Annotated in this window: 57 protein-coding genes, 4 tRNA genes and 2 rRNA genes; 56 read left to right on the forward strand and 7 right to left on the reverse strand. The window is 62.2% G+C overall.

The window, feature by feature from the left end:
- The 48 genes from C1H69_RS13185 to rplQ form a co-directional block, all read left to right on the forward strand.
- Positions 1-2,373 (forward strand): 23S ribosomal RNA (locus C1H69_RS13185); the annotation flags it as partial.
- Between the two features lie 99 nt (positions 2,374-2,472).
- Positions 2,473-2,588, forward strand: a 5S ribosomal RNA gene (gene rrf / locus C1H69_RS13190).
- Positions 2,589-2,802: 214 nt separating this feature from the next.
- On the forward strand, positions 2,803-3,786 hold the full coding sequence (locus tag C1H69_RS13195; RefSeq protein ID WP_102653871.1) for a biotin--[acetyl-CoA-carboxylase] ligase: 984 nt from the start codon (positions 2,803-2,805) through the stop codon (positions 3,784-3,786).
- Positions 3,783-4,622 (forward strand): type III pantothenate kinase, encoded by an 840-nt coding sequence (locus tag C1H69_RS13200; protein ID WP_102653872.1) that lies wholly within the window; start codon positions 3,783-3,785, stop codon positions 4,620-4,622. Before C1H69_RS13195 ends, C1H69_RS13200 begins: the two co-directional genes overlap by 4 nt.
- A 118-nt stretch (positions 4,623-4,740) precedes the next feature.
- Positions 4,741-4,824, forward strand: a tRNA-Tyr gene (locus tag C1H69_RS13205).
- Positions 4,825-4,873: 49 nt separating this feature from the next.
- Positions 4,874-4,947: transfer RNA gene (locus C1H69_RS13210), tRNA-Gly, on the forward strand.
- Positions 4,948-5,012: 65 nt separating this feature from the next.
- Positions 5,013-5,087: transfer RNA gene (locus tag C1H69_RS13215), tRNA-Thr, on the forward strand.
- Positions 5,088-5,235: 148 nt separating this feature from the next.
- Positions 5,236-5,311, forward strand: a tRNA-Trp gene (locus C1H69_RS13220).
- Positions 5,312-5,382: 71 nt separating this feature from the next.
- Complete coding sequence (gene secE / locus C1H69_RS13225; protein ID WP_102653873.1) at positions 5,383-5,751, forward strand: preprotein translocase subunit SecE; 369 nt, start codon at positions 5,383-5,385, stop codon at positions 5,749-5,751.
- An 8-nt stretch (positions 5,752-5,759) separates the two neighbouring features.
- The gene (nusG, locus tag C1H69_RS13230) at positions 5,760-6,293 is read left to right on the forward strand and encodes a transcription termination/antitermination protein NusG (RefSeq protein ID WP_102653874.1); all 534 of its coding nucleotides are present in this window, start codon (positions 5,760-5,762) and stop codon (positions 6,291-6,293) included.
- Positions 6,294-6,457: 164 nt separating this feature from the next.
- Entirely contained in the window at positions 6,458-6,889 is a 432-nt protein-coding gene (gene rplK, locus C1H69_RS13235) for a 50S ribosomal protein L11 (RefSeq protein ID WP_016419070.1), read from the forward strand.
- Between the two features lie 2 nt (positions 6,890-6,891).
- Complete coding sequence (rplA, locus tag C1H69_RS13240; protein WP_102653875.1) at positions 6,892-7,584, forward strand: 50S ribosomal protein L1; 693 nt, start codon at positions 6,892-6,894, stop codon at positions 7,582-7,584.
- Positions 7,585-7,881: 297 nt separating this feature from the next.
- Positions 7,882-8,385, forward strand: a complete 504-nt coding sequence (rplJ, locus tag C1H69_RS13245; protein ID WP_102654133.1) for a 50S ribosomal protein L10 — start codon at positions 7,882-7,884, stop codon at positions 8,383-8,385.
- Between the two features lie 89 nt (positions 8,386-8,474).
- The gene (gene rplL, locus C1H69_RS13250; RefSeq protein ID WP_102653876.1) at positions 8,475-8,846 is read left to right on the forward strand and encodes a 50S ribosomal protein L7/L12; all 372 of its coding nucleotides are present in this window, start codon (positions 8,475-8,477) and stop codon (positions 8,844-8,846) included.
- Positions 8,847-9,079: 233 nt separating this feature from the next.
- Positions 9,080-13,159 (forward strand): DNA-directed RNA polymerase subunit beta, encoded by a 4,080-nt coding sequence (gene rpoB / locus C1H69_RS13255; RefSeq protein WP_102653877.1) that lies wholly within the window; start codon positions 9,080-9,082, stop codon positions 13,157-13,159.
- 11 nt (positions 13,160-13,170) lie between these two features.
- The gene (gene rpoC, locus C1H69_RS13260; RefSeq protein ID WP_102653878.1) at positions 13,171-17,391 is read left to right on the forward strand and encodes a DNA-directed RNA polymerase subunit beta'; all 4,221 of its coding nucleotides are present in this window, start codon (positions 13,171-13,173) and stop codon (positions 17,389-17,391) included.
- A 144-nt stretch (positions 17,392-17,535) separates the two neighbouring features.
- Positions 17,536-17,910, forward strand: coding sequence for a 30S ribosomal protein S12 (gene rpsL / locus C1H69_RS13265; protein ID WP_010626462.1), 375 nt, complete (start codon positions 17,536-17,538; stop codon positions 17,908-17,910).
- Between the two features lie 118 nt (positions 17,911-18,028).
- Complete coding sequence (rpsG, locus tag C1H69_RS13270) at positions 18,029-18,499, forward strand: 30S ribosomal protein S7 (RefSeq protein WP_102653879.1); 471 nt, start codon at positions 18,029-18,031, stop codon at positions 18,497-18,499.
- 42 nt (positions 18,500-18,541) lie between these two features.
- Complete coding sequence (gene fusA, locus C1H69_RS13275) at positions 18,542-20,662, forward strand: elongation factor G (RefSeq protein ID WP_102653880.1); 2,121 nt, start codon at positions 18,542-18,544, stop codon at positions 20,660-20,662.
- Between the two features lie 32 nt (positions 20,663-20,694).
- The gene (gene tuf, locus C1H69_RS13280) at positions 20,695-21,888 is read left to right on the forward strand and encodes an elongation factor Tu (protein WP_102653881.1); all 1,194 of its coding nucleotides are present in this window, start codon (positions 20,695-20,697) and stop codon (positions 21,886-21,888) included.
- A 162-nt stretch (positions 21,889-22,050) separates the two neighbouring features.
- Positions 22,051-22,362, forward strand: a complete 312-nt coding sequence (gene rpsJ / locus C1H69_RS13285; protein ID WP_016419080.1) for a 30S ribosomal protein S10 — start codon at positions 22,051-22,053, stop codon at positions 22,360-22,362.
- A 151-nt stretch (positions 22,363-22,513) separates the two neighbouring features.
- Entirely contained in the window at positions 22,514-23,152 is a 639-nt protein-coding gene (gene rplC, locus C1H69_RS13290; RefSeq protein WP_102653882.1) for a 50S ribosomal protein L3, read from the forward strand.
- A gap of 14 nt (positions 23,153-23,166) precedes the next feature.
- Positions 23,167-23,772, forward strand: a complete 606-nt coding sequence (gene rplD, locus C1H69_RS13295) for a 50S ribosomal protein L4 (RefSeq protein WP_102653883.1) — start codon at positions 23,167-23,169, stop codon at positions 23,770-23,772.
- Positions 23,769-24,065 (forward strand): 50S ribosomal protein L23, encoded by a 297-nt coding sequence (gene rplW, locus C1H69_RS13300; protein WP_102653884.1) that lies wholly within the window; start codon positions 23,769-23,771, stop codon positions 24,063-24,065. Before rplD ends, rplW begins: the two co-directional genes overlap by 4 nt.
- Before the next feature lie 17 nt (positions 24,066-24,082).
- On the forward strand, positions 24,083-24,910 hold the full coding sequence (gene rplB, locus C1H69_RS13305; protein WP_102653885.1) for a 50S ribosomal protein L2: 828 nt from the start codon (positions 24,083-24,085) through the stop codon (positions 24,908-24,910).
- A 22-nt stretch (positions 24,911-24,932) separates the two neighbouring features.
- Entirely contained in the window at positions 24,933-25,208 is a 276-nt protein-coding gene (gene rpsS / locus C1H69_RS13310; RefSeq protein ID WP_008959165.1) for a 30S ribosomal protein S19, read from the forward strand.
- Positions 25,209-25,226: 18 nt separating this feature from the next.
- The gene (rplV, locus tag C1H69_RS13315; protein ID WP_010626471.1) at positions 25,227-25,559 is read left to right on the forward strand and encodes a 50S ribosomal protein L22; all 333 of its coding nucleotides are present in this window, start codon (positions 25,227-25,229) and stop codon (positions 25,557-25,559) included.
- Positions 25,560-25,570: 11 nt separating this feature from the next.
- On the forward strand, positions 25,571-26,269 hold the full coding sequence (gene rpsC, locus C1H69_RS13320) for a 30S ribosomal protein S3 (protein WP_102653886.1): 699 nt from the start codon (positions 25,571-25,573) through the stop codon (positions 26,267-26,269).
- A 15-nt stretch (positions 26,270-26,284) separates the two neighbouring features.
- Complete coding sequence (gene rplP / locus C1H69_RS13325) at positions 26,285-26,698, forward strand: 50S ribosomal protein L16 (protein ID WP_102653887.1); 414 nt, start codon at positions 26,285-26,287, stop codon at positions 26,696-26,698.
- Positions 26,698-26,889, forward strand: coding sequence for a 50S ribosomal protein L29 (gene rpmC / locus C1H69_RS13330; protein WP_102653888.1), 192 nt, complete (start codon positions 26,698-26,700; stop codon positions 26,887-26,889). The genes rplP and rpmC overlap by 1 nt, the downstream gene beginning before the upstream one ends.
- A gap of 1 nt (position 26,890) precedes the next feature.
- Entirely contained in the window at positions 26,891-27,151 is a 261-nt protein-coding gene (gene rpsQ, locus C1H69_RS13335) for a 30S ribosomal protein S17 (protein ID WP_102653889.1), read from the forward strand.
- 39 nt (positions 27,152-27,190) lie between these two features.
- Complete coding sequence (rplN, locus tag C1H69_RS13340) at positions 27,191-27,562, forward strand: 50S ribosomal protein L14 (RefSeq protein WP_008959163.1); 372 nt, start codon at positions 27,191-27,193, stop codon at positions 27,560-27,562.
- 14 nt (positions 27,563-27,576) lie between these two features.
- Positions 27,577-27,891: a 50S ribosomal protein L24 gene (rplX, locus tag C1H69_RS13345; RefSeq protein ID WP_102653890.1), complete on the forward strand. Its 315-nt coding sequence runs from the start codon at positions 27,577-27,579 to the stop codon at positions 27,889-27,891.
- Positions 27,892-27,909: 18 nt separating this feature from the next.
- Positions 27,910-28,449: a 50S ribosomal protein L5 gene (gene rplE, locus C1H69_RS13350; RefSeq protein ID WP_066443653.1), complete on the forward strand. Its 540-nt coding sequence runs from the start codon at positions 27,910-27,912 to the stop codon at positions 28,447-28,449.
- Between the two features lie 10 nt (positions 28,450-28,459).
- The gene (gene rpsN / locus C1H69_RS13355) at positions 28,460-28,765 is read left to right on the forward strand and encodes a 30S ribosomal protein S14 (protein ID WP_102653891.1); all 306 of its coding nucleotides are present in this window, start codon (positions 28,460-28,462) and stop codon (positions 28,763-28,765) included.
- Positions 28,766-28,799: 34 nt separating this feature from the next.
- Positions 28,800-29,192 (forward strand): 30S ribosomal protein S8, encoded by a 393-nt coding sequence (gene rpsH / locus C1H69_RS13360; RefSeq protein ID WP_102653892.1) that lies wholly within the window; start codon positions 28,800-28,802, stop codon positions 29,190-29,192.
- Between the two features lie 9 nt (positions 29,193-29,201).
- The gene (gene rplF, locus C1H69_RS13365) at positions 29,202-29,732 is read left to right on the forward strand and encodes a 50S ribosomal protein L6 (RefSeq protein WP_102653893.1); all 531 of its coding nucleotides are present in this window, start codon (positions 29,202-29,204) and stop codon (positions 29,730-29,732) included.
- Between the two features lie 9 nt (positions 29,733-29,741).
- On the forward strand, positions 29,742-30,092 hold the full coding sequence (rplR, locus tag C1H69_RS13370; RefSeq protein WP_102653894.1) for a 50S ribosomal protein L18: 351 nt from the start codon (positions 29,742-29,744) through the stop codon (positions 30,090-30,092).
- Positions 30,093-30,103: 11 nt separating this feature from the next.
- Positions 30,104-30,604 carry a 30S ribosomal protein S5 gene (gene rpsE / locus C1H69_RS13375; RefSeq protein WP_066443679.1) on the forward strand — a complete coding sequence of 167 codons (501 nt, stop codon included), beginning with the start codon at positions 30,104-30,106 and terminating at the stop codon, positions 30,602-30,604.
- Positions 30,605-30,609: 5 nt separating this feature from the next.
- Positions 30,610-30,792, forward strand: coding sequence for a 50S ribosomal protein L30 (rpmD, locus tag C1H69_RS13380; protein WP_066452141.1), 183 nt, complete (start codon positions 30,610-30,612; stop codon positions 30,790-30,792).
- Positions 30,793-30,795: 3 nt separating this feature from the next.
- Positions 30,796-31,230 carry a 50S ribosomal protein L15 gene (rplO, locus tag C1H69_RS13385; protein WP_102653895.1) on the forward strand — a complete coding sequence of 145 codons (435 nt, stop codon included), beginning with the start codon at positions 30,796-30,798 and terminating at the stop codon, positions 31,228-31,230.
- Positions 31,231-32,562: a preprotein translocase subunit SecY gene (secY, locus tag C1H69_RS13390; RefSeq protein WP_102653896.1), complete on the forward strand. Its 1,332-nt coding sequence runs from the start codon at positions 31,231-31,233 to the stop codon at positions 32,560-32,562.
- Positions 32,563-32,615: 53 nt separating this feature from the next.
- Positions 32,616-32,729 (forward strand): 50S ribosomal protein L36, encoded by a 114-nt coding sequence (rpmJ, locus tag C1H69_RS13395; RefSeq protein WP_008959154.1) that lies wholly within the window; start codon positions 32,616-32,618, stop codon positions 32,727-32,729.
- Between the two features lie 121 nt (positions 32,730-32,850).
- Positions 32,851-33,207 carry a 30S ribosomal protein S13 gene (rpsM, locus tag C1H69_RS13400; protein WP_102653897.1) on the forward strand — a complete coding sequence of 119 codons (357 nt, stop codon included), beginning with the start codon at positions 32,851-32,853 and terminating at the stop codon, positions 33,205-33,207.
- A gap of 39 nt (positions 33,208-33,246) precedes the next feature.
- Positions 33,247-33,633 (forward strand): 30S ribosomal protein S11, encoded by a 387-nt coding sequence (gene rpsK / locus C1H69_RS13405; protein WP_043518279.1) that lies wholly within the window; start codon positions 33,247-33,249, stop codon positions 33,631-33,633.
- Positions 33,634-33,645: 12 nt separating this feature from the next.
- On the forward strand, positions 33,646-34,266 hold the full coding sequence (rpsD, locus tag C1H69_RS13410) for a 30S ribosomal protein S4 (protein WP_102653898.1): 621 nt from the start codon (positions 33,646-33,648) through the stop codon (positions 34,264-34,266).
- Positions 34,267-34,351: 85 nt separating this feature from the next.
- A complete protein-coding gene (locus C1H69_RS13415; RefSeq protein WP_102653899.1) occupies positions 34,352-35,350 on the forward strand; it encodes a DNA-directed RNA polymerase subunit alpha in 999 nt (332 codons plus the stop codon).
- A gap of 39 nt (positions 35,351-35,389) precedes the next feature.
- Positions 35,390-35,785, forward strand: a complete 396-nt coding sequence (gene rplQ / locus C1H69_RS13420; protein ID WP_102653900.1) for a 50S ribosomal protein L17 — start codon at positions 35,390-35,392, stop codon at positions 35,783-35,785.
- A 181-nt stretch (positions 35,786-35,966) separates the two neighbouring features.
- On the opposite strand, the gene uvrA is transcribed toward rplQ, so the two are convergent.
- On the reverse strand, positions 35,967-38,828 hold the full coding sequence (gene uvrA, locus C1H69_RS13425) for an excinuclease ABC subunit UvrA (protein ID WP_102653901.1): 2,862 nt from the start codon (positions 38,826-38,828) through the stop codon (positions 35,967-35,969).
- A gap of 163 nt (positions 38,829-38,991) precedes the next feature.
- Here uvrA and C1H69_RS13430 point away from each other — a divergent pair, with 163 nt between their 5' ends.
- From C1H69_RS13430 to C1H69_RS13445, 4 genes are all read left to right on the forward strand, one after another.
- Positions 38,992-40,383 (forward strand): MFS transporter, encoded by a 1,392-nt coding sequence (locus C1H69_RS13430; protein WP_102653902.1) that lies wholly within the window; start codon positions 38,992-38,994, stop codon positions 40,381-40,383.
- 77 nt (positions 40,384-40,460) lie between these two features.
- Positions 40,461-41,063, forward strand: coding sequence for a single-stranded DNA-binding protein (ssb, locus tag C1H69_RS13435; protein WP_102653903.1), 603 nt, complete (start codon positions 40,461-40,463; stop codon positions 41,061-41,063).
- A 62-nt stretch (positions 41,064-41,125) separates the two neighbouring features.
- The gene (locus C1H69_RS13440) at positions 41,126-42,010 is read left to right on the forward strand and encodes a sugar nucleotide-binding protein (protein ID WP_102653904.1); all 885 of its coding nucleotides are present in this window, start codon (positions 41,126-41,128) and stop codon (positions 42,008-42,010) included.
- Positions 42,007-42,774, forward strand: coding sequence for a lysophospholipid acyltransferase family protein (locus C1H69_RS13445; RefSeq protein WP_102653905.1), 768 nt, complete (start codon positions 42,007-42,009; stop codon positions 42,772-42,774). The genes C1H69_RS13440 and C1H69_RS13445 overlap by 4 nt, the downstream gene beginning before the upstream one ends.
- A gap of 87 nt (positions 42,775-42,861) precedes the next feature.
- Here C1H69_RS13445 and fabB read toward each other — a convergent pair whose 3' ends face one another.
- Both fabB and fabA read right to left on the reverse strand, forming a co-directional pair.
- Positions 42,862-44,079, reverse strand: a complete 1,218-nt coding sequence (gene fabB, locus C1H69_RS13450; protein WP_102653906.1) for a beta-ketoacyl-ACP synthase I — start codon at positions 44,077-44,079, stop codon at positions 42,862-42,864.
- A 13-nt stretch (positions 44,080-44,092) separates the two neighbouring features.
- Positions 44,093-44,608: a 3-hydroxyacyl-[acyl-carrier-protein] dehydratase FabA gene (gene fabA, locus C1H69_RS13455; protein WP_102653907.1), complete on the reverse strand. Its 516-nt coding sequence runs from the start codon at positions 44,606-44,608 to the stop codon at positions 44,093-44,095.
- 248 nt (positions 44,609-44,856) lie between these two features.
- Between fabA and C1H69_RS13460 the strand changes: the two genes are divergently transcribed.
- Complete coding sequence (locus C1H69_RS13460) at positions 44,857-46,719, forward strand: putative bifunctional diguanylate cyclase/phosphodiesterase (RefSeq protein ID WP_102653908.1); 1,863 nt, start codon at positions 44,857-44,859, stop codon at positions 46,717-46,719.
- Here C1H69_RS13460 and C1H69_RS13465 read toward each other — a convergent pair.
- On the reverse strand, positions 46,712-47,620 hold the full coding sequence (locus tag C1H69_RS13465; protein ID WP_102653909.1) for a MerR family transcriptional regulator: 909 nt from the start codon (positions 47,618-47,620) through the stop codon (positions 46,712-46,714). The genes C1H69_RS13460 and C1H69_RS13465 overlap by 8 nt on opposite strands.
- Before the next feature lie 121 nt (positions 47,621-47,741).
- Positions 47,742-48,128 carry a sirohydrochlorin chelatase gene (locus tag C1H69_RS13470; protein WP_102653910.1) on the reverse strand — a complete coding sequence of 129 codons (387 nt, stop codon included), beginning with the start codon at positions 48,126-48,128 and terminating at the stop codon, positions 47,742-47,744.
- 184 nt (positions 48,129-48,312) lie between these two features.
- Here C1H69_RS13470 and C1H69_RS13475 point away from each other — a divergent pair, with 184 nt between their 5' ends.
- Positions 48,313-49,224, forward strand: a complete 912-nt coding sequence (locus C1H69_RS13475) for a TIGR01777 family oxidoreductase (protein WP_102653911.1) — start codon at positions 48,313-48,315, stop codon at positions 49,222-49,224.
- Positions 49,225-49,391: 167 nt separating this feature from the next.
- Here the strand turns inward: C1H69_RS13475 and rapA are convergent, their stop codons facing one another.
- Positions 49,392-52,349, reverse strand: a complete 2,958-nt coding sequence (gene rapA / locus C1H69_RS13480) for an RNA polymerase-associated protein RapA (protein WP_102653912.1) — start codon at positions 52,347-52,349, stop codon at positions 49,392-49,394.
- A gap of 149 nt (positions 52,350-52,498) precedes the next feature.
- Positions 52,499-53,299, reverse strand: coding sequence for a TlpA family protein disulfide reductase (locus C1H69_RS13485; protein WP_102653913.1), 801 nt, complete (start codon positions 53,297-53,299; stop codon positions 52,499-52,501).
- 126 nt (positions 53,300-53,425) lie between these two features.
- Between C1H69_RS13485 and C1H69_RS13490 the strand changes: the two genes are divergently transcribed.
- On the forward strand, positions 53,426-53,665 hold the full coding sequence (locus C1H69_RS13490; protein WP_102653914.1) for a hypothetical protein: 240 nt from the start codon (positions 53,426-53,428) through the stop codon (positions 53,663-53,665).
- Between the two features lie 19 nt (positions 53,666-53,684).
- Positions 53,685-55,232 (forward strand): phospholipase D family protein, encoded by a 1,548-nt coding sequence (locus C1H69_RS13495; protein WP_240609938.1) that lies wholly within the window; start codon positions 53,685-53,687, stop codon positions 55,230-55,232.
- Positions 55,233-55,272: the final 40 nt, after the last annotated feature.

Raw genomic sequence — 55,272 nt, forward strand, 5'->3', positions numbered from 1 at the left:
GGTGACCGCGTACCTTTTGTATAATGGGTCAGCGACTTATTTTCAGTGGCGAGCTTAACCGATTAGGGGAGGCGTAGCGAAAGCGAGTCTTAACTGGGCGACCAGTCGCTGGGAATAGACCCGAAACCGGGCGATCTATCCATGAGCAGGTTGAAGGTTGAGTAACATCAACTGGAGGACCGAACCAGGATCTGTTGAAAAAGATTTGGATGACTTGTGGATCGGAGTGAAAGGCTAATCAAGCCCGGAGATAGCTGGTTCTCCTCGAAAGCTATTTAGGTAGCGCCTCACGTATCACCGCCGGGGGTAGAGCACTGTTTCGGCTAGGGGGTCATCCCGACTTACCAACCCGAGGCAAACTCCGAATACCGGTGAGTGCCAGCGTGGGAGACACACGGCGGGTGCTAACGTCCGTCGTGAAAAGGGAAACAACCCAGACCGTCAGCTAAGGTCCCGAAATCCTGGTTAAGTGGGAAACGAGGTGGGAAGGCTCAGACAGCTAGGAGGTTGGCTTAGAAGCAGCCATCCTTTAAAGAAAGCGTAATAGCTCACTAGTCGAGTCGGCCTGCGCGGAAGATGTAACGGGGCTAAACCAGGTACCGAAGCTACGGGTGAGCGTGCGTCCTTGGATGCAGGCTCACGGTAGAGGAGCGTCGTGTAAGCCGATGAAGGTGGATTGAGAAGTCTGCTGGAGGTATCACGAGTGCGAATGCTGACATGAGTAACGACAAGGGGAGTGAAAAACTCCCCCGCCGGAAGACCAAGGGTTTCTGTTCGACGCTAATCGGAGCAGAGTGAGTCGGCCCCTAAGGCGAGGCCGAAAGGCGTAGTCGATGGGAAACGGGTCAATATTCCCGTACCTCACTGTATTGCGATGGGGGGACGAAGAAGGCTAGGTGAGCCAGGCGTTGGTAGTCCTGGTGAAAGTCGGTAGGCCAGTGGTTCAGGTAAATCCGGACCGCTCTCTTCATGGAGACAGCCGAGAGACGAGACGAACACCCCACGGGGTGGAAGTCATCGATGCCACGCTTCCAGGAAAAGCCTCTAAGCTTCAGATACAGTGGGACCGTACCCCAAACCGACACAGGTGGTCAGGTAGAGAATACCAAGGCGCTTGAGAGAACTCGGGTGAAGGAACTAGGCAAAATGGTGCCGTAACTTCGGGAGAAGGCACGCCGCGTTAGTGTGAAGGCCCTCGCGGCCGGAGCACGAGGCGGTCGAAGATACCAGGTGGCTGCAACTGTTTATTAAAAACACAGCACTCTGCAAACGCGCAAGCGGACGTATAGGGTGTGACGCCTGCCCGGTGCCGGAAGGTTAATTGATGGTGTTAGCCCTCGGGCGACGCTCCTGATCGAAGCCCCGGTAAACGGCGGCCGTAACTATAACGGTCCTAAGGTAGCGAAATTCCTTGTCGGGTAAGTTCCGACCTGCACGAATGGCGTAATGATGGCCACGCTGTCTCCACCCGAGACTCAGTGAAATTGAAATCGCAGTGAAGATGCTGTGTACCCGCGGCTAGACGGAAAGACCCCGTGAACCTTTACTATAGCTTCACACTGGACGCTGATGTTGCCTGTGTAGGATAGCTGGGAGGCTAGGAACCCCGGACGCCAGTTCGGGGGGAGCCGACCTTGAAATACCAGCCTGGCATCATTGGCGTTCTAACTCAGGTCCGTTATCCGGATCGAGGACAGTGTGTGGTGGGTAGTTTGACTGGGGCGGTCTCCTCCTAAAGAGTAACGGAGGAGCACGAAGGTACCCTCAGCACGGTCGGAAATCGTGCAGTGAGTGCAAGAGCATAAGGGTGCTTGACTGCGAGACAGACACGTCGAGCAGGTACGAAAGTAGGTTCTAGTGATCCGGTGGTTCTGTATGGAAGGGCCATCGCTCAACGGATAAAAGGTACTCCGGGGATAACAGGCTGATACCGCCCAAGAGTTCACATCGACGGCGGTGTTTGGCACCTCGATGTCGGCTCATCACATCCTGGGGCTGAAGTCGGTCCCAAGGGTATGGCTGTTCGCCATTTAAAGTGGTACGCGAGCTGGGTTTAGAACGTCGTGAGACAGTTCGGTCCCTATCTGCCGTGGGCGTTGGACGTTTGAGAAGAGCTGCTCCTAGTACGAGAGGACCGGAGTGGACGCACCTCTGGTGTTCCGGTTGTCACGCCAGTGGCACTGCCGGGTAGCTATGTGCGGACAGGATAACCGCTGAAAGCATCTAAGCGGGAAGCCCCCTTCAAGATGAGACGTCCCCGAGGCCTCGAGCCTCCTGAAGGGCCCAGCGAGACCAGCTGGTTGATAGGCCGGGTGTGGAAGCGCTGCAAGGCGTTGAGCTAACCGGTACTAATGGCCCGTGAGGCTTGACCATATAACCCCAAGGGGTCTGCGCATTACGCGCGCAATTGCGGATACGCCGTCGACGATTCGACGCGAGACGATCACGCCAGCATGATTCCCGCCAGTTTTGCCTGACGACCTTAGCGAGTGGGAACCACCTGACCCCATGCCGAACTCAGCAGTGAAACCGCTCAGCGCCGATGGTAGTGTGGGGTCTCCCCATGCGAGAGTAGGTCATCGTCAGGCACTTATTCAGAAACCCAGCTTCGACAGAGGCTGGGTTTCGTCGTTTGGGGGCCTCCCATGGAGAGTAGCGGAGCGCCGCCCGAGTCATCGTCAGGCACTTATTCAGACACCCCAGCTTCCAACGAAGCTGGGGTTTTTCTTTTTCTATCAGTACATTTCCGGGCCTGCTGCAGTTCCGCTAGAATGAGCCTTTTCCCGCTTGGGGCAATAGGGCATGACCATCGGTGATTTGATCCGCCTGTTGAGCGATGGAGAGTTCCATTCCGGAGAGCAACTGGGTGAGCGGCTGGGCGTGTCGCGTACAGCGGTATGGAAGCAGTTGAAGAAACTCGAGGCGCTGGACATCCCCCTGGAGGCGGTAAAGGGGCAGGGGTATCGGCTGTCGACTCCGCTGGAACTTCTGGATGGCGGTGTCATCGTGGCCGAGCTTGCCCGAGGCGGAAGGCAGCATCTAACCCGCCTATTCATCGAGGAGACGCTGCCATCCAGTAACCAGTTCATTCGCCAGCGCTTCGAGCAGGGGGCGGGCCATGGCGAGGTCTGCCTGGTCGAGCAACAGAGCGAAGGCAGGGGGCGACGAGGCAGGAGCTGGACGACTCCCTGGGGGCACGCCCTGATGCTGTCGATCGGGTGGCGCTTCGAGTCGGGAGTGATCGCGCTGGAAGGGCTCAGTCTTGCTGTGGGTGTCGTATTGGCTCGTGTGCTGGAGCGCCATGGGGTCGCACCGAAGCTCAAGTGGCCCAATGATGTGCTTCTGGAGAGCACCGAAGGCAGGCTGGGCAAGCTTGCCGGCATACTGGTCGAAATCAGTGGTGACGCTGCCGGCCCCTGTGAGGTCGTGATTGGAATGGGCATCAATGTCAGCTTGCCGACGGCCTTTCGTGACAAGATCGAGCAGCCGGTGACGGCGGTTCACGATCAGGCGCCGGGCCTGTCGCGCAATCACCTGGCCGCTGAACTTCTGGAGGAGCTGTTGCCTCTGTTGGCGACGTACGAAACCCATGGCTTTGCTGCCTGGCAGGACGAATGGAACGCCCGTCATGCCTTTTCCGGATGTGATGTCGACATTCATCGGGGCGATCAGAGTTACATGGCGGTGGCCGAATCCGTCGATGAGTCAGGTAATCTGTGGATACGTCGTGAAGGTGGACGTGAAAGGCTGGCGGGGGGAGAAATCAGCGTGCGTGCTCATTCATGATCCTGGACCTGGATATTGGCAATACGCTATCCAAATGGCGTCTGAAGGATACTGACAGTAGCGAGATCCGCTCGCGCGGTGCTGTCTGGACTCGCGAGGAGTGGAAGCCGGGCTCCGATATTCCCGATCTGGATGTGGTTGAGGCGGTCAGAATCTCCAGTGTGGCCAGGGCCGCGGTACTGGAACAGACCGTATCGCTGCTGCAGCATCGTGTGCAGAGCGTGCATGTGGCGCATTCCACGGCAGAAGCGCTAGGGGTGGTCAACGGGTATCAGGAACCGCATAGGCTGGGTGTGGACCGCTGGATGGGCGTGCTGGCCGGCTACCAGCTGGCAGGGGGCTGTTGCGCAGTCGATTGCGGAAGCGCCATAACGGTTGATTTTGTTCTGCCGGGTGGGCGGCACCTGGGGGGCTACATTGTCCCTGGGCTGCGGTTGATGAAAGAGAGCCTGAAGCTGGGGACCCGGAATGTGGCCATCGATCCCGACAGCGAGGCTGAGGAACTGCTGCTGCCAGGCACGCGGACGGTCGAGGCGGTGAACCATGGTATCTACATGGCGGCAGTGAGCGCCATCAACCGTATCTATGCGGAGGTATGCGACCGCGAGGGCGTGGCACTGCCAATGCTGTTGACCGGTGGCGATGCCCGAGTGGTGGCACGAGGGGTGCAATCACCCCACGCGGTCTGGCCCGATATGGTATATGGCGGCCTGGAGGCCTGCTTTCCGCTGACGGCTGCGGAGCGAGCGGGCCGCATGTCCGGCGCCCCGCGCGTGCCGCCTCCGGCCGGGCTGGAAAAAATCCGGGCTGGCCTTGCATTCTCCATGTTGCTTTGACACAATGCAGCGCGTTCCGAGGCGGAGGGTTCGCTTGAGTCGAGCTCTTGCCCAAGCAAGTTGCTGATAAACAAGCACTTGACAAGGGTCTCGGAGGCGGTAGAATTAGCCGCCAGCTGGAGGGGTTCCCGAGTGGCCAAAGGGAGCAGACTGTAAATCTGCCGCGAAAGCTTCGAAGGTTCGAATCCTTCCCCCTCCACCAAGTATTCTGCTGTGATCGGCTTTGGCGATTCGGCAGCCAGAGTGGGTGAGCGGGCATAGTTCAATGGTAGAACCTCAGCCTTCCAAGCTGATGATGCGGGTTCGATCCCCGCTGCCCGCTCCAGTATGGCAGGCGCTGACGATGGAGATCGGCGCCGTGGCATGAAAGAGATTGTGCCAGAGGGTTTTGCTCATGTAGCTCAGGGGTAGAGCACACCCTTGGTAAGGGTGAGGTCGACGGTTCAAATCCGTCCATGAGCTCCAAACTGCGGAAAGGCGGGCCAAGGCCCGCCTTTCTCATTTCTTCATGACGCCGAGGTGTCGGGAAGGGGTTGCCAGGAAGCGATACCTTCGCTATCATGGCGCCCGCTGTTGTGCATGCTGCCTGCAAAGGGTGGTGCATACCAGATACAGGCCAGTAGCTCAATTGGCAGAGCAGCGGTCTCCAAAACCGCAGGTTGGGGGTTCGATTCCCTCCTGGCCTGCCAACCTCCCCCAGGTTGGCAACCATCTACCGGATTGTTGATTCGATTGCCGCACCCTGAGGAGTCTCGTTTTCATGAAACATAACGCCGAGGTGCAGGAGTCGCGCCACGACGGGCTCAAATGGGCGGTTGTCGTCACTTTGCTGGGTCTGGCGGTGGTGGGTAACACCTACTTTGCCGACCAGGCAATTCTCTACCGCGTGCTGGGTGTCGTTGTCCTGTGTGTGGGGGCGGCGCTGGTTGCGCTGACTACCACCAGGGGTCGCGAGCTGGCCGAGCTAGCCAAGAGCGCCAAGAAAGAGATCCAGCGCGTGGTTTGGCCGACCCGTCCCGAAACCGTGCAGACCACGGCCATTGTGCTTGTCGCCGTGCTGGTGGTCGGGCTGATGCTGTGGCTGATCGACACCCTTCTCAGCTGGGCGATGTCCGGCGTCATCGGTTAGGAGTTTTCATGTCCAAGCGTTGGTACGTCGTTCACGCCTACTCGGGCTTCGAGAAGCATGTCATGCGCTCCCTGGTCGAGCGCGTGAAGCTGTATGGCATGGAAGACCGCTTTGGCGAAATTCTGGTGCCTACCGAAGAAGTCGTCGAAGTGCGCGACGGCAAGCGCCGCAAGAGTGAGCGCAAGTTCTATCCCGGCTACGTGCTGGTCGAGATGGAGATGGATGACGCCACCTGGCATCTGGTCAACGAGACCCCGCGTGTCATGGGGTTCATTGGCGGGACCAAGGAGAAACCGGCTCCGATCACTCAGAAGGAAGCCGACGCCATCCTGCGGCGGGTCAAGGACGGCACCGACAAGCCGCGTCCCAAGACCTTGTTCGAGCCGGGTCAGTCCGTGCGAGTCGTGGATGGTCCCTTCGCCGACTTCAATGGCGTCGTCGAGGAAGTCAATTACGACAAGAGTCGCTTGCAGGTCAGCGTGCTGATCTTTGGTCGGGCGACTCCGGTCGAGCTGGAATTCGCGCAGGTCGAGAAGGAATGATCCTCGATCTCTGATTTGCTGTGCGGCCACTTCGGTGGCCGTTTAACCCGGGGAGCCGCAAGAAGGACGCTGAACAAATTGGCGAGCGGGATGAAGCGCAAGGCGCCCGCACAGACATTTGAGCAGCGTTTTTCGAGGCGCTATTACCCAACTGGAGTCTACACATGGCCAAGAAAGTACAGGCTTACATCAAGCTGCAGGTCGCAGCTGGCAAAGCCAACCCGAGTCCCCCCGTGGGCCCCGCGCTGGGTCAGCACGGTGTGAACATCATGGAGTTCTGCAAGGCCTTCAATGCGGCTACGCAGGAAATCGAGCCGGGTCTGCCGACTCCCGTGGTCATCACCGTCTACTCCGACCGCAGCTTCACCTTCGTCACCAAGACCCCGCCCGCGGCGGTCCTGCTGAAGAAGGCGGCTGGCATCAAGTCCGGCTCCGGTGAGCCGAACAAGAAGAAGGTCGGCACCGTGACCCGCGAACAGCTCGAAGAGATCGCCAAGACCAAGGAGCCGGATCTGACGGCTGCCGATCTCGATGCCGCTGTGCGCACCATTGCCGGTAGTGCCCGCAGCATGGGCCTGAACGTGGAGGGTCTCTGATCATGGCTAAACTGTCCAAGCGTGCTCAGCTGGCTCGCGAGAAAATCGATCCGACCAAGGCGTACTCCCTGGAAGAAGCCGTTGCGCTGCTCAATGAGCTGTCCACCGTCAAGTTCCGTGAGTCCCTGGATGTCGCCATCAATCTTGGCGTCGACCCGCGTAAATCCGACCAGGTCGTGCGTGGCGCCACCGTCATGCCCAACGGTACCGGCAAGGACGTTCGCGTCGCTGTCTTCACCCAGGGTGCCAACGCCGATGCCGCCAAGGAAGCCGGTGCCGACATCGTCGGCATGGAGGACCTGGCCGAACGGGTCAAGAAAGGCCAGCTCGACTTCGACGTGGTCATTGCCTCGCCGGACGCCATGCGCGTTGTCGGTCAACTGGGTCAGATCCTGGGTCCGCGTGGCCTGATGCCCAACCCCAAGGTCGGCACCGTGACGCCGGACGTGGCCACGGCGGTCAAGAATGCCAAGGCGGGTCAGGTGCGTTTCCGTACCGACAAGAATGGCATCATTCATACCACCCTGGGCAAGGTCGATTTCGATGTCGCCTCGATCCAGGGCAACCTGGAAGCGCTGGTTTCCGACCTCAAGCGTCTGAAGCCGAGCACCTCCAAGGGCATCTACTTCAAGAAGATCACCCTGTCCACTACCATGGGCCCGGGTGTGACCCTCGAACATTCCGCTCTCGTCTAACGAGTCGGTCGTCCGAGGCAGGAAGAACGAGCAGTAGTAGCAGGTTGCAGGAACTTTGCGGTCCCCGTGCGCTGATTCAGCAAGTTGGGGCACCGTCAAAGACCGCAGGCGCCGCCCTCTTTCGAGTGGGTGGCTTAATCTCCCCCGAGGGGTGCCTGCGCAGATGGTGTGGCCGCCAGATCGCTGGTGAGCACCATCACCCAGGACTTCCAACAGAGAGTCGCAAGGCAGGAGTTGGAAGAGATGGTAACCACCGGAGCCCGCATCGTGAGGCTCCGGCACGAAGGAGTGATCACTGTGCCACTAGCACTCGAAGGCAAGAAGGCGATCGTTGCCGAGGTCAGTGAAGCGGCCAAGGGCGCGCTCTCCGTCGTCGTTGCCGATTCTCGTGGCGTGACGGTCGGCAAGATGACCGATCTGCGCAAGCAGGCTCGCGAGAATGGCGTGCAGATCCGTGTTGTTCGCAACACCCTGGCACGCCGCGCCCTCTCAGGCACCCAGTGGGAATGCCTGAGCGAGAGCTTCGTTGGTCCGACTCTGTTGGCTTTCTCCACCGAGCATCCGGGCGCAGCCGCCCGCCTGTTCAAGGAGTTTGGCAAGGATGAGAAGAACTTCGAAGTCAAGGCGCTGGCCTACGAAGGCGAGCTGATTCCGGCTAGCGACATTGACCGCCTGGCGACACTGCCGACCTATGACGAGGCCATCGCCAAGCTGATGTCCGTCATGAAAGAGGCGTCCGCCGGCAAGCTGGTTCGTACCCTGGCCGCCCTGCGCGACCAGAAGCAGGAAGAAGCCGCCTGACAGGCGAACTCATTCCCGCTGCCTGAATCGAAATCTGAATATACGAGCGCTCGGCGAGCCGAGGCTCCCGCAAAGTTAGGAAGATCAAAATGGCACTGACCAAAGAAGACATCATCAACGCCGTCGCCGACATGTCCGTCATGGACGTCGTCGAGCTGATCGAAGCCATGGAAGAGAAGTTCGGCGTTTCTGCCGCGGCTGCCGTCATGGCCGGCCCGGCTGCCGGTGGCGAAGCCGCTGCCGAAGAGCAGACCGAGTTCGACCTGGTGCTGACCGCAGCCGGCGACAAGAAGGTCAACGTGATCAAGGCCGTTCGCGAGTTGACCGGCCTGGGCCTCAAGGAAGCCAAGGGCGCCGTTGACGGTGCGCCGGCTACCATCAAGGAAGGCTTGTCCAAGGACGAGGCCGAAGCGGCCAAGGCGAAGCTGGAAGAAGCCGGCGCGAGCGTGGAGCTCAAGTAATCCTTGTGCCCATGGCTTCACGCGCTGCGTAAGCTTCCACGGCTGGTGGCGGGCCCTCCCGCTGCCGGCCTTTTTCTGTTGCACTAGCGCCTTGCTGACGCAGCGTCGCTAGAAGAATCCCGACGGCGAGCTACCCTCTGTGGAGCTTGCCGTCAGCGCCTGACGGGGGCGGTCCCGTCGGGCGGCGCCGACCACGCATCGGTCACCCATGGTGAACAAGCTGGGGAATACAGATGGCTTACTCATACACTGAGAAAAAACGCATCCGCAAGGATTTCGGCAAACTGCCCCAAGTGATGGATGTGCCCTACCTGCTGGCGATCCAGCTTGATTCCTACTACGACTTCCTCCAGCAGGACCGTTCGGCCGAGGAGCGCCTCGAGACCGGCCTTCACGCGGCCTTCAAGTCCGTGTTCCCGATCGAGAGCTTTTCCGGCAACGCAGCACTCGAATATGTCAGCTACCGCTTCGGCACTCCGGCCTTCGACGTCAAGGAGTGTCAGCTGCGAGGCGTTACCTATTCGGCGCCCCTGCGGGTCAAGGTTCGCCTGATCATTTACGATCGGGACTCCTCGAACAAGGCCATCAAGGATATCAAGGAGCAGGAAGTCTACATGGGGGAGATCCCCCTGATGACCGAAAACGGTACCTTCGTCGTCAATGGTACCGAACGGGTCATCGTCTCCCAGCTGCACCGCTCGCCGGGGGTGTTCTTCGATCACGACAAGGGCAAGAGCCACTCCTCCGGCAAGCTGCTCTACTCCGCCCGCGTGATCCCCTACCGTGGCTCCTGGCTCGACTTCGAGTTCGATCCCAAGGACAACGTGTTCGTGCGTATCGACCGCCGCCGCAAGCTGCCGGCCACGGTCCTGCTGCGTGCACTGGGCCTGAGCGCCGAGGAGATCCTCGACGAGTTCTTCGAGACCAGTACCTTCCACATCGAGAAGTCCGGCTTCTCCGTGGAACTGGTGCCGTCGCGCCTGCGCGGCGAAACCGCCACCTTCGATATCAAGGATGGCGAGGGCAACCTGATCGTCGAGGAAGGTCGCCGGATCACCCAGAAGCATATTCGCCAGCTGGAAAAGTCGGGTCTCGAGCGACTCGAAGTGCCGATGGAATACCTGTTCGGCAAGACCCTGGCGAAGGACCAGGTCGACTCCAGTACCGGTGAGCTGATCTGCCCCTGCAACACCGCGATCACCCCCGAGTTGCTCGAGAAGTTCGGCATGGCGGGTATCACCACCCTCGAGACGCTGTACACCAACGACCTCGACTGTGGTCCCTTCGTCTCCGATACGCTCAGGCTGGATACCACCGGTTCCCAGCTCGAAGCGCTGGTCGAGATCTATCGCATGATGCGCCCCGGCGAGCCGCCCACCAAGGAGGCCGCCGAGACGCTGTTCCACAACCTCTTCTTCACCGAGGACCGCTACGACCTGTCGGGCGTCGGTCGCATGAAGTTCAACCGTCGCCTGCGTCGCGATAGCGATACCGGTTCCGGCGTGCTCGACAACCGTGACATTCTCGACGTGCTCAAGGAGCTGATCTACATCCGCAACGGCTTCGGCGAGGTGGATGACATCGATCACCTGGGCAACCGTCGCATCCGTTGCGTCGGCGAAATGGCGGAGAACCAGTTCCGTGTCGGCCTGGTGCGCGTCGAGCGTGCGGTCAAGGAACGCCTGTCCATGGCCGAGAGCGAAGGCCTGATGCCTCAGGACCTGATCAATGCCAAGCCGGTGGCGGCAGCGGTCAAGGAATTCTTCGGTTCCAGCCAGCTCTCCCAGTTCATGGACCAGAACAACCCGCTCTCCGAGGTCACCCACAAGCGCCGTGTCTCCGCGCTCGGCCCGGGCGGCCTGACCCGTGAGCGGGCCGGCTTCGAGGTGCGTGACGTCCACGCTACCCACTACGGTCGCCTGTGTCCGATCGAGACGCCGGAAGGGCCGAATATCGGCCTGATCAACTCCCTGGCCACCTACAGCCACACCAACAGCTACGGCTTCCTCGAGACACCGTACCGCAAGGTCGTGGATCGTCAGGTGACCGACGAGGTGGTCCACCTGTCGGCCATCGAGGAAGGCGATTTCATCATCGCCCAGGCCTCGGCCACCGTGGATGAATCGAACAAGCTGGTCGACGACCTGGTACAGGTTCGCCACAAGGGCGAAACCACCTTCATGCGTCCCGAGCAGGTCACCCTGATGGACGTGTCTCCACGCCAGGTGGTCTCCGTGGCGGCGGCGCTGATCCCGTTCCTCGAGCACGACGATGCCAACCGCGCCCTGATGGGCTCGAACATGCAGCGTCAGGCCGTACCGACCCTGCGTGCCGAGAAGCCGCTGGTGGGTACCGGCATGGAGCGCTTCGTGGCTCGCGACTCCGGCGTCTGTGCCGTGGCGCGCCGCGGCGGTGTCATCGACTCGGTCGATGCCAAGCGTATCGTGGTGCGGATCAACGAGGACGAGATCATCGGCGGCGAAGCCGGCGTCGACATCTACAACCTCACCAAGTACGTGCGTTCCAACCAGAACACGTGCATGAACCAGCGCCCCATCGTTCGCCCCGGCGACACCGTGGCACGCGGCGACATCCTGGCCGACGGCCCATCCGTCGACATGGGTGATCTGGCCCTGGGCCAGAACATGCGCATCGCCTTCATGCCCTGGAATGGCTACAACTTCGAGGACTCGATCCTGCTGTCGGAGCGGGTGGTGCAGGAGGATCGCTTCACCACCATCCACATCCAGGAGCTGACCTGCGTCTCTCGTGACACCAAGCTGGGACCGGAGGAAATCACCTCCGACATTCCCAACGTGGGCGAGTCGGCGCTGTCGAAGCTGGATGAGGCGGGCGTCGTCTATATCGGTGCCGAAGTGGGTCCTGGCGACATCCTGGTCGGCAAGGTCACGCCCAAGGGCGAGACCCAGCTGACCCCGGAAGAGAAGTTGCTGCGTGCGATCTTCGGCGAGAAGGCATCCGACGTGAAGGATACCTCCCTGCGTGCCCCCACCGGCATGCGTGGTACCGTCATCGACGTGCAGGTCTTCACCCGCGACGGCGTGGAGAAGGACTCCCGGGCGCTGGCCATCGAGCAGATGCAGCTCGACGAGGTGCGCAAGGACCTTCAGGAAACCTACCGTATCGCCGAAGACGCCACCTTCGAGCGCCTCAAGCGCACCCTGAATGGCCAGCCGGTCAACGGCGGGCCCAAGCTGAAGAAGGGAGACGTGCTCTCCGAGAGTTACCTGGAGGAGCTGCCCCGTCAGCAGTGGTTCAAGCTGCGCCTGCAGGACGAGTCGCTCAATGAGCTGCTGGCCCAGGCCGACGAGCAGCTGGAGAATCGCCGCCGCGAGATGGAGGAGCGCTTCGAGGACAAGAAGCGCAAGCTCACTCAGGGCGACGACCTGGCACCGGGCGTACTGAAGATCGTCAAGGTCTACATGGCGGTCAAGCGTCGCATCCAGCCGGGTGACAAGATGGCTGGCCGTCACGGCAACAAGGGCGTCATTTCCGCCATCATGCCGGTCGAGGACATGCCGTTCGACGACAACGGCGTTTCGGTGGATGTGGTCCTCAACCCGTTGGGCGTGCCATCGCGCATGAACGTCGGTCAGATCCTCGAGACCCACCTGGGCCTGGCGGCTCAAGGGCTGGGCGTGAAGATCGATCGCATGCTGCGCGAGGCCCGCGAGCAGCAGGTCGCCGAGATCCGCGAATTCCTGGGCAAGGTCTACAATTCGACCACCGGAACCCGGGTCGAGGATCTCGATACGCTGACCGACGATGAGGTGATCGCCCTGGCGAAGAATCTGCGCAGCGGTGTGCCCATGGCCTCGCCGGTCTTCGACGGCGCCGAGGAGAGCGAGATCAAGGATCTCCTGCGCCTGGCGGATCTGCCGGACTCCGGCCAGATGGCCCTGTATGACGGGCGTACCGGCGATGCCTTCGACCGGCCGGTGACGGTGGGCTACATGTACATGCTCAAGCTCAACCACCTGGTCGACGACAAGATGCACGCCCGTTCCACCGGCTCCTACTCGCTCGTCACCCAGCAGCCGCTGGGCGGCAAGGCGCAGTTCGGCGGCCAGCGCTTCGGGGAGATGGAGGTCTGGGCACTGGAAGCCTACGGTGCCGCCTACACCCTCCAGGAGATGCTGACGGTGAAATCCGACGACGTGGAAGGTCGCACCAAGATGTACAAGAGCATTGTGGACGGCGACCACACCATGCATGCCGGCATGCCGGAATCCTTCAACGTACTCGTTAAGGAAATCCGTTCGCTGGGCATCGATATCGAGTTAGAGAGCTAGGAGCCGATTCCATGAAAGATTTGGTGAAAGTCCTCAAATCGCAGTCACAGTCCGAAGAATTCGATGCGATCAAGATTTCGCTCGCCTCGCCGGACATGATTCGCTCCTGGTCCTTCGGTGAGGTCAAGAAGCCCGAGACCATCAACTACCGTACCTTCAAGCCGGAGCGGGACGGGCTGTTCTGCGCCAAGATCTTCGGCCCGGTGAAGGACTACGAGTGCCTGTGCGGCAAGTACAAGCGCATGAAGCATCGCGGCATCATCTGCGAGAAGTGCGGCGTGGAGGTGACCAAGGCGGCGGTGCGTCGTGAGCGCATGGGCCACATCGAGCTGGCAAGCCCCGTCGCTCACATCTGGTTCCTCAAGTCGCTGCCGTCGCGCATCGGCATGTTCCTGGACATGACCCTGCGCGATATCGAGCGCGTGCTCTATTTCGAGAGCTTCGTGGTCATCGATCCGGGCATGACCACGCTGGAGCGTGGCCAACTGCTCAACGACGAGCAGTACTTCGAGGCGCTGGAAGAGTTCGGCGACGACTTCGACGCCCGCATGGGGGCCGAGGCGATCCAGGCGCTGCTCAAGGACATCGACCTGGTCGAAGAGGTCGATCGCCTGCGCGAGGAGATCCCGCAAACCAACTCCGAGACCAAGATCAAGAAGCTCTCCAAGCGGCTCAAGCTGCTGGAAGCCTTCCACAACTCGGGCAATGACCCGGCGTGGATGGTCATGGAAGTGCTGCCCGTGCTGCCACCGGACCTGCGTCCGCTGGTACCGCTGGACGGTGGCCGCTTCGCGACCTCGGACCTGAACGACCTGTATCGCCGGGTGATCAACCGCAACAACCGCCTCAAGCGGCTGCTCGACCTCAATGCGCCGGACATCATCGTGCGCAACGAGAAGCGCATGCTGCAGGAAGCGGTGGATGCCCTGTTGGACAACGGCCGCCGCGGCCGGGCCATCACCGGCTCCAACAAGCGCCCGCTGAAGTCCCTGGCCGACATGATCAAGGGCAAGCAGGGTCGCTTCCGCCAGAACCTGCTGGGCAAGCGCGTCGACTACTCCGGCCGCTCGGTCATCACAGTGGGTCCGACCCTGCGCCTGCACCAGTGCGGTCTGCCCAAGAAGATGGCGCTCGAGCTGTTCAAGCCGTTCATCTATTCCAAGCTGCAGGCCAGCGGCCAGGCGTCCACCATCAAGGCCGCCAAGAAGATGGTCGAGCGCGAGCTGCCCGAGGTATGGGACATTCTGGCCGATGTCATCCGCGAACACCCGGTGTTGCTCAACCGCGCCCCGACCCTGCACCGTCTGGGTATTCAGGCGTTCGAGCCGCTGTTGATCGAGGGCAAGGCGATCCAGTTGCACCCGTTGGTATGTGCCGCCTACAACGCCGACTTCGACGGTGACCAGATGGCGGTCCACGTGCCGCTGACCCTGGAAGCCCAGCTCGAAGCCCGTGCGTTGATGATGGCCACCAACAACGTGCTGTCGCCGGCCAACGGCGATCCGATCATCGTGCCGTCCCAGGACGTGGTGCTGGGTCTGTACTACATGACCCGTGAGAAGATCAATGCCAAGGGTGAAGGCATGGTCTTCGCCAACCTCAACGAGGTCGAGCGTGCCTTCGGCACCCAGAGCGTGTCGCTGCATGCCCGGGTCAAGGTGCGTCTCACCGAGGTGCTGGTCGACGAAGAGACTGGTGAGCAGAGCACCCAGCAACGTATCTATGACACCACCGCGGGTCGTGCCCTGCTGTTCCGTATCCTGCCCGACGGCGTGCCCTTCGAGCTGGTCGACCAGCCGATGAAGAAGAAGGCGATCTCGAAGCTGCTCAACGAGGTGTATCGCCGTGCCGGCCTCAAGCCCACGGTCATCTTCGCCGATCAGCTGATGTATACCGGTTTCCGCATGGCGACCTGGTCCGGCGCCTCCATCGGCGTGAACGACTTCGTCATTCCGGATGCCAAGAGCGAGATCGTCGACGCGGCCGAGGCCGAGGTCAAGGAGATCGAGGATCAGTTCTCCTCCGGCCTCGTGACCGCCGGCGAGAAGTACAACAAGGTCATCGACATCTGGTCCAAGGCCAACGACAAGGTGGCCAAGGCGATGATGGTCGGTATCTCGAAGGAGACCGTGATCAACCGCGAGGGCAAGGAGGTCGAGCAGGACTCCTTCAACAGCGTGTTCATCATGGCCGACTCCGGTGCCCGTGGTAGTGCCGCCCAGATCCGTCAGCTGGCGGGTATGCGCGGCCTGATGGCGAAGCCGGACGGCTCGATCATCGAGACGCCGATCGTGGCCAACTTCCGCGAAGGGCTGAATGTACTCCAGTACTTCATCTCGACCCACGGCGCGCGGAAAGGCCTGGCGGATACGGCACTGAAGACCGCCAACTCCGGTTACCTGACCCGTCGCCTGGTCGATGTGGCCCAGGACATGGTGATCACCGAGACCGATTGTGGTACCGAGCAGGGCCTGACCCTGCATCCGGTCATCGAGGGTGGCGACATCATCGTTTCCCTGGCCCAGCGTGTGCTGGGACGCGTGGTGGCCCAGGATGTCATCGACCCGGCTTCCGACGAGGTGCTGATCGAGAAGGGTGCACTGCTCGATGAAGCCTGGTGCGAACGCCTGGATACCATGGGTGTCGACGAGATCATCGTGCGCAGCGCCATTACCTGTGAGTCCGCTCACGGTGTGTGTGCCTGCTGCTACGGCCGCGATCTGGCTCGCGGTCACCAGGTCAACATCGGCGAATCGGCTGGCGTCATCGCCGCCCAGTCGATCGGTGAACCGGGCACCCAGCTCACCATGCGGACCTTCCACATCGGCGGTGCCGCCTCGCGCGCCTCGGCGGTGGACAGCGTCCAGGTCAAGCATGGTGGCAGGGTGCGCCTGCACAACATGAAGTTCGTCGAGCGTGCCGACGGCAAGCTGGTGGTGGTCTCCCGCTCCAGTGCCCTGGCGGTAGCCGATGACCATGGCCGTGAGCGCGAGTACTACAAGTTGCCCTATGGTGCCGAGCTTTCCGTCAAGGACGGCGAGGCCGTGAATGCCGGCCAGGCCGTGGCCAAGTGGGATCCGCACACCCATCCGATCATCGCCGAGGTCGAGGGCAAGGTGCAGTACGTCGATATGGACGAGGGCGTCACCATCCACCGCAGCGTGGACGAGATGACCGGCCTGTCCTCCATCGAGGTGATCGAGTCCGCCGCGCGCCCGCAGGCTGGCCGCGAAAAGCGTCCGATGATCCTGCTGACCGACGAGGCCGGCGAGCCGGTGAGCGTTGTCGGTTCCAATACGCCGGTGCAGTACCTGCTGCCGGGCAAGGCCATCGTCTCCACCGACGACGGTGCCAAGATCGGTATTGGTGAGATCGTGGCCCGTATCCCGGTCGAGGCGTCCAGCAACAAGGACATCACCGGTGGTCTGCCCCGTGTCGCCGATCTGTTCGAGGCGCGCAAGCCGAAAGAGCCGGCGATTCTGGCCGAGATCAGCGGTGTGGTCAGCTTCGGCAAGGAAACCAAGGGCAAGCGTCGCCTGACGATCACGCCGGAAGATGGTGGCGATCCGTTCGAGGCGCTGATCCCGAAGTGGCGCCAGATTGCCGTATTCGAAGGCGAAAGCGTCGAGAAGGGCGAGGTGATCTCCGACGGCCCCAGCAACCCGCACGACATTCTGCGCCTGCTGGGCGTGGCGGAACTGGCCAAGTACATTACGGCCGAGATCCAGGAGGTCTACCGTCTGCAGGGCGTGGGCATCAACGACAAGCACATCGAAGTGATCGTGCGTCAGATGCTGCGCAAGGTCGAAATCACCGATTCCGGTGACTCCGACTTCATCCCGGGCGACCAGGTCGAACTGGTTCGGGTGCTTGAGCAGAACGCCCTGCTCGAGAAGGCGGATAAATTCCCGGCCAAGTATCAGCGGGTGCTGCTGGGCATCACCAAGGCCAGCCTGGCTACCGAGTCGTTCATCTCCGCCGCCTCCTTCCAGGAGACGACGCGGGTGCTGACCGAGGCGGCGGTGACCGGCAAGCGGGATTACCTGCGTGGCCTGAAGGAGAACGTGGTGGTCGGTCGACTGATCCCGGCGGGGACTGGTCTGGCTCACCATCAGGAGCGTCGACGCAAGCGTGAAGACACTGAGCGTCTGCTCCATCCGTCGGCCTTCGACGTCGAGCAGGAGCTGGGCGCCCAGCTCACCGCGCTCGATTCGGATGACGATGACCTGTAGACGGCGTGCGGCAACGGCAGGGGGCAGTGCTCCCTGCTTGACGCCAGACCCCGTCAGCCATTAGAATGCGCAGCCTTTAACAGTGGGGTGGGTGCGCCCGCGCCCGCTGGAAGGCAAGGCAACCATTGGAGTCAGCTACACAATATGGCAACGATCAATCAGCTCGTGCGCAAGCCGCGCAAGCGCCCCGCCGCCAAGAGCGACGTGCCGGCGCTGCAGGCCTGTCCGCAGAAGCGCGGTGTCTGCACCCGCGTCTATACCACCACCCCGAAGAAGCCGAACTCGGCGCTGCGTAAAGTCTGTCGTGTGCGTCTGACCAACGGTTTCGAGGTTTCCTCGTACATCGGTGGTGAGGGTCACAACCTTCAGGAACACTCCGTGGTGCTGATCCGCGGCGGACGTGTCAAGGACTTGCCGGGTGTGCGTTATCACACCGTTCGCGGCGCCCTCGACACCTCCGGCGTACAGAACCGCAAGCAGGGTCGTTCCAAGTACGGTACCAAGCGTCCGAAGTCCTGATCGACCGCGGTTCGCGATACCCAAGAATTTGTTATCGGTCTGATAAGAGTAAGGCCGGGCGCCGCAAGCTGCGGGAGTCCCGGGTTTGCCTGAAAGACCCTTCAACCGAGGGCTTGTCATGCCTAGAAGAAGAGTAGTAGCCAAGCGCGAGATTCTGCCGGATCCCAAGTTCGGAAGTGAGCGTCTGGCGAAGTTCATGAACCACCTGATGTTCAGCGGCAAGAAGTCCACAGCTGAGCGCATCGTCTATGGTGCGCTGGACACGGTTGCCGAGCGTAGCAAGGAAGAGCCGCTGGAGATCTTCGATCGCGCGCTGGAAGCCATCCAGCCGATGGTCGAGGTCAAGTCCCGTCGCGTCGGTGGTGCGACCTATCAGGTTCCGGTAGAAGTCCGCCCCTCGCGTCGCCAGGCGCTGGCCATGCGTTGGCTGGTGGATGCGGCGCGCAAGCGCGGCGAGAAGACCATGGTGCAGCGTCTTGCTGGTGAGATGCTCGACGCCGCCGAGGGCAAGGGCTCTGCGGTCAAGAAGCGTGAAGACGTGCATCGCATGGCCGAGGCCAACAAGGCGTTCTCGCACTACCGCTTCTAAGTGCGCTTCTAAGCGCATCGCCAACCAACGGGGAGTTCCACCGTGGCTCGCAAGACTCCACTAAAACGCTACCGTAATATCGGCATCGTCGCTCACGTCGATGCCGGCAAGACCACCACGACCGAGCGCGTGCTGTTCTATACCGGCCTGTCCCACAAGGTCGGCGAGGTACACGACGGCGCTGCTACAACCGACTGGATGGAGCAGGAGCAGGAGCGTGGTATCACCATCACCTCGGCTGCTGTCACCACCTTCTGGAAGGGCATGAATCAGCAGTTCGATGAGCACCGCATCAACATCATCGACACGCCTGGGCACGTTGACTTCACCATTGAAGTCGAGCGTTCACTGCGCGTACTCGACGGTGCCGTGGTGGTGCTGTGCGGTTCGTCCGGCGTTCAGCCCCAGACCGAGACCGTGTGGCGCCAGGCCAACAAGTACGAAGTCCCGCGGATGGTGTTCGTCAACAAGATGGACCGCACTGGCGCCGACTTCTTCATGGTGGTTGACCAGTTGAAGCAAAAGCTGGGGGCCAACGCGGTGCCGATCCAGATCAACTGGGGCACCGAGGAGGACTTCAAGGGTGTCGTCGATCTGATCCAGATGAAGGCCATTCTCTGGGATGAAGCCAGCCTGGGCATGAGCTATGACCTCGTCGATATTCCTGCCGAGCTTCAGGAGACCGCCGAGAAGTACCGCGAAGAGATGGTCGAGGCTGCCGCCGAGGCATCCGAAGAGCTGATGGACAAGTATCTCGAGGGCGGTGAGCTGACCGTCGAAGAGATCAAGGCCGGCCTGCGTCGTCGCACCCTGGCCAACGAGATCGTACTGGTCACCTGCGGCTCGGCGTTCAAGAACAAGGGCGTGCAGGCCGTGCTCGATGGCGTCATCGAGTACATGCCGTCACCCACCGAGGTCAAGGCCATCGAGGGTGAGCTGGACGACAAGGATGGCACCATCGCCACCCGCGAGGCGGATGACAATGCTCCCTTCGCCGCGCTGGCGTTCAAGATCGCCACCGATCCGTTCGTCGGTACCCTGACCTTCATTCGCGTCTATTCCGGGGTGCTGAACTCCGGCGACAGCGTCTACAACTCGGTCAAGCAGAAGAAAGAGCGCGTGGGTCGTATCGTGCAGATGCACGCCAACTCCCGCGAAGAGATCAAGGAAGTTCTGGCGGGCGACATTGCCGCCTGTATCGGCCTGAAGGACGTCACCACGGGCGATACCCTGTGCGATCTGAACGACAAGATCGTGCTGGAGCGCATGGAGTTCCCGGATCCGGTGATCTCCGTGGCCGTGGAGCCGAAGACCAAGACCGACCAGGAGAAGATGGGCGTTGCACTGGGCAAGCTGGCCCAGGAAGATCCCTCGTTCCGCGTCAAGACCGACGAGGAAACCGGGCAGACCATCATCTCCGGCATGGGTGAGCTGCACCTCGACATCATCGTCGACCGCATGCGTCGTGAGTTCAAGGTCGAGGCCAATATCGGCAAGCCCCAGGTCGCCTACCGCGAAACCATTCGCGGCAGCGTCGAGCAGGAAGGCAAGTTCGTGCGTCAGTCTGGCGGTCGCGGCCAGTATGGCCACGTCTGGCTGCGTATCGAGCCGCTCACCGAGGCGGACAAGGGCGAAGATGAAGACATGAACTTCAAATTTGCGTCCGAGATCGTCGGCGGTGTGGTGCCCAAGGAGTATGTGGGCGCCGTCGAGAAGGGAGCCTTCGAGCAGCTGCAGAACGGCGTCATCGCGGGTTACCCGATGATCAACGTCAAGGTCACGCTGTACGATGGTTCCTACCATGACGTGGACTCGAACGAGAACGCGTTCAAGGTCGCCTCTTCCATGGCGATCAAGGAAGGGGCCAGAAAGGCCAAAGCCGTGCTGCTGGAACCGATGATGAAGGTCGAGGTCGTGACCCCCGAGGATTTCATGGGTGACGTCATGGGCGACTTGAACCGTCGTCGCGGTCTGGTGCAGGGCATGGATGATTCTTCCTCCGGCAAGATCATCCGCGCGATGGTGCCCCTGGGTGAGATGTTCGGTTACGCGACCGATCTACGCTCTCAGACCCAGGGTCGTGCGAGCTACACTATGGAGTTCGCGAAGTACGACGAGGCGCCCTCCAGCATCGTAGAAGCCGTCATCAACCAGAAAGGTTAACCCGTTTTAGCTAACGTAAAGAGGTTATCGAAGTGGCTAAGGAAAAATTCGAACGTTCCAAACCGCACGTCAACGTCGGCACCATCGGTCACGTCGACCACGGCAAGACCACTCTGACTGCGGCCCTGACTCGCGTTTCTGCCGAGGTGTTCGGTGGCGACTGGCGCGAATTCGACACCATCGACAATGCCCCGGAAGAGCGTGAGCGCGGTATCACCATCGCCACCTCTCACGTGGAATACCAGTCCGAGCAGCGTCACTACGCGCACGTTGACTGCCCGGGACACGCCGACTACGTCAAGAACATGATCACCGGTGCCGCTCAGATGGACGGCGCCATCCTGGTCTGTTCCGCTGCCGACGGCCCCATGCCGCAGACTCGCGAGCACATCCTGCTGTCTCGTCAGGTCGGCGTACCGTACATCGTCGTGTTCCTGAACAAGGCCGACATGGTCGATGACGAAGAACTGCTCGAGCTGGTCGAGATGGAAGTTCGCGAGCTCCTGAACGAGTACGACTTCCCGGGCGACGACACGCCGATCATCACCGGCTCTGCCCTGATGGCTCTGGAAGGCAAGGACGACAATGGCATGGGTACCACCGCCGTTGCCAACCTGATCAAGGCGCTGGACGACTACATTCCGGAGCCGGAGCGTGCCATCGATCAGCCGTTCCTGATGCCGATCGAAGACGTGTTCTCCATCTCCGGCCGCGGTACCGTCGTGACCGGCCGTATCGAGCGCGGTATCGTCAAGGCTGGCGAGGAAGTCGAGATCGTCGGTATCCGTGACACGACCAAGACCGTCGTGACCGGTGTCGAGATGTTCCGCAAGCTGCTCGACGAAGGTCGTGCCGGTGAGAACGTCGGCGCCCTGCTGCGCGGCACCAAGCGTGACGACGTCGAGCGTGGCCAGGTTCTGGCCAAGCCGGGCTCCATCAATCCGCACACCGTCTTCGAAGCCGAAGTCTACGTGCTGTCCAAGGAAGAAGGTGGTCGTCACACCCCGTTCTTCAAGGGCTATCGTCCGCAGTTCTACTTCCGCACCACCGACGTGACCGGTACCTGTGAACTGCCGGAAGGTGTCGAGATGGTCATGCCGGGTGACAACGTCAAGATGGTCGTTACCCTGATCGCTCCTATCGCCATGGATGACGGCCTGCGTTTCGCCATCCGCGAAGGCGGCCGTACCGTCGGCGCCGGCGTCGTGGCCAAGATCCTTCAGTAAGTCCTGGGCTGCTGAGTGATCGAAGGGGGCTCCGCAAGGGGCCCCCTTTCTGCGCACCGCGGTGAGTGTTTGACACTCGTTGCGGGCGTGCCTATAATGCGCATCCTTTGAATGCGTGGGTAGGCGGCAGACGCCGTCGACATCCATTGGAGTTTAGGGCAAATGCAGAACCAGAAGATTCGCATTCGGTTGAAAGCGTTCGACCATCGCCTGATTGACCAGTCCGCCGCGGAGATCGTTGAAACCGCCAAGCGTACCGGTGCCCAGGTGCGTGGGCCGATCCCGCTGCCGACCAATCGTGAGCGCTACACCATCCTGATTTCTCCGCACGTCAACAAGGACGCGCGCGATCAGTATGAGATCCGCACTCACAAGCGTGTGCTCGATATCGTCGAGCCGACCGAGAAAACTGTCGACGCGCTGATGAAGCTCGATCTCGCCGCTGGCGTGGACGTGCAAATCAAGCTCGATTAATCACACTAGACACCCGCGGCCCAGCGCTCATCGATTTCGGGTATGAGCAGCAGCCGCCACGCCGTGATGGCGTCATACAACGTGCTAGTGGAATGCTCTGGAAAGGGCAGCCATAGCGGGTGACAGCCCCGTACACTAAAGGAGACTGAACATGACTATCGGTTTAGTCGGTAGAAAGGCCGGTATGACCCGTGTCTTTACCGAAGATGGCGCCTCCGTGCCCGTAACCGTGATCGAGGTTGAGCCGAATCGCGTCACTAGCGTGAAGTCCGTCGATACTGACGGCTACGCGGCGATTCAGGTCACAACCGGCTCCCGCAAGGCCAAGCATCTCACCAAGGCTCAGGCAGGTCTGTATGCCAAGGCAGGTGTCGAGGCCGGTCGTGCGCTGATGGAGTTCCGCCTTGTAGAAGGTGATGAGGCTCCTGACGTGGGCGGCGAACTCACCGTATCCCTCTTTGAAGCTGGTCAGATGGTCGACGTGACCGGCACCTCCAAGGGCAAGGGCTTCCAGGGCGCAGTCAAGCGCTGGAATTTCCGCACTCAGGACGCTACCCACGGCAACTCCCTGTCGCATCGTGCGCCGGGTTCCATCGGTATGTGTCAAACCCCGGGTCGTGTCTTCAAGGGCAAGAAAATGGCCGGTCAGATGGGTAATGCCCGCTGCACCGTTCAGAGCCTGGAAGTCGTGCGGGTCGATGCCGAACGCAACCTGCTGTTGATCAAGGGTGCCGTGCCCGGTGCTACCGGCAGCGACGTCATCGTTCGCAGCGCCGTCAAAGCTGGCTGAAGGGGATAGAACCGATGAATCTGAATCTTGCTGCAGGCGCGGGTACTGTCGAAGTCGCCGACGCCACCTTTGGCAAAGAATTCAACGAGGCGCTGGTTCACCAGGTCGTCACCGCCTATCTGGCCGGTGCGCGTCAGGGGACCCGTGCCCAGAAGAACCGTTCCGACGTTCGTGGGGGTGGCAAGAAGCCGTGGCGCCAGAAAGGCACCGGTCGTGCGCGTGCCGGTACCATCCGTTCGCCCCTGTGGCGCAGCGGTGGCGTGACCTTCGCGGCGCGTCCGCAGGACCACTCCCAGAAGGTCAACCGCAAGATGTACCGTGCGGCCATGCGCGCCATTCTCTCCGAGCTGGTTCGCCAGGAACGCCTGGTGGCCATCGATGAGTTTACCGTCGATGCGCCGAAAACCAAGCAGCTGGTTGCAAAGCTCAATGAGCTGGGCCTGGAGAAGGCGCTGATCGTCACCGAAGAGGTTGACGAGAAGCTCTATCTGGCCGCCCGCAACATCCCCAACGTGGATGTGGTGGATGTGGCTGCTGCCGACCCGGTGAGCCTGATCGCCTTTGACAAGGTGCTGGTCACCGTCTCCGCTCTGCGTAAATTCGAGGAGAAGCTGGCATGAACCAGGAGCGCGTATTCAAGGTTCTGCTTGGTCCGCACGTGACCGAGAAGGCCGCTTTTGCCGCTGAGAACAATCAGTACGTGTTCAAGGTGGCCAGTGATGCGACCAAGCCGGAAATCAAGCAGGCCGTGCAGGTTCTGTTCGGCAAGAAGGTTGATCGCGTCCAGGTACTGAACGTGAAGGGCAAGACCAAGCGTACCGCGCAGGGTCTGGGTCGTCGCCAGGGCTATCGCAAGGCCTATGTGTCCCTGGCCGCTGGTGAGACGCTCGAAGACTTCACTGGCGCCGAATAAGGGCAGGAGTACGGATCATGGCAATCGTCAAGACAAAACCCACATCCGCCGGTCGTCGCCACGTGGTCAAGATCGTCAGCGAGGATCTGCATAAGGGCAAGCCCTATGCACCGCTGCTCGAGAAGCAGTCGCGCTCCGGTGGACGTAACAACAACGGCCGCATCACCACCCGCCACGTGGGCGGTGGGCACCGTCAGCATTATCGGCTCGTGGATTTCAAGCGCACCAAGGATGGCGTTCCCGCCATCGTCGAGCGCCTGGAATACGACCCGAACCGCAGCGCCCATATCGTGCTGCTCAAGTACCTGGATGGCGAGCGCCGCTACATCATTGCGCCCAAGGGTGTGAAGGCTGGTGATCGTCTCGAGTCCGGTGTCAACGCAGCCATCAAGAAGGGTAACGCCCTGCCGCTGCGTAACATCCCGCTGGGCTCCACCGTGCACTGCATCGAGCTGAAGCCCGGCAAGGGTGCCCAGATCGCTCGTAGCGCCGGTACCAGTGCCCAGCTGGTCGCTCGTGAAGGTAATTACGCCACCCTGCGTCTGCGCTCCGGCGAGATGCGCAAGGTGCTGGCGGAGTGCCGTGCGACCCTGGGTGAAGTGAGCAATTCCGAGCACAGCCTGCGTCAACTTGGCAAGGCCGGTGCAAAGCGCTGGAGAGGTGTGCGTCCGACCGTTCGCGGCGTGGCCATGAACCCGGTGGATCATCCGCACGGCGGCGGCGAAGGCCGCACCAGCGGTGGTCGTCATCCGGTGTCCCCGTGGGGTGTTCCCACCAAGGGCCACAAGACCCGTAAGAACAAGCGCACTGATGCGCTCATCGTTCGTCGCCGCAAGGCCAAGTAACAGACATTAAGGGGTAACGGCTGTGCCACGTTCACTGAAGAAAGGTCCCTTCATTGACCTTCATCTGTTGAAGAAGGTTGAGGCTGCAGTGGAGAAGAGCGATCGCAAACCGATCAAGACTTGGTCGCGTCGCTCCATGATCCTGCCGAATATGGTCGGGCTCACCATTGCTGTCCATAACGGTCGCCAACACGTCCCGGTGCATGTCTCCGAGGAAATGGTTGGCCACAAGCTGGGCGAATTCGCTGCCACCCGCACCTATCGCGGGCATGCGGCGGACAAGAAAGCCAAACGGTAAGCCAGAGAGGATTGAGAGATGGAAGTCACAGCTAAGCTGCGTGGCGCTCGTTTATCCGCCCAGAAGGCCCGTTTGGTGGCTGACCAGGTGCGCGGTAAACCGGTCGCCGAGGCGCTCGACCTGCTGACCTTCTCACCGAAGAAGGCTGCCAAGCTGGTCAAGAAGGTGCTGCAGTCCGCCATTGCGAATGCGGAAGAAAATAACGGCATGGATATCGACGAGCTGCGTGTCTCGACCATCTGCGTCGATGAGGGCATGACGCTCAAGCGCATCAAGCCGCGTGCCAAGGGCCGTGCGGATCGCATTTTGAAGCGCACCTGCCACATCACCGTCAAGGTAGCCGAGAAGTAGGAGTCGACCAGATGGGTCAGAAAGTACATCCGACAGGTATTCGGCTGGGTATCGTCAAGGATCACTCTTCGGTGTGGTATGCCGAGCGCGGTGCCTATGCCGACAAGCTGAACAATGATCTCGAAGTGCGTCGCTTCCTCGAGGAGCGTCTGAAGAATGCGTCCGTGAGTCGCATCCACATCGAGCGTCCGGCGAACAACGCCCGTATTACCATTCACACCGCCCGTCCGGGCATCGTGATTGGCAAGAAGGGCGAGGACGTCGATCGTCTGCGCCGTGACGTGACCGCGATGATGGGCGTGCCCGTGCACGTCAACATCGAGGAAGTCCGCAAGCCGGAACTGGATGCCAAGCTCGTCGCGCAGAACATCGCCGGCCAGCTCGAGCGTCGCGTCATGTTCCGCCGTGCCATGAAGCGTTCCGTACAGAACGCCATGCGCCTGGGTGCCGGTGGTATCAAGGTGATGCTGTCCGGTCGCCTGGGCGGTGCGGAAATCGCACGTACCGAATGGTACCGCGAAGGCCGCGTGCCGCTTCACACCCTGCGTGCGGACATCGACTACGCCACCTTTGAGGCAAAAACCACCTACGGCATCATCGGTGTCAAGGTTTGGGTCTTCAAGGGTGAAATCCTCGGGGGCATCGAAGAGGTTCGCGCCAAGGCTAAACAGCCTCAGGCCGCGCCCTCCAAGAAGAAAGGTTCCAGGTAAGGGGAGAGCGAGTCGATGTTACAACCCAAGCGTATGAAATTCCGCAAGATGATGAAGGGCCGCAACCGTGGCCTGGCGCATCGCGGAAGCAAGATCAGCTTCGGGGAATTTGGCCTGAAGGCTACCGGACGCGGCCGTATCACGGCGCGCCAGATCGAAGCCGGCCGTCGTGCGATCACTCGTCACGTCAAGCGTGGCGGCAAGATCTGGATCCGCGTCTTCCCTGACAAGCCGATCTCCAAGAAGCCGCTCGAAGTTCGTATGGGCAAGGGCAAGGGCTCCGTCGAGTACTGGGTCGCTCAGATCCAGCCGGGCCGGGTTCTGTATGAAATCGAAGGGGTGTCCGAAGAGCTGGCCCGCGAGGCCTTCTCCCTGGCAGCCCAGAAGATGCCTATATCCACCACCTTTGTGAAACGGACGGTGATGTGATGAAAGCCCAGGAAATTCGTGAAAAGTCAGTAGGAGAACTGCAGGAGCAGCTCTTCGAACTCCTCCGCGAGCAGTTCAACCTGCGCATGCAGAAGGCCACTGGCCAACTGAGCCAGACTCATCTGCTCAAGCAGGTCCGTCGGGATATCGCCCGCGTGAAGACTGTGCTCAACGAGAAGGCAGGTGATTGAGATGGCCGAAGAGAAGAAAGCTCGTACGCTCACCGGCAAGGTGGTGAGCGACAAGATGGAAAAATCCATCGTCGTGATGGTCGAGCGCCGTGAGCGTCACCCCATCTACGGCAAGTACGTCAAGCGCTCCACCAAGCTGCACGCACACGACGAGGCCAACCAGGCTCAGGTCGGCGATACGGTTTCCATCCAGGAATGCCGTCCGCTGTCCAGAAAGAAAGCCTGGTCCCTGGTCGAGGTGATCGAGCAGGCCAAGGGCTGAGCTCGGCGAGAGCAGTCAGATTAGGTTTGGAGAAAACCGATGATTCAGACTCAGACAATGCTGGATGTCGCCGACAACAGCGGAGCGCGCCGGGTGCAGTGCATCAAGGTGCTTGGCGGTTCACACCGTCGCTACGCCCGTGTGGGTGACATCATCAAGGTCACGGTGAAGGAAGCCATTCCGCGTGGCAAGGTCAAGAAAGGCCAGGTCCTCAAGGCGGTTGTGGTTCGCACCCGCAGCGGTGTCCGTCGTCCCGACGGCTCGCTGATCCGCTTCGATGGAAATGCGGCGGTTCTGTTGAACAACACCAACGAACAGCCGATCGGTACCCGTATTTTCGGGCCGGTGACACGTGAGCTTCGTAACGAGAAGTTCATGAAGATCATTTCCCTGGCGCCCGAAGTGCTGTAAGGAGCGAGGCGGATATGCAAAAGATCAAACGTGACGATGAAGTGGTCGTCATCGCCGGCAAGGACAAGGGCAAGCGTGGCACGGTCAAGCGGGTACTCGAAAACCGCTTCGTCGTGTCCGGTGTGAACATGATCAAGCGTCACACCAAGCCCAATCCCATGGCGGGCAATCAGGGCGGTATCGTCGAGCGCGAGGCTCCGATTCACGCGTCCAACGTGGCGATCTTCAACTCGGAGACCGGTAAGGCGGATCGCGTCGGCTTCCAGGTTCAGGAAGACGGTACCAAGGTACGTATCTACAAGTCGACGCAGACGCAGATCGACGCCTAACGCGAGTCGGGTAGCAAAATGGCGAACTTGAAAGAACGTTATCAGAACGAGGTAGTGGCTCAGCTCAAAGAGCAGTTCAGCTACGCCAACGTGATGCAGGTGCCGCGGGTCACCAAGGTGACTCTGAACATGGGCATCGGCGACGCGACCAGCGACAAGAAGCTGATCGAGAATGCCGTCGGCGACCTGGAGAAGCTCTCCGGTCAGAAGCCGTTGGTGACCAAGGCACGCAAGTCCATCGCGGGCTTCAAGGTGCGCGAAGGTTGGCCGATCGGCATCAAGGTTACCCTGCGCAGCGAGCGCATGTGGGAGTTCCTTGATCGCCTTGTCAACATCGCGATTCCCCGCGTACGTGACTTCCGTGGTCTCAACCCGAAGTCCTTCGACGGTCGCGGCAACTACTCAATGGGGGTGCGTGAGCAGATCATCTTCCCGGAGATCGAGTATGATAAGATCGATCGGATTCGTGGTCTGGATGTCACAATCACCACCACCGCCAACACCGATGAGGAAGGTCGTGCGCTGTTGAGCGCGCTGAACTTCCCGTTCAAGAAATAGGGGTGGGATCATGGCAAAGAAGAGCATGATGGAGCGTGAGCTCAAGCGCACCAAGCTGGTTGCAAAGTACGCAGCTCGGCGCGCCGAACTCAAGGCGATTATCCAGAGCGTGAACGCTTCCGACGAAGAGCGCTTCGACGCAACGCTGAAGTTGCAGCAGCTGCCGCGTGACTCGAGCCCGGTGCGTCAGCGTAACCGCTGCCGTATCACCGGTCGTCCGCACGGCTACTACAACAAGTTCGGCTTGGGCCGCAACAAGTTGCGTGAAGCCGCCATGCGTGGCGAAGTCCCTGGACTGAAGAAGTCCAGTTGGTAAGCCGCCACGTAGAATCATCAGGAGCGCAACGTAAATGAGCATGCAAGACACTCTGGCGGATATGCTGACCCGTATCCGCAATGCGCAGCTCGCCACCAAGGAGACGGTCACCATGCCGTCTGCGAAGCTCAAGGTCGAGGTGGCCCGCGTATTGAAGGAAGAGGGCTATATCACCGACTTCGCGGTGGCCGAAGGCGCCAAGCCCGAGCTGACCGTAACCCTCAAGTACTTCGAGGGTCGGCCGGTTATCGAGCACCTGCAGCGGGTTTCCAAGCCGTCCCTGCGTCAGTACAAGGGCAAGTCCAACCTGCCCAAGGTAGCGGACGGCATGGGTGTCGCGATCGTCACCACCTCCAAGGGAGTGATGACTGATCGTGCCGCTCGCCAGGCGGGTGTCGGTGGCGAAGTCATCTGCACCGTATTCTAGGAGTTTGGAATGTCCCGCGTAGCCAAATATCCAGTTAAAGTGCCCGCTGGCGTCGACATCAAGCTTGATGGCGACCAGCTGACCGTCAAGGGCAGCCAGGGCACGCTATCCATGACCGTCCATCCGGACGTGGTCATCGGTCAGGAAGAAGGTCAGCTGACCTTCGGTCTGAGCGAGACCGCCAAGTCCTGGGCCATGGCCGGCACCTCACGCGCACTGGTCCAGAACCTGGTCACCGGCGTTTCCGAGGGCTTTACCAAGACCCTCGAAATTATCGGCGTCGGCTATCGTGCCCAGGCCAAGGGCCAGACGCTCAACCTGACACTGGGCTTCTCGCACCCGGTCGACTACACACTGCCTGACGGTGTCTCGGTGGAAACGCCGAAGAATACCGTGATCGTGCTGAAGAGCGCGGACAAGCAGCAGCTCGGCCAGGTCGCCGCGGAAATCCGCGCCTTCCGTCCCCCCGAGCCCTACAAGGGCAAGGGTGTTCGGTACGCCGACGAGCAGGTGCGTCGCAAAGAAGCCAAGAAGAAGTAAGGCAGGGTTATGAACGCGAAGAAAGAATCTCGTCTCCGTCGTGCCCGCCGTGCTCGCGCCAAGATCCGCGAGCTGGGCGTGTATCGCCTGTGCGTCAACCGTACCCCTCGTCACATCTATGCGCAGATTATCTCGCCGGATGGTGGCAAGGTGCTGGCCAGTGCATCCACGCTGGACAAGGACCTGCGCGAGGGTGCGACAGGCAACGCCGACGCCGCTGCCAAGGTGGGCGCGATGATTGCCGAACGCGCCAAGCAGGCTGGCATCACCCAGGTGGCCTTTGATCGTGCCGGTTTCAAGTACCACGGTCGTGTCAAGGCCCTGGCCGACGCCGCACGTGAAGGCGGCCTGGAATTCTAAAGGGTTTTACGATGGCGAAGAACGAACAGAACACCGGCGACCTGCAAGAAAAGCTCGTACAGGTCAACCGTGTCGCCAAGGTGGTCAAGGGTGGCCGAATCTTCGGTTTTACCGCCCTGACTGTCGTCGGCGACGGCAACGGTCGTGTTGGCTTCGGTCGTGGCAAGGCACGTGAAGTGCCGGTCGCGATCCAGAAGGCCATGGACCAGGCGCGCCGCAACATGGTCAAGGTCAGCCTCAAGGGCCACACCCTGCAGTACCCGGTCAAGGCCCGTCACGGTGCCTCCAAGGTGTACATGCAGCCGGCCTCCGAAGGTACCGGGATCATCGCTGGCGGTGCCATGCGCTCCGTGCTCGAACTGGCCGGCGTGCATGATGTCCTGGCCAAGTGCTACGGCTCCACCAATCCGGTGAACGTGGTGCGGGCAACCGTCAAGGGTCTCGCTTCCATGCAGTCGCCGGACGACATCGCCGCCAAGCGCGGTCTGTCTGTCGACGCGATCACGGGGTAAATACCATGGCAGCAACACTCAAGGTTACCCAGACCCGCAGCACCATCGGCACACTGCCCAAGCACAAGGCAACCATGAAAGGCCTGGGTCTGCGTCGCATTGGTCACACGGTTGAGCTGGAAGACACCCCTGCCGTTCGCGGCATGATCCACAAGGTCAACTACCTTGTGCGTGTTGAGGGAGAGTAATCCATGAAACTCAATAGTTTGAGCCCGGCTCCGGGTTCCAAGCACGCCGCCAAGCGTGTCGGCCGAGGCATCGGCTCCGGTCTGGGCAAGACCGGTGGTCGTGGCCACAAGGGCCAGAAATCGCGCAGCGGTGGCAGCGTGAAGCCCGGTTTCGAGGGCGGCCAGATGCCGCTGCAGCGGCGTCTGCCGAAGTTCGGCTTCACCTCCATGAAGTCGCTGGTTTCCGAAGAGGTGCGCCTGGGCGAACTGGCCAAGGTCGCGGGTGACGAAGTCACTCTGCAAACCCTCAAGGACGCCAACGTGCTCAAGGATGCCACGCTGCATGCGAAGATCATCCTTTCCGGCGAAGTGAACAAGGCGGTTACCGTTCGCGGCATCAAGGTCACCAAGGGTGCCCGTGCCGCGATCGAAGCCGCCGGTGGCAAGGTAGAGGACTAAATGGCCAAGTCAGGAAACATGCCGGCGATGGGCAGCGGTCTGAGTGAACTGTGGGCGCGCCTGCGCTTCGTGCTCCTCGCCATCGTGGTCTACCGTATCGGTGCCCACATCCCCGTTCCCGGTATCAATCCTGACCAGCTTGCTGCCTTGTTCAGGGAGCAGCAGGGCACCATTCTGGGCATGTTCAACATGTTCTCGGGTGGCGCCCTGGAGCGCATGAGCATCATGGCGCTGGGCATCATGCCCTATATCTCGGCGTCGATCATCATGCAGCTGTTGACCGCGGTCTCGCCCCATCTTGAGCAGCTCAAGAAGGAAGGCGAGGCCGGCCGTCGCAAGATCAGCCAGTACACCCGCTACGGCACGGTACTGCTGGCTTTCGTTCAGGCCACCGGCATGTCGGTGGGCCTGGCCAGCCAGGGCATTGCCTACACGGCCGACTTCAGCTTCTACTTCACCGCCATCGTCAGTTTCGTGACCGGTGCGGTATTCCTGATGTGGCTGGGCGAGCAGATCACCGAGAAGGGTATCGGCAACGGTATTTCGCTGCTGATCTTCGCGGGTATCGTGGCCGGGTTGCCGGGTGCGGTGGGTCAGGCTTTCGAGCTTGCCCGCAACGAAGGTGCCTGGAACGTGCTGCCGCTGCTGGCCCTCACCGTACTGGGTGTGGCGACCGTGGCTTTCGTGGTGTTCATCGAACGCGGTCAGCGCCGCATCACGGTGAACTATCCGCGTCGCCAGGTCGGCAACAAGATGTATGCGGGCCAGAGCAGCTACCTGCCGCTCAAGGTGAACATGGCGGGGGTCATCCCGGCCATCTTTGCCTCCAGCATCTTGCTGTTCCCGGCTTCGCTGGGGCAGTGGGTGGGTGCCGGCGATGGCATGGAGTGGTTGCAGCGTGCATCCCAGGCCTTGGGCCCGGGGCAGCCGCTGTATATCTTGCTTTTCGGCGCGGCGGTGGTATTCTTCTGCTTCTTTTACACAGCGCTGGTCTTCAATCCCAAGGATGTCGCTGACAACCTGAAGAAGTCAGGGGCGTTTCTGCCGGGTATTCGTCCTGGTGAGCAGACCGCTCGCTACGTCGACAAGGTCATGACTCGTCTGACTTTGTTCGGTGCCCTATACATCACTGCGGTTTCCCTGATGCCCCAGTTCCTGATCGTTGCCTGGAACGTGCCGTTCTTCTTCGGTGGCACGTCCCTGCTGATCGTGGTTGTGGTGATCATGGACTTCATGGCCCAGGTGCAGTCGCACCTCATGTCGCATCAGTACGACTCGGTGATGAAGAAGTCCAACCTGAAAGGCTACGGCAGCGGCGGCATAATGCGCTAATCTCGCCGCCGGTGATCTGGCGTGCCGCGTGTGCCGATTTTGGAGAAGGAACGATGAAAGTTCGAGCTTCCGTCAAGAAGATGTGCCGCAATTGCAAGATCATTCGACGCAATGGCGCCGTTCGCGTCATCTGCAGCGAGCCGCGGCACAAGCAGCGTCAGGGTTGATCCTGGCGCTTGTTGAAAGCGGTGCTGGCATACCCCTTGCCCTTGTTCGGGTAAAGGGGTATGCTGTTGCGCCTTTTGTAGTGACTAATCGAGCAAGCCGCTCAAATTTCGGAGTAAGCTGATGGCCCGTATTGCAGGCGTCAATATCCCGGACAACAAGCATGCGGCGATCTCGCTGACCTATATCTTCGGGATTGGCCGCACGCGTGCAGAACAGATCTGCGCTGCTACCGGCATCGCGCCGACTGCCAGGATTCAGGAGCTGTCCTCTGAAGAAGTGGACGCCCTGCGCAGTGAAGTCGGCAAGTACACCGTAGAAGGTGACCTTCGTCGTGATGTGACGCTTAACATCAAGCGTCTCATGGATCTGGGTTGCTATCGTGGTCTGCGTCATCGTCGCGGTCTTCCGCTGCGTGGTCAGCGTACCAAGACCAATGCGCGTACCCGCAAGGGCCCGCGCAAGCCGATTCGCAAGTAACACGCACGTTCTGGCGTAAAGACAGGAATAGACATCAACATGGCTAACCCGCGTAGCAACCGTAAAAAGGTTAAAAAGCAGGTAGTGGATGCCATCGCGCATATCCACGCCTCTTTTAACAACACGATCGTGACGATCACAGACCGCCAGGGCAACGCTCTTTCTTGGGCGACTGCCGGTGGTTCGGGTTTTCGTGGTTCTCGCAAGAGCACCCCGTTCGCTGCTCAAGTGGCAAGTGAACGTGCAGCGACCGCTGCAGCCGAGTATGGTGTGAAAAACGTCGACGTGCTGGTCAAGGGCCCCGGTCCCGGCCGTGAATCCGCCGTACGCGCTCTGAGCGCTGCCGGCTTCCGCGTGCAAAGCATCACCGACGCGACGCCCATTCCCCACAATGGCTGCCGTCCGCCGAAGAAACGCCGCGTTTAAGGAGACAGATTCATGGCTCGTTATATTGGACCGAAGTGCAAACTGTCTCGTCGTGAAGGCACCGACCTCTTTCTGAAGAGCGGTGTGACTCCCTTCGAGAAGAAGTGCAAATCCGAGCAGATTCCGGGTGTGCATGGCCAGCGCCGTCAGCGTCTTTCAGACTACGGCTTGCAGCTTCGCGAGAAGCAGAAAGTGCGTCGCATGTATGGCGTACTCGAAAAGCAGTTCCGCAGCTACTACAAGGAAGCCGCCCGTCGTTCTGGAGCGACTGGCGAAGTCCTGTTGCAGCTGCTCGAGACCCGACTGGACAACGTCGTCTACCGCATGGGCTTTGGCTCCACCCGCTCCGAAGCACGGCAGCTGGTGAGTCACAAGGCCATTGCCGTCAACGGTCGTACCGTCAACGTGGCGTCCTATCAGGTCAAGCCCGGTGATGTGGTATCGATTCGCGAGAAGTCGAAGAACCAGGCGCGCATCCAGAGTGCACTCTCCATCGCCGCCAATCGCGGCGAGGTAGTCTGGATCGAGGTGGACGCGAAGAAGATGGAAGGCACCTTCAAGGCTATCCCGGAACGCGGTGACCTGACTGCCGACATCAACGAAAACCTGATCGTCGAGCTGTACTCGAAGTAAGCGTCGCTAGTCGCGTCGGACCGGCCTCCTTGTGGGGCCGGTGTCGAGTACCGAGTAACCGTTAGGCAGCCTCAAAGGTGTAGTTATGCAGCGTTCAGTGACAGAGTTTCTCCGTCCGCGCGATATCAAGGTCGAAGAGATCAGCGCTCATCACGCGAAGATCGTGCTCGAGCCTTTCGAGCGTGGCTTTGGCCACACCCTGGGGAATGCGCTTCGTCGCATTCTGCTCTCGTCCATGCCCGGCTGCGCCGTGGTGGAAGTCGAGATCTCGGGTGTCGAGCATGAGTACAGCGCGATCGAAGGTGTTCAGGAAGATGTCATCGAGATCCTCCTGAACCTCAAGGACGTGGCCATCCGCATGCACAGTCGTGACGAGGCGGTGCTCTCGCTGAACAAGCAGGGCCCGGCCGTGGTGACCGCGGGTGACATCGTTCTCGACCATGACGTCGAAATCGTCAATCCGGATCATGTCATCGCCCACGTCAACGAGGGTGCTGAGCTCAAGATGCAGCTCAAGATTGCCCGTGGCCGTGGCTACGAGCCGGCGGATGCCCGTGTCGGTGCCGACGATGAGTCGCGTGCCATCGGTCGCCTGCAGCTGGATGCCACCTTCAGCCCCGTGCGGCGCGTCTCCTATGCGGTCGATGCGGCACGTGTCGAGCAGCGTACCGATCTCGACAAGCTGATCATCGACCTGGAAACCGACGGCACCCTGGATCCCGAAGAGGCCATCCGCCGCAGCGCCACCATCCTGCAGGAGCAGCTGGCAGCGTTCGTCGACCTGGAAGCCGACAAGGAACAGGAAATTGAAGAGGAAGAGGATCATATCGATCCCATCCTGCTGCGTCCCGTAGACGATCTCGAGTTGACCGTCCGCAGTGCCAACTGTCTGAAGGCCGAGAATATCTACTACATCGGTGATCTGATCCAGCGCACCGAGGTGGAGCTGCTGAAGACGCCGAACCTCGGCAAGAAGTCCCTGAATGAAATCAAGGACGTGTTGGCAGCACGCGGTCTGTCCCTGGGCATGCGGTTGGAGAATTGGCCTCCGGCGAGCCTGAAGGACGACAAGGCCTCCGCGTGAGCGTCGACTCGAGTCCCAGTTTGGTAAGGAATTGCAACCATGCGTCATCGTAAGAGTGGTCGTCACCTGAATCGTACCAGCTCGCACCGTCAGGCCATGTTCAAGAACATGTCTGTCTCGCTGGTCGAACATGAAGTGATCAAGACAACCCTGCCCAAGGCCAAGGAGCTGCGTCGCTATATCGAGCCGCTGATCACTCTGGCCAAGCAGGATAGCGTCGCCAACCGCCGTCTGGCCTTCAGCCGTACCCGCTCGAAGGAAGCGGTCGGCAAGCTCTTCAATGAGCTGGGTCCGCGCTACGCCGAGCGTCCGGGCGGTTACGTCCGTGTTCTCAAGTGCGGCTTCCGCACCGGCGACAACGCGCCCATGGCTTTCGTCGAACTGGTCGATCGTCCGATCGTCGAGTCCGAGGAAGAGGCTGCCGCCGAGGAGTGACCCCCCGGCGGCGGGCCTGGCCCGGCAATGCTGTAGCAATACGAAAAACCCGGCTTCTCACGAAGTCGGGTTTTTTATTTCTACATCATCCGCGGGTGCGGCGTATCGACGACAGCCCTTCGCGGAGGCGCTGTCCCCGAAGCCGCTTAGCGTGATTGGGCTCCCAAGCGAGTGGGACGTTTTACTTGGAGGTCGCTGGCTCGGCCTTGCGGGGTTTGGCGCGTTCCAGCAGCGGCTCGAGGAAGCGGCCGGTGTGCGAGGCCTCCATCTTCGCCACCTGTTCCGGGGTGCCCTCGGCGATGATGTACCCACCGCCGGAGCCCCCCTCGGGGCCCAGGTCGACGATCCAGTCGGCGGTCTTGATCACGTCCAGGTTGTGCTCGATCACCACGATGGTATTGCCGTGATCGCGCAGGCGGTGCAGTACGGTGAGGAGCTGGCGAATGTCCTCGAAGTGCAGCCCGGTGGTGGGTTCGTCGAGGATGTAAAGCGTCTTGCCGGTGTCCCGCTTGGCGAGTTCTCGGGCCAGCTTGACCCGCTGTGCCTCGCCGCCTGACAAGGTGGTGGCACTCTGCCCCAGGCGAATGTAGGAAAGCCCCACATCCTGTAGTGTTTGCAGGCGGCGGGCGATGGCCGGTACCGGGCTGAAGAATTCCAGCGCCTCCTCCACGGTCATCTCCAGCACCTCGTGGATGCTCTTGCCCTTGTAGTGAATCTCCAGGGTCTCGCGGTTGTAGCGCTTGCCCTTGCAGACATCGCAGGGCACGTAGATGTCCGGCAGGAAGTGCATCTCTACCTTGATCATGCCTTCGCCCTGGCACGCCTCGCAGCGTCCTCCCTTGACGTTGAACGAGAAGCGACCCGGCTTGTACCCCCGCGAGCGTGCCTCCTGGGTACCCGAGAACAGCTCCCGGATCGGCGTGAAGATGCCGGTATAGGTCGCCGGATTGGAGCGCGGGGTGCGACCGATGGGGCTCTGGTCGATGTCGATCACCTTGTCCAACTGGTCGAGGCCCTCGATCTTTTCGTATGGCGCCGGGGTCAGGGTGGTCGCGCGGTTGAGATCCCGTGCGGCGATCGGCATCAGCGTCGAATTGATCAGGGTCGACTTGCCGGAGCCGGAGACCCCGGTCACGCAGATGAACAGCCCGAGGGGCAGGGTGAGCGTCACGTCATGCAGGTTGTTGCCGGTGGCCCCGGTGAGGCGCAGCTGCTTCTCTGGGTTGCCGGGAATCCGCCAGGGCGGAACCTCGATGCGGCGCTTGCCCGAGAGATATTGCCCGGTCAGGGAGTCGGGGCTCGCCATTACCTCCTCGGGGGTGCCCTGGGCGACGATCTGCCCCCCATGCACACCGGCGCCAGGGCCGATGTCCAGCACATGGTCTGCGGCACGGATGGCCTCCTCGTCGTGTTCGACGACGATCACCGTATTGCCCAGGTCGCGCAGATGGACCAGGGTCTTGAGCAGGCGGTCGTTGTCGCGCTGGTGTAGTCCGATGGAGGGCTCGTCCAGGATATACATGACGCCGACAAGGCCGGCGCCGATCTGGCTGGCCAGGCGGATACGCTGGGCTTCACCGCCGGAAAGGGTGTCGGCGCTGCGCTCCAGGTTGAGGTAGTCGAGCCCCACGTTGACCAGAAACTCCAGGCGGGCATGGATCTCGTTGATGATCTTGTCGGCGATCTCGCCCTTGCGACCGGGCAGCGCCAACTGGCGGAAGTAGTCCCAGGCCTCGCCAATGGGCAACTGGACGATATCGGGCAGGGTGCGGCTGTCGATGTAGACATGTCGAGCCTCCTTGCGCAGGCGGGAGCCATGACAGGTAGGGCACGGCTGGTGCGCGATGTAGCGGGAAAGCTCCTCGCGAACCATGCTCGACTCGGTTTCCCGATAGCGGCGCTGCATGTTGGGCAGAATGCCCTCGAAGGGATGTTCACGGCTGACCTTGCGGCCACGATCGTTGACGTAGCTGAAGGCGATCTCGTCGGCGCCGCTTCCGTGGAGGATGATGTCACGCTCATGGCGGGCCAGGTCCTGCCAGGGGCTTTCCAGGGCGAAGCGGTAGTGGCTGGCCACCGCCTGCAGCTGGCTGAAGTAATAGACGCTGCGACGATCCCAGCCCTTGATCACACCTTCGGCCAATGAGAGCTCGGGATGGCTGATCAGCTTCTGGGGGTCGAAGATCTGCTGCACCCCCAGGCCGTCGCAGGTCGGGCAGGCGCCGGCCGGATTGTTGAACGAGAACATCCGCGGCTCTAGCTCGGCGATGGCGTAGCCGCAAACCGGGCAGGCAAAGCGTGCCGAGAAGGTGATGTCCTCGGCCTCGCCATCCATGAAGTGCACCATGGCGATGCCGTCGGAAAGCCCGAGTGCTGTCTCGAAGGATTCCGCCAGGCGCTGCTGAAGCCCCTCGCGAACCTTGATGCGATCGATCACCACGCTGATGTCGTGTTTCTTGTTCTTGTCCAGGGGCGCGATGTCGTCCAGCTCCAGTACCTGGCCATCGATCAATGCGCGTACGAAGCCCTGGGCGCGCAGCTCGGCGAGAAGCTGCAGATGCTCGCCCTTGCGGCCCTTGACCACCGGTGCCAGCAGCATCAGCTTGCTGCCTTCGGGCAGGGCCAGCACCTGATCGACCATCTGTGAAATGGTGCTGGCCTCGAGCTCCTCGTCATGTTCCGGGCAGCGTGGCGTGCCGGCACGGGCAAACAGCAGGCGCAGGTAGTCGTAGATTTCGGTGATGGTGCCCACGGTGGAACGGGGGTTGTGGGAGGTGGACTTCTGCTCGATGGAGATCGCCGGCGACAACCCTTCGATATGGTCGACGTCGGGCTTTTCCATCATGGACAGAAACTGGCGGGCATAGGTGGAGAGCGATTCCACATAGCGGCGCTGCCCCTCGGCGTAGAGCGTGTCGAACGCCAGTGATGACTTGCCGGAGCCGGATAGTCCTGTGACCACAATCAAGCTGTCCCGGGGCAGGTCGACGTCGATCTGCTTGAGATTGTGAGTGCGGGCACCCCTGACCAGTATTCTGTCCATTCCCACCTCGTGACACGCAGCAAAACCTCGATTATACGTCCGCGATCCACCGGGCAGCAAAGCGCCAGTCGCTCGGACGTTTCCTGCGTCGACCGGAACCGATAGAATAGACGGTCCATCAAGGGGCCCCCAGCCCATCGACCCATTGGATTCTCGTCACCTTATGCGCAAGGTCTCTGGACTGCTGCTTGCCTCCGAACGTCGCGCCATCACCGGCCTGGCCAGCCTGTATGCCACACGCATGCTGGGGCTGTTCATGGTATTGCCGGTCCTGGCGCTCTATTCGGATGAGCTGATCGGGGCAACGCCATTATTGATAGGTCTGGCGCTGGGGATATACGGCCTGACCCAGGCGATACTGCAGATACCTTTCGGTCTGCTGTCCGACCGGGTCGGCCGCAAGCCGGTCATCGCGGGCGGACTGCTGCTGTTTCTGATTGGAAGTGTCGTGGCGGCTGGCGCGGATAGCATCGGCGGGGTGATCCTGGGCCGCTGTCTGCAGGGCAGCGGTGCCGTCGCCGCGGCAATCATGGCGCTGCTGGCGGACCAGACCCGGGAGCAGGTTCGTACCGCCGCCATGGCTACCATCGGGCTGTCCATCGGCGTGGCCTTTGCCGTTGCCATGGTGCTGGGACCCTGGCTGGCAGCGTCCTTTGGCCTCTCGGCCGTATTCTGGTTCACGGCGCTGCTGGCCGGGCTCGGCCTGGTGGTACTGTGGAAACTGGTGCCTCCGGCGCCTCGCAGAATGCGCCATCGGGACGTGGGCATCGATCGTCGGCAACTGGCGGTCATCATGACCCGTGCTGACCTGTGGCGCCTGGACCTGTCGATCTTCGCCCTCCACCTGGTGTTGATGGCCATCTTCGTGGCGGTGCCCTTTCGGCTGGTGGAGGCGGGCATCGGGGTCGAGCGTCACGGCCTGACGTATCTGGGTATCATGTTGCTGGCCTTCGTGTGCATGGTGCCGCTGGTGATACTCGCCGAGAAGCGCCAGCGCATGAAGGCCATGTGCCTGCTGGCGATCGGTGCCATTGCCGTCAGCCTGGCGGGGCTGGCGGGCATTGGCAGCGGCGGAGCGGCACTGTTCGGCTGGCTGTTGCTGTTCTTCATCGCCTTCAATCTGCTCGAGGCCACCTTGCCGTCGATGCTGAGCAAGCTGGCTCCGGCTGGTGCCAAGGGAACGGCCATGGGGGTCTACTCGACCAGCCAGTTCCTGGGCGCGTTTCTGGGTGGCGTATTGGGAGGTTTCCTGGCCCAGCAATGGGGACTGTCGGCGGTGTTCGTCGGTAGCGCCCTCCTGGCCGGGATCTGGTGGCTGCTGATGCTTGGCATGCCGGCTCCGCCGCATCTGTCGAGCGAAGTCATAGAGCTGGATGAAAACCAACAGGAGGCGGCCCTGGATACGCTGATGGCGAGCTTTGCCGAAGTGGCCGGCGTTGAAGACGTGTTGGTCGTGCCAGAGGAACGGCTGGCCTATCTTAAGGTGGACCGGCGACGCCTTGACAAGGATGCGCTGGCTCGCCTGATCCGATCGAGCCGTCATCGCGGCGGTTAGCCTGCATCCCGGTAGTGCCGACAAGGCATCTCCGGTATTCGATAACGAGTATAGACAAACGAAATAGGGAGTCCAGCATGGCCCGTGGTGTCAATAAGGTCATTCTCATCGGCAACCTGGGGCAGGACCCCGAGGTTCGCTTCATGCCTTCCGGCAGTCCTGTCGCCAACCTGCGCGTCGCCACTACCGATACGTGGACCGACCGCCAGAGTGGGCAGAAGCAGGAGCGTACCGAGTGGCACTCGGTGGTGCTGTTCAATCGACTGGCGGAGATCGCTCAGCAGTATTTGAAGAAAGGTGCACGCGTCTATCTCGAGGGCCGGCTGCAGACGCGCAAGTGGCAGGGGCAGGATGGCCAGGATCGCTACACCACCGAGATCGTGGTAAACGACATGCAGATGCTAGATACCCGCGGTGGAGATGCATCCGGCCAGGGCGCCGGCTTCGGTGGTCAGGCCCAGGGCGCTCAGGCACCTCAGCAGGGCGGCTATGGCAGTGCCCCGCCGCAGCAAGGCGGCTATGGCGGGGGGCAGCCTCAGCCTCAGCCACGTCCAGCGCCTGGGCCGGCGGGCGGCCAGCAGCCAGGTGGTCAGCAGCAGGGCGGTGGTCAGCAGCAGGGCAACTATGGCGCCCCCGATCCGGGCAGCTTCGATGACTTCGACGACGAGATCCCGTTCTGATCGACCGCCCTGATCGTTGTGGCGTGCAGGCGCTCCCTGCGCAGGCTGCCGGAGGCAATTGAGTGAAGCTGTTGATACTGGATGCCGGCCATTGCCTGAACCTGGCGCTGGCCCGGGTCGCGCACCGGAGAAGCGACACCGAGCTGGCTATCGAAGCGGGCCTTGGTATCGAGGCCGACCATCTGCGTGAGCTGGCGCCGGATGCGGTGATCATACCGCCGCTGTCGGGGCCCATGGAGATCGAACCGGCCGCGGTGGTGTCCCATGGCGAGGGCGTCGATGCCTGCCTGGCGGCTTGTCGGGAGACCGATACGCCGCTGGTGTGGTGCGTCTCCGATCAGCTCTATCAGGATGGCTTCGATACGCCCATTGACGAGCACGTCATTCCTGCCCCTCGTGACGAAAGCCTGCGACGTCTGATCGCTATCGGTGATCGTATCCGCAGCAGCCATCCTCGTCATCTGATCGTACGGCTCGGGCCACTATTCGCCCTGGAGGGCGGGCATGCCTGGCTAAGCGGCGTCATCGACAGTCTGGTGGACGGTGAGAATGTGCGGGCGGCGCAGGACGTCATCTTCTGCCCCACCTCGGCTGACGCCGTGGCCATGGCACTGGTGGGTATGTTGCATCAGCTGAACTGCGGCTCGACCGCCTGGGGGGCCTACCACCTGGCGGGAACGGAACCGGTGAGCGCCTATACCTTCACCTCGATGGTGCGCACGCAGCTGATGACCCGGCTGGAAGGGCTGGGTGAGCGGGTTGAGCTCGGCAGCGTCCAGGCGCTCAAGCATCATCATGATCAACCACTGCGGCGGGTGCTCAATTGTCGACGCGTGCTGGAAGCGTTCGGTGTGCACCAGAAGCCCTGGCGGCTGGAGGTGGGGCGGCTGCTGGACGATTGGTGCCAGGCGCGCCGAGGACCCGAGGAGGACGGCACTCGCTCATGAATGCGATTCGCAGCCTGCTGTTCTACCTTGGCTATTTTCTTGCCATTCTGGTTTGCGGAGGCCTCTTTCTTCCGGTGGCTCCGCTATTGCCGCTGTCGGGGCGATATCGCCTTCTCAATCTCTACAATCATTTCATCACTGCCTGGTTCCGCTGGACCTGTGGCGTGACCTACCGGGTCAGCGGCAAGGAACATCTGCCCGAAGGGCCCTGCGTCATCCTGGCCAACCATCAGTGCGAGTGGGAAACCATCTACCTGCAGATCCTGACGCCGCCGGTGTGCACGGTACTCAAGCAGGAGCTCTTGCGTATCCCGCTATTCGGGTGGGGGTTGCGGCTGCTGCACCCCATCGCGCTTGATCGCTCCAAGCCCGCACGGGCGATGCGCCAGGTATTGACTCAGGGTGTGCAGCGTCTGAATGAGGGTTTGTCGGTGCTGATCTTCCCCGAGGGCACCAGGGTGGCTCCCGGTGAGCGGCGACGCTACAACAAGAGCGGTACCGTGATCGCCTGTCGAGCCGGGGTGCCGGTATTGCCTGTGGCGCATAATGCCGGCGAGCGCTGGCCGGGGCGCCACTGGATCAAGAACCCGGGGGTATTGAGCGTGGTGGTGGGCCAGCCCATAGCCACAGAGGGCAGAACGCCAGAGGAAGTGCTGGTCGAGGTGGAGGCCTGGATCGAGGCCCGCCTCACCGAGATATCGGACGTACCTCGGCCACAGGTCCCGGCGCCCGCCCGCGAGCGAGGCGCCCGCTCCGTGCCATGAACGAGGCGTTTGCGAGAGTGGCCATGTCACGAAAAGGCGCCTGATGATCAGGCGCCTTTTCGTGTGGTGTCGGCATCAAGCCGACGATCAGTCGCTGTAGCGTTGCAGCACCAGACAGGCATTGGTGCCGCCGAAGCCGAAGCTGTTGGAGAGCACGCGCTGGATGGTCACGTCGTCACGGCGGCTGGTCACGATATCGAAGCCGGCGGCCTGATCGTCGAGCTCGTCGACGTTGGCCGAAGCGGCGATGAAGTCGTTCTCCATCATCAGCAGGCTATAGATGGCCTCCTGCACGCCGGTGGCGCCCAGTGAATGGCCGGTCAGCGACTTGGTGGAGCTCATGGCCGGGGTGCTGTCGCCGAACACCTCGCGAATGGCCTTGAGTTCGGCCACGTCGCCCACCGGGGTGGAGGTGCCGTGCGTGTTGATGTAGTCGATGTCGCCCTCCACGGTGGCGAGCGCCTGGCGCATGCAACGCATGGCGCCTTCACCGGAGGGGGCGACCATGTCGTGCCCGTCGGAGGTGGCGCCATAGCCGACCAGTTCGGCGTAGATCTTCGCACCGCGAGCCTTGGCGTGTTCCAGCTCCTCGAGCACCAGCATGCCGCCACCGCCGGCAATGACGAAACCATCCCGAGCCTGGTCATAGGGGCGCGAGGCCTTCTCCGGCGTGTCATTGTAATGGGTCGACAGGGCGCCCATGGCATCGAACAGGCAGGAGAGGGTCCAGTGCTCCTCCTCGCCGCCGCCGGCAAAGACGATGTCCTGCTTGCCCATCTGGATCTGCTCCATGGCACTGCCGATGCAGTGGGCAGACGTGGCGCAGGCCGAGGAGATCGAGTAGTTGACCCCCTTGATCTGGAACGGTGTGGCCAGGCAGGCGGAGACGGTGCTGCCCATGGTGCGGGTGACACGGTAAGGGCCGACTCGGCGCAGACCCTTCTCGCGCATCACGTCGGCGGCCTCGACCTGGTTGGCGCTGGAAGCACCCCCGGAGCCTGCAATCAGGCCGGTGCGCTCACTGGATACCTGCTCCGATGTCAAGCCGGCGTCAACCACGGCCTGAGCCATGCTGACATAGGCATAGGCTGCCGCATCCCCCATGAAGCGGCGCAGTTTGCGGTCGATCAAGTCTTCTAGATCGATATCCACAGCGCCAGCTACCTGACTGCGGAAACCGCGCTCGGCATACTCCTCCTTGAAGCGAATACCAGAACGCCCTGCCTTGAGCGCCTCGAGAACCTGTTGCCGGTCGTTGCCCAGGCAAGACACGATGCCCAGTCCAGTGACTACCACTCGTCGCATGGAAGCCTCCTGATCAGAAGTTCGCGGTGGAGGTGAATAGGCCGACACGTAGGTCGTTGGCCTGGTAGATATCTCGGCCATCAACCGATACGGTACCATCGGCCATGCCCAGAATCAGGCGCCTGGTGATGATACGCTTGATATTGATACGGTAGATGACCTTTTTGGCATCGGGCAGGATCTGGCCGGTGAACTTCACCTCGCCACAGCCCAGGGCACGCCCTCTGCCCGGGTGGCCGAGCCATCCCAGATAGAAGCCTACCAGCTGCCACATGGCATCCAGGCCGAGGCAGCCGGGCATTACCGGATCGCCGGGGAAGTGGCAGTCGAAGAACCAGAGGTCGGGTGTGATATCCAGCTCGGCGATCAGTTCGCCCTTGCCGTGATCCCCGCCATCTTCATAGATGCGTGTGATGCGGTCGAGCATCAGCATGTTGGGTGCCGGCAACTGGGCATTGCCGGGGCCGAAAAGCTCACCGCGGCTGCACGCCAGCAGTTCTTCGCGTACGAAAGAGTGTTGCTTGGTCACTGAGTCGTTCCGAGTCGCAGTTATTGTGGGCCTCCCGCGGCGTCGCGGATGCGGCATGGCACAAATGGCCGTCCACGCCCGGGCGGCCCCGACTAGTCTACTGGCCGTGGCCGGCGATTGCACGTCAGGCATGACGTGACGGGGCCGACCGATTAAAGTGATGGCTCCAGGTGTCGATACTGATGAAAGGTCGATGCACTGCATGGGCGCGATTTCTTCACCCTTCATCCGTCAGACCGGGATACGACATGTGGTCATCCATTGCGATCAATCGCCCGTTGACCTGGGCCGCACTAGTAGCGCTGCCGGCCTGTGTCTGGCTCCCTGATCCGAGTCTGAGGCTGGTGGCGGTATGTATCGTGGCGGGGGGACTGGCGGATGGCTGGCGTCGGCTGCGTCGTGATCGGCAACATGCCGACCTGATGCAACAGGCCCTGATGCTTTCCGAGGAAGGCGTGCAGATTACCGATGCCGACAACAATATCCTCGCCGTCAATCCCGCTTTCACCCGCATCACCGGCTTCACCGAAGAGGAAGTGCGAGGCGTCAATGCCGCTAGCCTGATCGCTTCACGTCACGATACAAGTTTCTTCAAGCGCTTCTGGCAGACCCTGGAAAGCAAGGGGCGGTGGGAAGGCGAGATATGGAGCCGCCGAAAACAGGGTGATGAATATCCCGAATGGCTACGCATCAAGGCCATTGCCGATCCCCGTGGGCGGATCAGACACTACGTGGGCACCTTCACCGACATTTCCGTGCACAAGGCCCGTGAACAGGACCTGCGGCGTATCGGCTTCGAGGATCCGCTCACCGGGCTGCCCAACCGTCGTCGTCTGCATGACCTGATGACCTCGCGGTTGCGTCACCTGCGGGCGGGGGAAAGCCTGGACATGGCGATCATCGACATCGACGGTTTCAAGTCGGTCAATGACAGCCTCGGTGTCGAGCAGGGTGATCGCTTGCTGGCGCTCTTCGGTCAGCGCCTGGCGCGTCATGTGGCTGGCGGTGTGGTCGGGCGGCTGGGAGGCGATGAGTTCCTGGTGATTCGCACCACCACCTTCGATGATCACGGCAAGTGGGTAGCCGGCTTGCGCGATCATCTGGGAGAACCCTTCGATATCGGCAATCGCTCGTTGCGCCTGGGGTTGTCCATCGGCAGCTGCCGGGCTCCGGAAGATGGCAAGGAGTCGGGCGTGCTGTTCCAGCGCCTGGAGTCGGCTCTCTATTCAGCCAAGCGACATGGCCGCAACGTCAGCCAGCGATTCCGCCCTGCCCTCGATGTCCAGGACAGCCCGCACATGGCGCTCGTCTACAGCCTGCGCGATGCTCTGGCCAACGGAGGGCAACTGGAGCTTCACTACCAGACACAGCATCGCTCCCGGGATGGTGTTGTCGTTGGCATGGAGGCGCTGCTGCGCTGGCGCTCCCCGGAACACGGCATCATCTCGCCGGGGGACTTCATTCCCTTGGCGGAACGGCACGGACTGATGGGCACGCTAGGCAACTGGGTCATTGACGAAGCCTTGGCTCAGATGGCGCGCTGGCGAGAAATGGGCATGCCGCGACTGCCGGTATGGATCAATGTCTCGGCTATCCAGATGTTTCAGGGCGAGCTGGAGTCGGCGCTGTCGTCCGGCCTGGCTCGACATGGTATTCACGCCTCGCAGCTTGGTCTCGAGCTGACGGAATCGGTTCTGCTGGACGAACGTGCCGGGGATATCGTACCCCGCCTCGAGGCCCTTCGGTCTCAAGGCCATCGCATCGCGATCGACGACTTCGGTACGGGATATTCGTCGATGAGCTATCTCAAGCGGTTGCCACTGGACAAGATCAAGCTGGACCGTGTCTTTATCCGCTCGTTGCCGGATGACCCCGCCGATGCCGCCATCGTCAGTGCCGTGTTGGCCATGGCCCGAGGCCTGGGCCTCGATGTGGTTGCCGAAGGCGTGGAAACCCGGGAGCAACTCGACTTCCTGCGCAATGCGGGCTGTACGTTGGTTCAGGGTTTCCTGTTCGCCCGTCCCATACCGGCCCAGGCCCTTGAAATCCAGTGGCGAGGCGGGTCGGCCCTGCCGGCTGCCGCCATGCTGGACTCCAAGCCAGTCACCTGAGCAGAGGCTGAAGGCGTGCCAGCGCCAGGGGAAGGTCGTCGCCCAGCAACGCGACGTCACTGTCCCTCAGATCGGACTCGCGAATGCGGGCCATCGGTCCGCATAGCCCCAGTGGTACGTCGAGCTGCTCTGCCAGACGAGGCAGCAGGCGGCGAACGAGATCGGCACGCTCGGCGCGTCCACTGACCAGCAGCAGGGCCGCCGCCCCGAAGCGCTCCACCGCCAGTGGCAATTCGCCGAAGGGCAGGGGGGTATCGAGCAACCGGACACGATAGCCGGCCTGGCTGCTGGCCAAGGCCGCCAGCAATAGCCACAGTGGGCCAGGATCGTCAGGCAGCGGGTTCAGCAGGATCACGGGGCCGTTCGCGGCCTGGTTGGCATGGTACAGGCGCGTGCCGATACGGGTGCGCAGGAAGGATTCCAGTACGCGGCGCTGCAGCAGGGCACCGAGCTGATCGCCCCAGGCTTCCTCGAGTTCATGAATAACCGGCTGCCAGAGCTCGGTCAAGCAGGTGGTGACGGGGTAGAGCGCCAGGCTCTGATTGAACAGGCTCTCCAGCTGCGCCGTGTCCAGGGCTTCAACGGCGGTGATCAGCCGTCGCCTCTGGCTGGGCCAGTCGCCGGCGGCGGGTTCGGGTGTTGCTGCCGTCTCGGGCTGATCGAGCAGTTCCTTGACCTGGCTGACCGGCACGCCACGACTGAGCCACTGCAGGATGCGCTCGACCCGATCGATGTCCTCGCGGGCATAGAGGCGGTGCCCCTTGGGGGTGCGCTGAGGGCAGATCAGCCCGTAGCGACGCTCCCAGGCACGCAGGGTGACCGAGTTGACACCGGTGATGCGTGACACCTCGCGAATGGGATAGAGCGGTGTGTCAGCCGGATGGGTCGCCTTGTCGGTCATGCTCGCGTTTGCCTCTTGCTGTGGTCGTGCCGTTCCGGGCCCCCGAGAGCGGCATATCGGCGCGAAATGTCCATGGATGAACAATATTGTACATCAAGCGAGCGATGTACAACCGTAGGCATCATCGTCGGGCTTTCGACGTCTCGCCGGCCTGTTCGGCAATCACTGCCGCCAAGGCTTCGACGAAGGCGGGATGTTCGCCCACGGGGGGCAGCAGCGTCAGGGCAATGCCGGAATGTGTCGCTTTGAGTGTCTCTACCTGGCTGGGTACGTCCTTGCGCAGATGCCGCCCGGCAGCGAAGAATAACGGCAGGATCTCGGCACGCTCGATTCCCTCTGCGGCCAGCTCGGCGACGGTGCTTTCCAGTGATGGTTCGCTCAGTTCCATGTAGGCCAGCCTCAGGGAGGTTTGCATGCGGTTGGCCAACGCTCCATGAAGCCGTTCGAAGGGGGCTCGCCACTCGGCATCGCTTGAACCGTGGGCGAGCAGGATCAGGCTATAGGTCATGGTGTTCTCCTGAACGACGGTGGGACGCGGGTCGGCCCAGCGCCGATGATGGCGGTGGAAGGACGGGCCGGCTGTGGCATGGACGCCTCGCGCAGTGAAGCGACTTTTCCGCTAGACTAGCAGAAGTGTACAACGGTTGTATAACAACCTGCCGTAACCGGGGATCCTCGTGAGGAGGTCACAAATGCGCGTGCTGATTACAGGCGGTAGCGGTTTCGTGGGACAGCGACTCTGCCTGCGGCTCAAGGAAGCAGGCCACCGGCTGCAGGTGGTCTCCCGGGACCCGGAAGCCGCAAGGGGGCAACTGCCCGCCGGTGCCGACCTTCGGCGTTCCGTCCTGGATTTCGTGGATTCTCCGCCGGAAGCCATCGTCAACCTGGCCGGAGAGCCGATCGCCGCCCGCCGCTGGAGCGATGAACAGAAGAAGCGCCTGATCGATTCACGGGTCAACATCACCCGCGACCTGGTCATCCTCTGCGAGCAGCTGAAGCAGTCGGGCGGCCAGGCACCGCGAGTGATGATTTCGGGTTCGGCCATGGGTTACTACGGTGATCAGGGGGAGAAGGAGGTCACCGAGGAGACACCTCCCCATGATGAGTTCGCTCATCGACTCTGCAAGCGCTGGGAGGATACCGCCAGGGAAGCGGCCGATTTCGGCACCCGAGTCGTGCTGCTGCGAACCGGCCTGGTGCTGGACACCGGCGGCGGCAGTCTCGCGAAGATGCTTCCGCCCTTCAAGCTGGGACTGGGCGGCCGTTTCGGCGATGGCAGGCAGTTCATGCCCTGGATCCATCGGGAGGACCTGGTACGCAGCATTCTCTTCCTGCTGGAGCATGACGAACTGGAGGGACCCATCAACGGCAGTGCGCCGAATCCGGTCACCAATGCCGAGTTCACCCGCGTGCTGGCCACACAGCTCAAGCGCCCGGCCGCCATTCCGGTGCCGGCCATTGCCCTGGAGACCGCCTTCGGCGAAATGGCGCGGCTGCTGCTCACCGGCGCGGACATGCGCCCCCGGCGACTGCTCGATGCCGGGTTCGAGTTTCGTTTCCCGACCCTGGAACAGGCCCTGGCGGATATCCTGGGCAGGCGGTAGCGGTAGTCGAGCGAATCCGCCATGGCCTTGGGCCCGTTCGAGAGGTGCCGTCGGCGCGACGCAGGGCCAGTCGGGCCGGATGTTTCGTCAGGCACATGAGAGTGGCATAGAGGCAAGAAACCGTTGTCGGTCTGCCGGCCCCCATGACATCGGCAGTGCACAAGCTGTCAGCGGCTGTCCTGGTCCACCGTGACGATCACCCGCACCGCATCCAGCCGGAGTCGGGTGCCGTCGATGGCCTCGTCCAGTTCGCGGCGTTCACGACGCATGGCGTCGAGTTCCTCCTCGCGTACCGCGGGGTTGAGCCGTGCCAGTGCCTCCAGACGGGCAAGCTCGGTGTCGAGTTCGCTGCGCATGCGGACCTGGGCGTCCTCGACGATGCTTGGCAGTTCCCGCTCGGCTTCCACTTCGCCTTGCGAGAGCAGCCCCCGCAACTGGTCGTGGCGGCTGCGAATCACATCCCGTGCCATCGCCTTCTTCACCTTCTGCAGGTTCTTGGACAATCCAGTGAAGGAGACCTTGTCCGTGAGCACGGCACCGGACTCGTCGAGCAGCACGCGTACCGCGGTGGGTGGCAGGAACCGATTGACGTGCAGCCGCTTCGGTGCCGGGCAGTGGGTGCGGAACACCAGTTCGGCCATCAACCGCCCGGCGGGAATCGCCGGGTGCTTGAGCAGCGCCAGGGCGGTGTTGCCCATGTTGCCGTCGAGTATGCGACCCATCATTTCCCGTAGCAGCGGGTGCTCCCAGGAGAGCCGCTGCACGTCGTCCCGGGCCAGGGCGCGTGCCCGCGACAGAGTGGCGGTAAACCCTTCCTCGCCCTTCACCAGGCCTGGCAGCCCATCGAGCATATGCTGGCCAGGCAGCAGGTACAGCAGGCCACCGCCAAGCTCCTGGCTATCCACGCCGAAGATGTCCAGCGCCTGATCCAGGTAGCGGGGCAATGCCTTGTCCTCGTCCAGTTCGAGGATGGCCCCGGCCACCGCCTCGGCCCTTGCCGGCCGGCAGGCGTTGAGTTCAAGCAGCCGGTTGCGGCCGGCATCGCGCTCGGTCAGGCGGCTCTCGAACAGGGTCCGGGTCTCGGTGATGACCTCTTCCAGGCTCTCGTCGTCCAGCAGGGCTTCGGTCATGGCGTCGCCGAACGCATCGAACAGTTCATTGCCCACGCCGTGGGGCGCCAGGAAGGCGTCCATGCCGTCCCGATACCAGCGCAGCAGTCGCTCGCCGGGGCTGGCTTCGAAGAGGGGGACATGAATCTCGATGGCGTGGCGTTGGCCGATACGGTCCAGGCGGCCAATACGCTGCTCCAGCTGGTCGGGGTGCTGGGGCAGGTCGAACATCACCAGGTGACGGCAGAACTGGAAGTTGCGGCCTTCGGAGCCGATTTCGGAGCAGACCAGCACCTGGCAGCCCTCTTCCTCATCGGCGAAGGCCGCCGCCGCGCGGTCACGCTCCACCAGGCTCAGCCCTTCGTGGAACACCGGAGCGTGCACGCCACCCAGAACCCGCAGCGCCTCGGCCAGGCCCTGGGCGGTCTCGCGGCCGTGGGCGATCACCAGTACCTTGTCGCCCGCGAAACCGTGCTCGGCCTCGTCGCTCAGACGCTCCAGCAGCCAGGTCACGCGCGGATCGAATTGCCACCAGGGCTCGGCATTGAGGGGATCCTCGGCCAGGGCACGGTACATGGTATCCGGGTAGATGAGGACATCCGGGTGGTCGAGCCCGGTTTCGATCAGCAACTCATCGAGATAGTCCTCGTCGCGCTCCAGCTTGCGCAGCACGCGGCGATAGGGCGAGGGAAGGGCCAGGTGCGCCAGGTGCAAGTGACGCTCCGGGAAGCCGCCGACATGACGACGGCTGTTGCGAAACATCACCCGGCCGGTGCCGTGGCGGTCAAGCAGTTGGTCGCGCAGCTGGCGGCGGGCACTGTCCTGCTGTGCCGCGCTGCTTTCGGGATTGGCCAGGGTCGTCAGCAGTGCGAGGCTGTCGGGCTCCTCGATGATCGCCGCGACGCGTTCGGTGTCGCTGTGGTTGTCTTCACCGCCAGGCAGGCGCTCCAGGGCGTCGATGGCCTGGGCGACCTCCACGTAGTGCTGCTCCTCTTCGCGGAAGCGCTCGAGGCAGTGGTAGCGATCCGGGTCGAGCAGGCGCAGGCGGGCGAAGTGACTTTCCAGCCCCATCTGCTCGGGGGTGGCGGTGAGCAGCAGCACGCCGGGCACGGTTGCGGCCAGGCGTTCCACGCAGGCGTAGCCCGGGCCAACGCTATCGGCGCTCCAGTCCAGGTGGTGGGCCTCGTCGACGATCAGCAGGTCCCAGTCGCAGGCTTCGGCCTGGGCTTGCCGGTGAGGATTGGCGAACAGCCACTCCTGGCTGGCCAGCACCAACTGGCCCGACTCGAAGGGGTTGGCTTCGGCCTGGGCCAGGCTCTGCTGTTCGTCGAGCAGGGTCACGTCCAGCGCAAAGCGGCGCAGCAGCTCCACCAGCCATTGGTGGGTCAGGCTCGGGGGCACCAGGATCAGCGCCCGCTCGGCACGGCCGGTAAGCAGCAGGCGGTGCAGGATCAGTCCAGCCTCGATGGTCTTGCCCAGGCCCACTTCGTCGGCCAGCAGCACTCGGGGCGAATGGCGACGAGCCACTTCGTCGGCGATGTAGAGCTGATGCGGAATCAGGTCGATGCGTGGCCCGGACAGGCCCAGTGCCGGGTTCTGCTCGATCCGGTGGTGGTGGTGCAAGGTGCGAAAGCGCAGGTCGAACCAGTCGTTGCGGTCGACCTGCCCAGTCAGCAGGCGGTCGCGGGCCTGATCGAACTGCATGGTATCGGCCAGTTCGGATTCCCGCAGCTCGCGTAGGTCGCCCTGGGCATCCTCGCCGATATAGACGATCAATCCATCGACTTCCTTGCTGTCGTCGACCAGCAGTTGCCAGCCTTCGGCGGACTGGATGCGATCGCCGCTGCCGAAGGCCACCCGGGTGAGGGGTGCCTGGCGACTGCCGTAGGTACGGGTTTCCTGACTGGCGCCAAACAGCACGGTGACGCTGCGCTGATCGCAGCTGAGTATGGTGCCCAGACCCAGTTCGGCCTCGCCGTCACTGATCCAGCGTTGGCCGGGTGAAAAGTCGCTCATGGTGCCTCGAAGGGTGCTGAAAACGGTGCGCTCGCTGCCGGGCGTTCACGCCTCCGGCAGCAACAGGGCGGGCGATTCTAACGCAAAGCCCGCCGCGGCTTAAGGCTGGTGATGTGCGATGGGAAATGGTAGGGCTGGGCGAGAGCAGGCTAGTGCTTCCGTAGCCAGCCATCGAGCTGGGCGCGGGTCAGTTCACCCACATGGCGTTCCACGGCTCGCCCCTGGGTGTCAAACAGCACCGTGGTGGGAAGGCCGGGCGATTCCATGGTCTTCATCAGCGCCTGGCTGGGGTCGAGCAGGGGGTAGCGGAACGCCAGCTCCTGTTCATCCAGATAGCGTACCACCTGCAGTAACTCTTCGCCCTGATTGACCACCACTACCGTCACACCTTCTCGCGTGTCGGCCTCGGCCAGCAGTGGCATCTCGCGCAGGCAGGGTGGGCACCAGGTCGCCCACAGGTTGACCACGACCCGTTCTCCGCGCAGATCCCGCAGGTCGACCGTCTCGCCTTCGAGATTCTCCAGGGCGATGTCGGGCAGTTCGCGCAGCGGCATGTCGTTCTCCAGCGGCGCCAGGGTGACCAGCACCAGCCAGAGCGACGAGGCCCCGATCGTCAGCGCCATGGCGCCAATCATGCGAAGGAGGTGGTCGCGTAGCGCCCAGGCGCTCCAGATCAGCGCGGCCAGCAGCCCCCAGAGGCCATGATAACCCGGCTGCCATAGCTTCAGGATATCCAGTGGCGCGACCATGTAGGCGTCGAGGTTCATGGCGGCGTGACCCAGCCGGGCTCCGACCAGCCAGGCCAGCATCAGCCCATTGAACCAGCGCGTCCGGGCGCTGGTGGAAAGACCCAGCAGTAGCCAGGCGGCCAGCAGCAGCAACAGGGCGCAGGCGATGGCATACAGGCGGGGTACGGATATCAGGACGGGGCCCAGGGCAAAGGCATCCATTGGGTAGCTCCGGGAACAGGGTCGGCGTCAGCGCCAGGACCGGGTAGAATCACACACTTACCGAGATCACAGTTTCAGGCAAAGCCTACTGTGCGAGGACAGGACTGTCACCTGGCGGGAGCCCCCATGGCAAAGAAGGCCTTCGATACCCTGCGCATCCTGGCGATTGCCAGCCAGGCGCTGGGCTTCGTTCTGATCATGACCCTGGAGACCCTGTTGGGTAATGCGGCCAGGCCCTGGCAGGGCTTGACCCTGGCCGTGATGGTGCTCTGCGCGCTGGTGCTGGCGGTGGCCCGTCTCTACCGGCGCAACAAGGCGCGCAAGCTACTGGACCGACGGCTCGCAGACGACGATGACGAGGCCTGAGGTCCGGTGGCCTGCGTGCGTGCGACGCCTGCTTGCGGTTCTGGCCCTGGCAGCGGCCGTTCTGCTGGCCGGCTGCGCCGGCTCTCCGGTAGCGCGCGGGCACGGCGTGATGCTGACTCCGGCGGAGATCGAGGCGACATGGCTGGGGCAGTGGGCGTCACTGAGTGCCGAGGCGCACGATGGCCAGAGTGGTTTCGCGCTGCTTTCCAGTGGCCAGGACGCCTTCACGTTACGGGTGCTGCTCAGCGAGCAGGCCGACCGACGACTGGACGTCCAGACCTATCTGATGGGCGACGGCCTGACCACGTGGGCCTTGCTGCAACGCCTGTTGAACGCAGCCGAGCGAGGGGTCCAGGTGCGGCTGATGATCGACGACATCGGTGCGGTGGGCCAGGGACGTCGCCTGGCGGCGCTGAATAGCCACCCGAACATCCAGGTCCGGGTCTACAACCCCACCACCATCGGACGAGGCCACTTGACGACACGGGTCCTGGCATCGGTTCCCCAGGCGGGGCGACAGCACCGACGCATGCACAACAAGCTCTGGATCACCGATGGGGCGGTAGCCATCGTGGGCGGCCGTAATCTCGGCGATGAATACTACAGCGCCAGTGAGCCGCGCAACTTTACCGACCTCGACCTGATGATGATCGGGCCCGTGGTCGAGTCGCTCTCCCGAAGCTTCGAACTGTACTGGAATCACGGACTGGCCCAGCCGGTGGAGCGATACCACCAGGCCGACGCCAATGCCTGGGAAGCACTGCATGCCGCGCTGACCGAGCGGCTGAGCGAGCACGCCGACTCGCCCTATTTTTCCGACCTTCGCGAACGTTATGCCGACGCCGAGCGGGGTTCCCTGGTCGGCGAACTGCACTGGGGGGAGGGCGTGGCGCTGTGGGATCCCCCCGGCAAGCCGGCCTGGCCTGGCCGACCTCCGCTGGCCCGCACCATGGCCGGCGAGCTGCTGGCGCGGGTGGGTGAGCCTGCCAGGCGCCTGGTAGTGGTCTCCGCCTACTTCGTGCCCGGCAGGAATGGTACGAGCCTGCTGCGTGCCCTGGCGGAGGCGGGTGTCGAGGTGGAGATCATCACCAACTCCCTGGAGGCGACCGACGTACCGGTGGCCCATGGCGCCTATCAGCCGCGTCGCTCAGCGCTCCTGGACAGCGGCATCGTACTGCACGAACTGCGGGCCGAGGAGGATGCCGGCAGTGAGACCGCCGTGAGCGTGCGGGCCTCGGCCTCGGCACTGCATATCAAGGCGCTGGGCATCGACGACGATCGGGTATTCGTGGGGTCGGCCAATGCCGACCCACGCTCCGTCTGGTGGAACACCGAGGTTGGCGTCCTGGCACGCAGCGAGAGCCTGGCCGCCGAGTTCCAGGCGCTGGTCGAGCTGGGCCAGAGCCCGGCGCTGAGCTATCGGGTAGGGCGCCTGGAGGATGGAGGGCTCTACTGGGAAGCCAATAGCCTGGGTGAGTCGGTACGCCTGACTCGCGAGCCCGGCAGCCTGTTTCGCCACATCGGCGCGCGGGTGGGCCGCTTGCTTTGGCTGGAACCCTGGCTCTAGCACCATATGGAGGGCACACGAGGCCTTGGCATAACCGCCC

The organism is Billgrantia endophytica, from assembly GCF_002879615.1.
Classification (GTDB): Bacteria; Pseudomonadota; Gammaproteobacteria; order Pseudomonadales; family Halomonadaceae; genus Halomonas; species Halomonas endophytica.

What these genes read in the sequence shown, in the direction of transcription:
- C1H69_RS13490 (WP_102653914.1), top strand. Translation starts at nt 53,426, where the DNA reads ATGGCAAAGAAGGCCTTCGATACCCTGCGCATCCTGGCGATTGCCAGC.
- uvrA (WP_102653901.1), bottom strand. Translation starts at nt 38,828, where the DNA reads ATGGACAGAATACTGGTCAGGGGTGCCCGCACTCACAATCTCAAGCAG.
- rpsG (WP_102653879.1), top strand. Translation starts at nt 18,029, where the DNA reads ATGCCTAGAAGAAGAGTAGTAGCCAAGCGCGAGATTCTGCCGGATCCC.
- C1H69_RS13460 (WP_102653908.1), top strand. Translation starts at nt 44,857, where the DNA reads ATGTGGTCATCCATTGCGATCAATCGCCCGTTGACCTGGGCCGCACTA.
- rpsQ (WP_102653889.1), top strand. Translation starts at nt 26,891, where the DNA reads ATGGCCGAAGAGAAGAAAGCTCGTACGCTCACCGGCAAGGTGGTGAGC.
- C1H69_RS13445 (WP_102653905.1), top strand. Translation starts at nt 42,007, where the DNA reads ATGAATGCGATTCGCAGCCTGCTGTTCTACCTTGGCTATTTTCTTGCC.
- rpoC (WP_102653878.1), top strand. Translation starts at nt 13,171, where the DNA reads ATGAAAGATTTGGTGAAAGTCCTCAAATCGCAGTCACAGTCCGAAGAA.
- nusG (WP_102653874.1), top strand. Translation starts at nt 5,760, where the DNA reads ATGTCCAAGCGTTGGTACGTCGTTCACGCCTACTCGGGCTTCGAGAAG.
- rplV (WP_010626471.1), top strand. Translation starts at nt 25,227, where the DNA reads ATGGAAGTCACAGCTAAGCTGCGTGGCGCTCGTTTATCCGCCCAGAAG.
- C1H69_RS13195 (WP_102653871.1), top strand. Translation starts at nt 2,803, where the DNA reads ATGACCATCGGTGATTTGATCCGCCTGTTGAGCGATGGAGAGTTCCAT.
- rplK (WP_016419070.1), top strand. Translation starts at nt 6,458, where the DNA reads ATGGCCAAGAAAGTACAGGCTTACATCAAGCTGCAGGTCGCAGCTGGC.
- rpoB (WP_102653877.1), top strand. Translation starts at nt 9,080, where the DNA reads ATGGCTTACTCATACACTGAGAAAAAACGCATCCGCAAGGATTTCGGC.
- rplD (WP_102653883.1), top strand. Translation starts at nt 23,167, where the DNA reads ATGAATCTGAATCTTGCTGCAGGCGCGGGTACTGTCGAAGTCGCCGAC.
- rpsK (WP_043518279.1), top strand. Translation starts at nt 33,247, where the DNA reads ATGGCTAACCCGCGTAGCAACCGTAAAAAGGTTAAAAAGCAGGTAGTG.
- rplB (WP_102653885.1), top strand. Translation starts at nt 24,083, where the DNA reads ATGGCAATCGTCAAGACAAAACCCACATCCGCCGGTCGTCGCCACGTG.
- C1H69_RS13415 (WP_102653899.1), top strand. Translation starts at nt 34,352, where the DNA reads ATGCAGCGTTCAGTGACAGAGTTTCTCCGTCCGCGCGATATCAAGGTC.
- rpmC (WP_102653888.1), top strand. Translation starts at nt 26,698, where the DNA reads ATGAAAGCCCAGGAAATTCGTGAAAAGTCAGTAGGAGAACTGCAGGAG.
- rpmJ (WP_008959154.1), top strand. Translation starts at nt 32,616, where the DNA reads ATGAAAGTTCGAGCTTCCGTCAAGAAGATGTGCCGCAATTGCAAGATC.
- secY (WP_102653896.1), top strand. Translation starts at nt 31,231, where the DNA reads ATGGCCAAGTCAGGAAACATGCCGGCGATGGGCAGCGGTCTGAGTGAA.
- rpsL (WP_010626462.1), top strand. Translation starts at nt 17,536, where the DNA reads ATGGCAACGATCAATCAGCTCGTGCGCAAGCCGCGCAAGCGCCCCGCC.
- rpsH (WP_102653892.1), top strand. Translation starts at nt 28,800, where the DNA reads ATGAGCATGCAAGACACTCTGGCGGATATGCTGACCCGTATCCGCAAT.
- C1H69_RS13485 (WP_102653913.1), bottom strand. Translation starts at nt 53,299, where the DNA reads ATGGATGCCTTTGCCCTGGGCCCCGTCCTGATATCCGTACCCCGCCTG.
- rplP (WP_102653887.1), top strand. Translation starts at nt 26,285, where the DNA reads ATGTTACAACCCAAGCGTATGAAATTCCGCAAGATGATGAAGGGCCGC.
- rplL (WP_102653876.1), top strand. Translation starts at nt 8,475, where the DNA reads ATGGCACTGACCAAAGAAGACATCATCAACGCCGTCGCCGACATGTCC.
- rpsC (WP_102653886.1), top strand. Translation starts at nt 25,571, where the DNA reads ATGGGTCAGAAAGTACATCCGACAGGTATTCGGCTGGGTATCGTCAAG.
- rplR (WP_102653894.1), top strand. Translation starts at nt 29,742, where the DNA reads ATGAACGCGAAGAAAGAATCTCGTCTCCGTCGTGCCCGCCGTGCTCGC.
- C1H69_RS13470 (WP_102653910.1), bottom strand. Translation starts at nt 48,128, where the DNA reads ATGACCTATAGCCTGATCCTGCTCGCCCACGGTTCAAGCGATGCCGAG.
- secE (WP_102653873.1), top strand. Translation starts at nt 5,383, where the DNA reads ATGAAACATAACGCCGAGGTGCAGGAGTCGCGCCACGACGGGCTCAAA.
- rplE (WP_066443653.1), top strand. Translation starts at nt 27,910, where the DNA reads ATGGCGAACTTGAAAGAACGTTATCAGAACGAGGTAGTGGCTCAGCTC.
- rplC (WP_102653882.1), top strand. Translation starts at nt 22,514, where the DNA reads ATGACTATCGGTTTAGTCGGTAGAAAGGCCGGTATGACCCGTGTCTTT.
- rplA (WP_102653875.1), top strand. Translation starts at nt 6,892, where the DNA reads ATGGCTAAACTGTCCAAGCGTGCTCAGCTGGCTCGCGAGAAAATCGAT.
- rpsD (WP_102653898.1), top strand. Translation starts at nt 33,646, where the DNA reads ATGGCTCGTTATATTGGACCGAAGTGCAAACTGTCTCGTCGTGAAGGC.
- rplN (WP_008959163.1), top strand. Translation starts at nt 27,191, where the DNA reads ATGATTCAGACTCAGACAATGCTGGATGTCGCCGACAACAGCGGAGCG.
- rplW (WP_102653884.1), top strand. Translation starts at nt 23,769, where the DNA reads ATGAACCAGGAGCGCGTATTCAAGGTTCTGCTTGGTCCGCACGTGACC.
- rpsN (WP_102653891.1), top strand. Translation starts at nt 28,460, where the DNA reads ATGGCAAAGAAGAGCATGATGGAGCGTGAGCTCAAGCGCACCAAGCTG.
- rpsE (WP_066443679.1), top strand. Translation starts at nt 30,104, where the DNA reads ATGGCGAAGAACGAACAGAACACCGGCGACCTGCAAGAAAAGCTCGTA.
- C1H69_RS13430 (WP_102653902.1), top strand. Translation starts at nt 38,992, where the DNA reads ATGCGCAAGGTCTCTGGACTGCTGCTTGCCTCCGAACGTCGCGCCATC.
- C1H69_RS13200 (WP_102653872.1), top strand. Translation starts at nt 3,783, where the DNA reads ATGATCCTGGACCTGGATATTGGCAATACGCTATCCAAATGGCGTCTG.
- rplQ (WP_102653900.1), top strand. Translation starts at nt 35,390, where the DNA reads ATGCGTCATCGTAAGAGTGGTCGTCACCTGAATCGTACCAGCTCGCAC.
- rapA (WP_102653912.1), bottom strand. Translation starts at nt 52,349, where the DNA reads ATGAGCGACTTTTCACCCGGCCAACGCTGGATCAGTGACGGCGAGGCC.
- rplX (WP_102653890.1), top strand. Translation starts at nt 27,577, where the DNA reads ATGCAAAAGATCAAACGTGACGATGAAGTGGTCGTCATCGCCGGCAAG.
- C1H69_RS13475 (WP_102653911.1), top strand. Translation starts at nt 48,313, where the DNA reads ATGCGCGTGCTGATTACAGGCGGTAGCGGTTTCGTGGGACAGCGACTC.
- C1H69_RS13465 (WP_102653909.1), bottom strand. Translation starts at nt 47,620, where the DNA reads ATGACCGACAAGGCGACCCATCCGGCTGACACACCGCTCTATCCCATT.
- fabB (WP_102653906.1), bottom strand. Translation starts at nt 44,079, where the DNA reads ATGCGACGAGTGGTAGTCACTGGACTGGGCATCGTGTCTTGCCTGGGC.
- rpsJ (WP_016419080.1), top strand. Translation starts at nt 22,051, where the DNA reads ATGCAGAACCAGAAGATTCGCATTCGGTTGAAAGCGTTCGACCATCGC.
- ssb (WP_102653903.1), top strand. Translation starts at nt 40,461, where the DNA reads ATGGCCCGTGGTGTCAATAAGGTCATTCTCATCGGCAACCTGGGGCAG.
- rplF (WP_102653893.1), top strand. Translation starts at nt 29,202, where the DNA reads ATGTCCCGCGTAGCCAAATATCCAGTTAAAGTGCCCGCTGGCGTCGAC.
- rpsM (WP_102653897.1), top strand. Translation starts at nt 32,851, where the DNA reads ATGGCCCGTATTGCAGGCGTCAATATCCCGGACAACAAGCATGCGGCG.
- rplO (WP_102653895.1), top strand. Translation starts at nt 30,796, where the DNA reads ATGAAACTCAATAGTTTGAGCCCGGCTCCGGGTTCCAAGCACGCCGCC.
- rpmD (WP_066452141.1), top strand. Translation starts at nt 30,610, where the DNA reads ATGGCAGCAACACTCAAGGTTACCCAGACCCGCAGCACCATCGGCACA.